At 50.7% G+C, this 57671-nt stretch carries 44 protein-coding genes and 1 pseudogene (2 of these 45 cut by a window edge); 18 read left to right on the top strand and 27 right to left on the bottom strand.

The window, feature by feature from the left end; translation table 11 throughout:
• Nucleotides 1-417, bottom strand: the beginning of a protein-coding gene (locus BMW93_RS21970; RefSeq protein ID WP_090381346.1) for a hypothetical protein. 1311 nt of this gene lie to the left of the window's left edge; only the first 417 of its 1728 coding nucleotides appear in the window; the start codon lies at nt 415-417; its stop codon lies beyond the left edge, outside the window.
• Nucleotides 418-826: 409 nt separating this feature from the next.
• On the opposite strand from BMW93_RS21970, the gene BMW93_RS21965 reads away from it, so the two are divergent.
• The 7 genes from BMW93_RS21965 to BMW93_RS21935 all read left to right on the top strand — a co-directional run bounded on the left by BMW93_RS21965 (nt 827) and on the right by BMW93_RS21935 (nt 15365).
• Entirely contained in the window at nt 827-4018 is a 3192-nt protein-coding gene (locus tag BMW93_RS21965) for a TonB-dependent receptor (RefSeq protein WP_229240677.1), read from the top strand.
• A 14-nt stretch (nt 4019-4032) separates the two neighbouring features.
• The gene (locus BMW93_RS21960; RefSeq protein ID WP_090381344.1) at nt 4033-5850 is read left to right on the top strand and encodes a RagB/SusD family nutrient uptake outer membrane protein; all 1818 of its coding nucleotides are present in this window, start codon (nt 4033-4035) and stop codon (nt 5848-5850) included.
• Between the two features lie 165 nt (nt 5851-6015).
• Complete coding sequence (locus BMW93_RS21955) at nt 6016-10146, top strand: two-component regulator propeller domain-containing protein (RefSeq protein WP_229240675.1); 4131 nt, start codon at nt 6016-6018, stop codon at nt 10144-10146.
• A 64-nt stretch (nt 10147-10210) separates the two neighbouring features.
• Entirely contained in the window at nt 10211-11134 is a 924-nt protein-coding gene (locus BMW93_RS21950; RefSeq protein ID WP_090381341.1) for a ThuA domain-containing protein, read from the top strand.
• A gap of 47 nt (nt 11135-11181) precedes the next feature.
• The gene (locus BMW93_RS21945) at nt 11182-13116 is read left to right on the top strand and encodes an alpha/beta hydrolase-fold protein (RefSeq protein ID WP_090381338.1); all 1935 of its coding nucleotides are present in this window, start codon (nt 11182-11184) and stop codon (nt 13114-13116) included.
• A 10-nt stretch (nt 13117-13126) separates the two neighbouring features.
• Complete coding sequence (locus tag BMW93_RS21940; RefSeq protein ID WP_090381335.1) at nt 13127-14218, top strand: endo-1,4-beta-xylanase; 1092 nt, start codon at nt 13127-13129, stop codon at nt 14216-14218.
• A 235-nt stretch (nt 14219-14453) separates the two neighbouring features.
• A complete protein-coding gene (locus BMW93_RS21935) occupies nt 14454-15365 on the top strand; it encodes an aldo/keto reductase (RefSeq protein WP_090381333.1) in 912 nt (303 codons plus the stop codon).
• A gap of 2 nt (nt 15366-15367) precedes the next feature.
• On the opposite strand, the gene mug is transcribed toward BMW93_RS21935, so the two are convergent.
• Complete coding sequence (gene mug / locus BMW93_RS21930; RefSeq protein WP_090381332.1) at nt 15368-15895, bottom strand: G/U mismatch-specific DNA glycosylase; 528 nt, start codon at nt 15893-15895, stop codon at nt 15368-15370.
• A gap of 284 nt (nt 15896-16179) precedes the next feature.
• On the opposite strand from mug, the gene BMW93_RS21925 reads away from it, so the two are divergent.
• From BMW93_RS21925 to BMW93_RS21910, 5 genes are all read left to right on the top strand, one after another.
• Nucleotides 16180-16824, top strand: coding sequence for a DsbA family protein (locus BMW93_RS21925; RefSeq protein ID WP_090381329.1), 645 nt, complete (start codon nt 16180-16182; stop codon nt 16822-16824).
• Nucleotide 16825: 1 nt separating this feature from the next.
• Complete coding sequence (locus BMW93_RS21920) at nt 16826-17044, top strand: DUF892 family protein (RefSeq protein WP_090381327.1); 219 nt, start codon at nt 16826-16828, stop codon at nt 17042-17044.
• Nucleotides 17045-17153: 109 nt separating this feature from the next.
• Nucleotides 17154-17672 carry an AraC family transcriptional regulator gene (locus tag BMW93_RS21915; protein WP_229240686.1) on the top strand — a complete coding sequence of 173 codons (519 nt, stop codon included), beginning with the start codon at nt 17154-17156 and terminating at the stop codon, nt 17670-17672.
• A 164-nt stretch (nt 17673-17836) separates the two neighbouring features.
• Nucleotides 17837-17974 carry a hypothetical protein gene (locus tag BMW93_RS35530; RefSeq protein ID WP_177194167.1) on the top strand — a complete coding sequence of 46 codons (138 nt, stop codon included), beginning with the start codon at nt 17837-17839 and terminating at the stop codon, nt 17972-17974.
• A 227-nt stretch (nt 17975-18201) separates the two neighbouring features.
• Entirely contained in the window at nt 18202-18669 is a 468-nt protein-coding gene (locus tag BMW93_RS21910) for a hypothetical protein (protein ID WP_090381322.1), read from the top strand.
• 197 nt (nt 18670-18866) lie between these two features.
• On the opposite strand, the gene BMW93_RS21905 is transcribed toward BMW93_RS21910, so the two are convergent.
• The 7 genes from BMW93_RS21905 to BMW93_RS21875 all read right to left on the bottom strand — a co-directional run bounded on the left by BMW93_RS21905 (nt 18867) and on the right by BMW93_RS21875 (nt 29529).
• The gene (locus BMW93_RS21905) at nt 18867-21731 is read right to left on the bottom strand and encodes a T9SS type A sorting domain-containing protein (protein WP_177194166.1); all 2865 of its coding nucleotides are present in this window, start codon (nt 21729-21731) and stop codon (nt 18867-18869) included.
• Between the two features lie 251 nt (nt 21732-21982).
• Nucleotides 21983-23869: a YjbH domain-containing protein gene (locus BMW93_RS21900; protein WP_090381318.1), complete on the bottom strand. Its 1887-nt coding sequence runs from the start codon at nt 23867-23869 to the stop codon at nt 21983-21985.
• Nucleotides 23870-23906: 37 nt separating this feature from the next.
• A complete protein-coding gene (locus BMW93_RS21895; protein WP_090381316.1) occupies nt 23907-24944 on the bottom strand; it encodes a hypothetical protein in 1038 nt (345 codons plus the stop codon).
• A 43-nt stretch (nt 24945-24987) separates the two neighbouring features.
• Nucleotides 24988-26355, bottom strand: a complete 1368-nt coding sequence (locus BMW93_RS21890) for a sugar transferase (protein WP_090381315.1) — start codon at nt 26353-26355, stop codon at nt 24988-24990.
• A 307-nt stretch (nt 26356-26662) separates the two neighbouring features.
• Nucleotides 26663-27913, bottom strand: a complete 1251-nt coding sequence (locus tag BMW93_RS21885) for a WcaI family glycosyltransferase (protein WP_090381312.1) — start codon at nt 27911-27913, stop codon at nt 26663-26665.
• A gap of 35 nt (nt 27914-27948) precedes the next feature.
• Nucleotides 27949-28347 carry a VanZ family protein gene (locus BMW93_RS21880; RefSeq protein ID WP_090381310.1) on the bottom strand — a complete coding sequence of 133 codons (399 nt, stop codon included), beginning with the start codon at nt 28345-28347 and terminating at the stop codon, nt 27949-27951.
• Nucleotides 28348-28356: 9 nt separating this feature from the next.
• Nucleotides 28357-29529, bottom strand: coding sequence for a glycosyltransferase (locus BMW93_RS21875; RefSeq protein ID WP_090381307.1), 1173 nt, complete (start codon nt 29527-29529; stop codon nt 28357-28359).
• A 528-nt stretch (nt 29530-30057) separates the two neighbouring features.
• Between BMW93_RS21875 and BMW93_RS21870 the strand changes: the two genes are divergently transcribed.
• Nucleotides 30058-31023, top strand: a complete 966-nt coding sequence (locus tag BMW93_RS21870) for a phytanoyl-CoA dioxygenase family protein (RefSeq protein WP_090381305.1) — start codon at nt 30058-30060, stop codon at nt 31021-31023.
• A gap of 10 nt (nt 31024-31033) precedes the next feature.
• Nucleotides 31034-32077: an acyltransferase gene (locus BMW93_RS21865; protein WP_090381302.1), complete on the top strand. Its 1044-nt coding sequence runs from the start codon at nt 31034-31036 to the stop codon at nt 32075-32077.
• Here the strand turns inward: BMW93_RS21865 and BMW93_RS21860 are convergent.
• The 17 genes and pseudogenes from BMW93_RS21860 to BMW93_RS21780 all read right to left on the bottom strand — a co-directional run bounded on the left by BMW93_RS21860 (nt 32058) and on the right by BMW93_RS21780 (nt 51043).
• A complete protein-coding gene (locus BMW93_RS21860) occupies nt 32058-32921 on the bottom strand; it encodes a glycosyltransferase family 2 protein (RefSeq protein WP_090381521.1) in 864 nt (287 codons plus the stop codon). The genes BMW93_RS21865 and BMW93_RS21860 overlap by 20 nt on opposite strands.
• A 12-nt stretch (nt 32922-32933) precedes the next feature.
• Nucleotides 32934-33809 (bottom strand): aldo/keto reductase, encoded by an 876-nt coding sequence (locus BMW93_RS21855; protein WP_090381300.1) that lies wholly within the window; start codon nt 33807-33809, stop codon nt 32934-32936.
• Nucleotides 33806-35458 carry a GMC oxidoreductase gene (locus BMW93_RS21850; protein WP_090381297.1) on the bottom strand — a complete coding sequence of 551 codons (1653 nt, stop codon included), beginning with the start codon at nt 35456-35458 and terminating at the stop codon, nt 33806-33808. Before BMW93_RS21850 ends, BMW93_RS21855 begins: the two co-directional genes overlap by 4 nt.
• Complete coding sequence (locus BMW93_RS21845; protein WP_090381295.1) at nt 35436-36023, bottom strand: putative colanic acid biosynthesis acetyltransferase; 588 nt, start codon at nt 36021-36023, stop codon at nt 35436-35438. The genes BMW93_RS21850 and BMW93_RS21845 overlap by 23 nt, the downstream gene beginning before the upstream one ends.
• Nucleotides 36001-37221, bottom strand: a complete 1221-nt coding sequence (locus tag BMW93_RS21840; RefSeq protein ID WP_090381292.1) for a glycosyltransferase family 1 protein — start codon at nt 37219-37221, stop codon at nt 36001-36003. The genes BMW93_RS21845 and BMW93_RS21840 overlap by 23 nt, the downstream gene beginning before the upstream one ends.
• A 13-nt stretch (nt 37222-37234) precedes the next feature.
• Nucleotides 37235-38587, bottom strand: a complete 1353-nt coding sequence (locus tag BMW93_RS21835) for a hypothetical protein (protein ID WP_229240673.1) — start codon at nt 38585-38587, stop codon at nt 37235-37237.
• Between the two features lie 5 nt (nt 38588-38592).
• Nucleotides 38593-39843, bottom strand: coding sequence for a glycosyltransferase family 4 protein (locus BMW93_RS21830; protein ID WP_090381291.1), 1251 nt, complete (start codon nt 39841-39843; stop codon nt 38593-38595).
• Nucleotides 39840-40835, bottom strand: a complete 996-nt coding sequence (locus BMW93_RS21825) for a glycosyltransferase family 2 protein (RefSeq protein ID WP_090381287.1) — start codon at nt 40833-40835, stop codon at nt 39840-39842. The genes BMW93_RS21830 and BMW93_RS21825 overlap by 4 nt, the downstream gene beginning before the upstream one ends.
• An 8-nt stretch (nt 40836-40843) precedes the next feature.
• Nucleotides 40844-41875 (bottom strand): hypothetical protein, encoded by a 1032-nt coding sequence (locus tag BMW93_RS21820; protein WP_090381285.1) that lies wholly within the window; start codon nt 41873-41875, stop codon nt 40844-40846.
• 42 nt (nt 41876-41917) lie between these two features.
• Nucleotides 41918-43042, bottom strand: a complete 1125-nt coding sequence (locus tag BMW93_RS21815; protein ID WP_090381282.1) for a hypothetical protein — start codon at nt 43040-43042, stop codon at nt 41918-41920.
• A 10-nt stretch (nt 43043-43052) separates the two neighbouring features.
• Nucleotides 43053-43976, bottom strand: coding sequence for a glycosyltransferase family 2 protein (locus tag BMW93_RS21810; protein ID WP_090381280.1), 924 nt, complete (start codon nt 43974-43976; stop codon nt 43053-43055).
• 76 nt (nt 43977-44052) lie between these two features.
• A pseudogene (locus BMW93_RS36310) lies at nt 44053-44211 on the bottom strand (DapH/DapD/GlmU-related protein); the annotation flags it as partial.
• Nucleotides 44212-44547: 336 nt separating this feature from the next.
• Nucleotides 44548-45495, bottom strand: a complete 948-nt coding sequence (locus tag BMW93_RS21800) for a hypothetical protein (RefSeq protein WP_090381275.1) — start codon at nt 45493-45495, stop codon at nt 44548-44550.
• Between the two features lie 11 nt (nt 45496-45506).
• The gene (locus BMW93_RS21795) at nt 45507-46328 is read right to left on the bottom strand and encodes a hypothetical protein (RefSeq protein WP_090381273.1); all 822 of its coding nucleotides are present in this window, start codon (nt 46326-46328) and stop codon (nt 45507-45509) included.
• Between the two features lie 18 nt (nt 46329-46346).
• Nucleotides 46347-47651: a lipopolysaccharide biosynthesis protein gene (locus BMW93_RS21790; RefSeq protein ID WP_090381272.1), complete on the bottom strand. Its 1305-nt coding sequence runs from the start codon at nt 47649-47651 to the stop codon at nt 46347-46349.
• Between the two features lie 167 nt (nt 47652-47818).
• Entirely contained in the window at nt 47819-50188 is a 2370-nt protein-coding gene (locus tag BMW93_RS21785) for a tyrosine-protein kinase (protein WP_090381268.1), read from the bottom strand.
• A gap of 42 nt (nt 50189-50230) precedes the next feature.
• Entirely contained in the window at nt 50231-51043 is an 813-nt protein-coding gene (locus BMW93_RS21780; protein ID WP_090381266.1) for a polysaccharide biosynthesis/export family protein, read from the bottom strand.
• A 756-nt stretch (nt 51044-51799) separates the two neighbouring features.
• Between BMW93_RS21780 and BMW93_RS21775 the strand changes: the two genes are divergently transcribed.
• The 3 genes from BMW93_RS21775 (at nt 51800) to BMW93_RS21765 (ending at nt 55794) form a co-directional block, all read left to right on the top strand.
• Complete coding sequence (locus tag BMW93_RS21775) at nt 51800-53803, top strand: hypothetical protein (protein ID WP_090381263.1); 2004 nt, start codon at nt 51800-51802, stop codon at nt 53801-53803.
• Nucleotides 53804-53805: 2 nt separating this feature from the next.
• On the top strand, nt 53806-55386 hold the full coding sequence (locus tag BMW93_RS21770) for a hypothetical protein (protein WP_090381258.1): 1581 nt from the start codon (nt 53806-53808) through the stop codon (nt 55384-55386).
• Nucleotides 55387-55560: 174 nt separating this feature from the next.
• Nucleotides 55561-55794, top strand: coding sequence for a hypothetical protein (locus BMW93_RS21765; RefSeq protein WP_090381255.1), 234 nt, complete (start codon nt 55561-55563; stop codon nt 55792-55794).
• Nucleotides 55795-55831: 37 nt separating this feature from the next.
• Here BMW93_RS21765 and BMW93_RS21760 read toward each other — a convergent pair whose 3' ends face one another.
• Nucleotides 55832-56473 (bottom strand): DNA alkylation repair protein, encoded by a 642-nt coding sequence (locus BMW93_RS21760; RefSeq protein ID WP_090381253.1) that lies wholly within the window; start codon nt 56471-56473, stop codon nt 55832-55834.
• Between the two features lie 177 nt (nt 56474-56650).
• On the opposite strand from BMW93_RS21760, the gene BMW93_RS21755 reads away from it, so the two are divergent.
• Nucleotides 56651-57671, top strand: partial view of a serine hydrolase gene (locus tag BMW93_RS21755; protein ID WP_143061701.1) — the 5' portion only. It continues 719 nt past the right edge of the window; the window shows 1021 of its 1740 coding nt (coding positions 1-1021); the start codon lies at nt 56651-56653; its stop codon lies off the right edge, out of view.

Raw genomic sequence — 57671 nt, 5'->3', positions numbered from 1 at the left:
GATGACGCCATAATCCGATGTCCGGTAAAAACTGACGGTTCCACAGTCGATAAACGCATTGAAACTGGCATTAAAAAATGTCGCTTTCTGATACACCTCGCTTTCATAGGACGATTTCAAAGATCCGCTGAAAAAACCATAACTGCCTTCGATGCCGACCGAAGCCGCGAATTCGGAATTCGATTCCTGCGACGATTCGTACTCTTTGGTAGTAGCGGAAAAATTCTGGGAAAATGTTTGGGAGATAATCTGACTGTCGGTTAACGGCGTTTTCAGGAAAACGGAAGTTTTGTTGAAAACTTCTTTCGGGTCTTTGGCAATCTTCGGATCAAAAGCATTGAATGAATGCAGGATAAAATCCTGTGGGCGGTCGGATACTTCCGCATCGTGGAGGTTTTCTGGTACTGAAAGTGACATGATAGATTTTGGTTTGGGATTGATTGAATGCTCCCGGTCGAGTGCAAGCATAGTAATATTAGTACACTATCTAGAAATAATTGTATATAAAAAGTTTATCTTATTTAATGGTATACCCCGAGGGAAAACAGGTAAGATTTTCGGCACGCCAGGCTACAATGCACTTCTATCAGGGTGGTAGACTCAAAAATGTAACATGGCAGATAGTTTTTGTAACATTTTTGGATTAGAAATTGCATTATATAAATATATATTTGTGTTCGGTTGTGCCGAATGAGTGAATTGACCCGGAAATTCCATTTTTGTTACCGCCGGGTCAGATCTCTCTGACATATGTTTTCTGCTTGGTGACAATGGTTCGGAAACCATTGCGATGAATGCTTTCTACCACCTTTTATTCATTTTCATTATGAAAAGAAAATTACGGCTTTTTTTACAATTGTCATTTCTACAATTAACGAGTTTGGTCGGGACTTCCGACTCGTTTGCCGCAGGCGTTACCGCCCGTGTGGAAATTGGCAGAAATGCGCGGGCGCTGTCCGCCGACCGGAAATTGAACGGTAAAGTAACGGACGAGGCTGGCCAGGCACTTCCCGGGGTTAATGTAACTATCAAGGGTACAACGCGCGGGACATCCACGGACGTGAACGGACTTTATTCCCTGGAATCCGTCAATGACCCGGATGTGTTGGTCTTCTCTTTTGTGGGGTATCTGGCCAAGGAAATCCCGGTGGGCGCGGCGAGCAAGCTGGACATTGTGCTTGCGCAGGACACCAAGGCATTGGAGGAGATCGTGGTGGTCGGTTACGGCACCCAAAAGAAGGCAACGGTGACGGGTTCCATCGCCAGCATTAAAGGCGATGCCATCGCGGAAGTTCCGGTGCCGAACATCTCTCAGTCGCTGGCCGGACGCGTGGCGGGAGTCAGTATGCGGCCTAACGGCGGGCAGCCAGGCAAGGATGATCCGGATATCCACATTCGCGGCATTGTGACGACAGGCAACAACCGGCCGCTTGTGGTGGTCGACGGCGTAAGAAGGGACAATATCCGTCAGGTGGACCCTGCCAGCATCGAAACGATCACCATATTGAAGGACGCCGCCGCCGTGGCGCCTTACGGGATTGGCGGTGCCAACGGGGTAATTATGATCACGACCAAAAAGGGCAAAAGCGGTAAGCCGCAGGTAAGGGTCAGCTCTTCATACGGATTTCAAAACCCGACATATTTGCCGAAAATGCTCTCTGCGAAGGACTATATGGCCTTGCAGAACGAGGCTTACCTGAACCAGACGCCGGGTGGGACAAGCCTTCCCAACGATCCGGAAATGGTGAAAAACTATGATCAGCTGCACGCGGAAGATCCCTGGAAATATCCGAATTCCAGCTTTGTCGATGTGTTCAACAAGAACGTGCCCGTACAAAACCACGGACTGGAACTAAGCGGCGGCACGGAGAATGTTACGTATCATGCAGGTGTGAGCTATTTCGATCAGAAAGGGATTTTCGATCCGGTGGGTTATAAACGTTATAACTACAATCTGAGCCTTGAAATGGCGGCGACCAAAACGACCAAAGTAGGCATGTCGCTCTTTGGCAGCGTGGAGAACACGCGGGATGTCGATGCGGACGAGACTACTTCCGGTCACCTTTTCCGGAGTTTCTACAAGTTTTTACCTACCCAAAGTCTGATCTATCCCGAGGGCGATAAATGGGGCGAATCTTCGGCCAGTACGCCGATCGGGGTCTTGCGATCTGAGGGGTACAGAAGGACCAATGGCAATACGCTGCTCGGGTCTATATTCGTCGAACAGCAGATCGCCAAGGGGTTGAGCGCCAAGCTTGTATTTAGTTATGACCCGTGGCAGCAAAATGTGAAGTTATGGCACGTGCCGTTCATCTATCATAAAATTGACCTTTCGCAAAAACCTTACACGTATACAGAAGCCATTTCTCTTCAGGAAGGAAACGGCAGGCCTTTCAGGTGGCTGGGGTTGCAAAACCAAAAACGTACCAATTATACCTACCAGGCTTATTTGAATTACAACCGTACATTCGGGCCACATGCGATCACCGGGTTGGTGGTAATGGAAGCACGGAAAACCAAATCCGACTCCATGGCAACCCGCCGGAATAACTTCGCGATCGGGATTGACGAACTAAGTTTTGGTAGTTCCGATAAACTGGACTACGATAATGCAGGCATCTCAGCGACAGGATCGGAGCTGGGTTACGTATACAGAGTAGGGTATACCTACAAAGACCGCTATATTCTCGAAGCGGCGGGACGTTACGACGGGCACTATTATTTCGCCCCGGGCAGCCGGTGGGGTTATTTCCCGGCTTTTTCGGCCGCGTGGAGGGTATCTGAAGAGAATTTTATGAAAAACTTCCGCTTTATCGACGAATTGAAGCTGAGAGGATCGTGGGGTAAGGCCGGTATGCTGGCGGGAGGGCCGTTCCAATACCAGTCGGGATACGATTTGAGAGGAGCCGCGTATGGCTTTGGCAACGGGTCGCTCGTACAAGGATCGCGTGTGCCGCGCGAGGCTAACTCGAAGATTACCTGGGAGATTTCAACCAAAACGGACATTGGATTCGACCTGAGCATGTGGAATTCGTTGCTGACCGTGGAATTCGATTACTTCCACGAGAAACGGACGGGTATGCTCCTGGCGCCACAGGTAACATTACCGGTAGAATACGGGCTTTCCCTTTCACAGGAAAACAAAGGCAGGATGAGCGCGAATGGGGTAGAGCTTAATCTCGGAACGCGGAAGAGAGTCTCCAAAGACCTGGATTTTGCCTTGAATGCCAACATGAGCTATTCGATCAACAAAATGGAGGAGGTATTTCAAACAGACGCGGAAGCCAAAAACCCGAACCGGACGCTGGTAGGACGGCAGTTTGGAACGCCATTCGGCTTTAAGTCGCTCGGATTGTTTACCTCCGCGGAAGATACAAACGGCGATGGCGTCGTGGGTGCGGCCGACGGGTATAATGTAACGCAATTTGGCGACCTGCATCCCGGTGATATCAAATATGCGGATTTGAGCGGTCCTGACGGCAAACCTGATGGCCTGATCGATAACTTCGACCTGACGGTCATCGGAAACCCTGTGTATCCTGCATTGACTTTCGGTCTCACACCCAGTGTGAACTGGAAGGGATTCGATGTGAGCCTGTTCTTTCAGGGGTCGGGAAAATCCAGCATCAGCGTCAGACAATTTATGACCGTTCCATTTGAAAATAACGGCAGTAACACCGCCTACGAATACTTCGATAACCGCTGGACGCCTGATCACCAGAATGCCAAATATCCGCGATCGACGCCCGCGCCTTATGCGAACAATACGAAAGATTCGGATTTCTGGTGGGTTAATTCAAGCTACCTGCGCCTGAAAACGGCGAGCATCGGTTACACGCTTCCCAAAAGCCTGACGAGCAAACTCAGAATGAGCTCTGCCAGGGTTTACTTCCTGACACAAAACCTGTTCACGATCAGCAAAATCAAACACATCGATCCTGAAATGGGCTACACCGATCGCGAGACCGCATACCCGGTCATGAAGGCAAGCACATTTGGAATTGATCTGACATTTTAACGATAACCGATATTATGAAAGCTGCATTGAATTATTTGAAAATACTGGCTGTGGGCATGCTCATGCTGGTGCTGCCGGTGTCCTGCGATACGGATGAATTTTTGGAAAATGCCAACAAGGCGAACCTCACGGACAAAACGCAATGGGAGTCGGAAACCAATGCCGATGTGTTTCTTAATGATGTTTACAGCGAGTTACCCAATAAACTCAACCAGACCGAAACGCTGGACTATTTCAGCGACGATTATAACATCAGCCACTACTACACGGCTTCCAACTGGCGGCAGGGTGTGACGCAAATTCCTTCGAGCAGCACGGATAACCCGTGGGGAGGTACGCAGGGCCCCACTTATGGTTATACCTGGCAAAATTTTTTCGTCAAGATCAGAAAGTGTAACACTTTTATCCAGAAACTGACGGAGAACAAAGCGAATTTCTCGGAAGCCTACTACAACAAACGGATCGATGAAGCGAAATTCCTGAGAGCCTTCTTTTACGGCGAGTTCTTTGTCCACATTGGCGGCTTGCCCATTCTGACGGTGCCTTTGGACCGGAACACGATGAGTCAGGAGGAACTGTTGCAACCCAGAAAAACATTCCAGGAAACGTTCGACTTCATCGTTACAGAGCTTGATCAGATCGTGAAAGGGGAGCATTTGCCGGTTAAATACAATTTGTCGGACAAAGACGCCGGCCGCGCGACGTTGGGGGCAGCACTGGCAGTGAAAGGATGGATCGAGCTTTTTGGTGCCAGCCCGTTGTTCAATACCGCGACACCGTATTTGCCCGATCCCGGAAAGTTCGTGCATTTCGGGAACTTCGACGCCTCGCGCTGGGCAAAAGCGGCAGCCACCAACAAGCAGTTTATCGACAAATACGGTAATGGGCAACGGTATAACCTGTTTGGCGACCTCAAAAACATTTTCCGGGCCAGTAACGAGTACAATTCAGAGGTGATCTGGGACCGTCAGGTGGTGGCTAATGTCGGCGGAATGGGTTCCAGCTACGAGCAGCGCGGCGGTCCGACCTACGTATTGGGCGAATATCGCTCCTGGGGAAATTATAATCCTACTCAGGAACTGGTGGACCAGTTTGCGATGGCTAACGGAAAGCCGATCACCGACCCGACCTCGGGCTACAATCCTCAAAAGCCCTATGCGAATCGCGAGAAACGGTTTTACGACGCTATCGTCCACGACGGGGCTGTTTACAAGCAGGACTGGATGCCCCGCGCCGACACCATTTACACCCGCATTGATGCGACCTATCCGAACCCTGACCGGACCAACCAGATCGACCTGGCCGGGAAAACCGACGTGGGCGACTCGGGATATTACCAGAAAAAACGCCTCAACCCCGACGCAGCTCCCGGTGCGGACGCGAGTGGTCAGAACTACATCTTTTTCCGCTATGCAGAAATCCTGCTGAATTTTGCCGAAGCACAAAATGAAGCGGCAGGCCCGGACGCTTCCGTGTACGATGCGATCAACAAACTTCGCGCACGGTCTGAGCTGCCCGCGCTCGCGACCGGCCTTTCCAAAGAAGCCATGCGCGCCGCCATTGCACGCGAACGCCGGGTTGAGCTTTGTTTCGAAGACAAGCGCTTTCTGGACAACAAACGGCTGGCGACGGCGGCCACGGTCATGAACAAGCCCCGGCATAATATGGTCATCCGTAACTCGGTGCCCGCCAACAATTCGGGTGTGTGGGTTTACACGATCGAAGAGGAGAAAAAGTACAAAGTCAAATTTGAGCCTAAACAGTACATGAGCCCAATTCCGCAGAATGTGCTCGATCAGAACCCCGGTATCAAACAAAACCCCGGTTACTGAAATGTGCACCGGACGCCTGCCTGAGCGAGGGTAGGCGTCCGATTGGTAACATGGGCCATGAGTTGTGTAACATTGTGCCGCCGCTTATAGTATTATCCCCACATATATTTGTTTTCTGTTGTAAAACCATGCACGAAGCAGTTAACAGTAACCACAGAATGTAACATGGGCGCAGTTGAAAAGCGTATCGGGGAACAACATAACAAAGCGGTAACGAAGCATTTTGGCGTAACACACTATGCAAATTCAATGGTGCGGATACTGGTGATCTGGCTATGTGTGCTGTCCGACGTGTTCGGTCAATCCGCAAAGCTGTTAACGGTCGAAAACGGGTTGTCGAGCAGCATGGTTACGGCCGTTCATCAGGACCGGAGCGGGTTTATCTGGGTGGCTACCGAGGATGGATTGAACCGTTTCGATGGGATCAAATTTACGGTGTACCGACAGGATAAGGCCAATGGCGAGGGCGTGGCGAGCAACTTCATCCAGGTCCTTTTTGAAGACCGCGCGGGAAGAATGTACACCGGCTCGCTCCACGGATTGCAGTACTACGACCCGGCGACGGACTCTTTCCGCACCATCCCGCTCTTGAACGGTGGAAGTAAAATGGCCAATGTACGGATACTGGCGATTTGCGAACGCAGGAATGGCGATATCCTGGTAGGTACCTCCGGGCACGGCATATTCAAGGTGGAGCACGACGGCCGGCAGCTTTGCGCCAAGCCGACGTCTTTGCAAGTCCCGAGTAATCTGATCATCCAGCTGTTCGAAGACAGCGACCGTAACCTGTGGGTGTCGACCGAAGACCGGGGATTGCTCCGATTTGCGGAAACTTCATTGCAACCCGGTAAATCATACTTTGTCTCCAAAAAAATTCAAAATAACATCGTCACCAGTCTCTGTCAGGACAAATATGGCCGTGTATTTGTCGGTAACATGACAAGCGGTCTTTACCTGTACAGCGCCGTAAACGACACGTTTCAATCGATTCCCAATAACGGGGCGGGCAGTCTGCCGATCGCCGATCTGACGGTCAACCGCAACGGCCAGATACTGATCGGGACGAGGGGAAACGGATTGAAATACTATGATTCCGGCACGGGCAAGATCCTCGATATGAACCACAATGTAGACACTTTTGATTTTGCAAAATCGAAAGTATTCTCGGCTTGTGAGGACAATTCGGGCAATACCTGGCTGGGCATTTACCAGAAAGGTTTGCTGCTAATGGGCGTGAATTCGAACCGCTTCGGTTATATGGGCTACAAATCGGCCAGCAAAAACCTGATCGGTCCCAGTGCCGTGAAGGCGTTGTTCGAAGATAAAAACCAAACAATCTGGGTCGGGACGGACAATGATGGCTTGTATGCGATACCTGCGGGTCGCAATGCGTCCACGCACTATTACAAGCGCACCGGCGATGCCTCCACACCCGAGAATGTGATGACGGTTTTTGAAGATTCCGAAGGGAGTCTCTGGACAGGTTCCTACCTGAGCGGATTGTCGAAGCTGGACCGCGAAACCGGGAAATTTACCCATTCCGATAAATTGTCGGATCAAAACGGCGACAATGTTCAGCGGGTGTTTGACATTAAGGAAGATTTCCGGAAGCGACTCTGGATCGCAACGATGGGCTCGGGAATTTTTAGTATGGATCTGCGCACGGGAGCCGTTGAAAACCTGGATGCGCTGCCGGGCAGAATCAGCTTGCCGAAGGAAAACTTTCTGCCCAACAGCTGGGTGAACTGCCTGCTGATCGCCAAAGACAACAAATTGTTCATCGGCACATTCAACGGGCTGGCCTGCCTGGACCTGGAAACCAAAAGCTTTACATCCACCTTCGGCGCGAACAGTCTCTTGAAAGGTGTGGTGATTTACGCATTATTTGATGATGACAAAGGTAATTTGTGGGCAGGAACTTCGCAGGGCCTCAAAAAGATCGACCGGGCGACCAAAGCGATTACAACATTCGACACTGCGGATGGCCTGCCGAGCAACCAGGTCGGAACGGTGAGGGGAGATAAGGCGGGAAACCTATGGCTGAGCACGAACCGCGGCCTGTCTAAAATGGATCTGGAAACCCATACGTTTGTCAACTTCTACTCGGCCGACGGATTGCAGGGGAACGAATTCAGTCAGGGCGCTTCGGTGGTTACCCAGGACGGGGAATTCTACTTCGGAGGGATCAATGGGCTGACGCATTTCAAACCGGAAGAAATCAAGCTATCCGCCAAACGTCCCGCAGTCCGCATTGTCGACCTCTACATTCATGACAAAGCTGTGAAGAAGGGCATGAAATCCGGGTCGTATATGATTGTGGACACGACGGTAAGCAGCGCAAAGGAATTCAACCTGGCACATTATGATAATTCGTTCAGTTTAGAGTTTTCTACCATGGATTTCATCGACGCAGAACGCGTAGCCTATATGTACGCCATCAACGACAATGCCTGGACCGTGCTGAGGGCCGGAACGAACAGGCTGACATTCGACAACCTGGCTCCGGGTGAATATCATTTCCGGCTTAAAGCGAAATCGAGCAAAACGGATTCCGAGGAAACGCGTGTGACGATCATTATACATCCCGCATGGTATTTTTCCGTGTGGGCCTGGCTCGCGTACGGATTACTGTCACTTTTTACAGCCGTTTTGATTTTCAGGGCATTTAAAAACAGGCAATTGGTTAAACAAAAGATGTTGGCGCACTTGCGACGGGAGGAGGTCAACGAAGCGAAATTGCAATTTTTTATCAATATCGCACACGAGATACGCACGCCTTTGACGCTGGTAGTCAGCCCGCTTGAAAAGTTACAGAGCCAGGATTACAATGCGGAACGAATGCACTTATACCGGATCATGGGGCGCAATACCAAACGTATATTGGACCTGGTTAATCAGCTGATGGACATCCGCAAGATCGAAAAGGGGCTGATGTCGCTGCAATTTTCGAATGTGGAAATGGTGGAGTATACCAAAGAGATTTGCCTGCTGTTCGAGGAGCAGATTGAAAGTAAAAAGATAGATTTCGCGGTAGAATCGCCGTCGCAACGGATTCTCGCCCAAATCGATCCGCTCAATTTTGACAAGGTACTGATCAACGTCCTTTCCAATGCATTCAAATTCACACCCAGGGGCGGCAAGATCCGTGTAGCACTTTCGGTCAATGGCGCGCACGAGGTAATGGACCGTCCGGAATTGAGGCTGGCCATCGAGGACTCCGGTCCATTCATTGAGCAGCAAGAAGCGGAACGCATTTTCGATTGCTTTTACCAGTCGGACAGCCACCGCGACCATAACCGGCACGGAACGGGCATTGGGCTGCATCTGGTGAAGCAATTGGTGGAATTGCACGGCGGGCGGATCAAGGCCGAGAATATGACCGAAATCGGGTGCCGGTTTGTGATTGAAATGCCGGTTGCGGAAATAGGCGGCTTGGAAACTGTTCCTGTTGACGAAGTGTCGCCAGCCGATCATTTGCCTGAGGAAATGTCTGTGTATGGTGTGCATAACAAGTCGCGTAAGAAAGCCAAACGCGTAGTTGTCGTGGATGATGACAGTGAGATCTGCAACTACCTGGCCGACGAAATGTCGGGTGAATTCACCGTTTTCTCCTATGCGAACGGCGAGGAAGCGTACAAGGCTATTCTCAAAGAAATCCCCGATCTGATCGTCAGCGATGTGATGATGCCCGTAATGGACGGCATGACGCTTTGTAAAAAAGTGAAGGCCAATCCGTTGATAAACCATATTCCGGTCATTTTGCTTACCGCCAAAACGGCGGAATCAACCAATGCGGAAGGTTTGGAAATGGGCGCGGACGCCTACATTACCAAGCCTTTCAATATGCAGATATTGACGAAAACAATTAAAGCATTGATCAGGAACAGGCAGATCCTTCGGAATAACGACAACGAGCAGCATTACCAGGAGGAATTCATTTCCAGGGTTCATATCAAGGCATCGGAAGAGAAGCTGCTGGAAAAGGTACACCTGTTAATTGACAAGAACCTGGCCAACCCGGACCTGAGCGTCGAGATGATTTCGAACGAAATCGGGATTAGTCGCGTGCATTTGCACCGGAAGCTGAAAGAGCTTACGAATATGACCACCAGGGACCTGATCCGTAATATCAGATTGAAACAAGCGGGCGAACTGATGACAAAAAAGGGATTGACGGTGTCCGAAGTGGCATTTGCCGTAGGTTTCGCTAATGTGAACAGTTTTTCGGTGGCATTCAAAGAATTGCATGGCATGTCGCCCACGGCTTTCGCGGAAAATTACATGGAAAAAGTATAGCAGGCGGGAAAGTATATTCTTTTCACCCGATAACCTTCTTAGAAGCTGATTAACCCATATAAACATGAACAAGCAACTCGCCCAGGCTGTTTTTACCGCGTTTTTCCTCCTTATCCAGTGTGCTGTTTCCGCCCAGTCAGCCCGGCGCATCGAAGTGCTGATCGTGGACGGGTTCAGTAATCACGATTGGAAACAGACTTCTGCCGTTACGAAGTGGATACTGGAAGAAAGCGGCCGTTTTAAAGTGGACATCAGTACCATTCCCGCCGACTCTGTGGCGCGTGCCGCGTGGAATCCCACATTCGCTAACTACGCCGTTGTCATTCAGAACACCAACAATATCCAGAACACGCGGCTTCGCTGGCCATCCCGGGCGGAGCGAAATCTGGAAGCATACGTAAAGGGAGGGGGTGGGCTCTATATCCTGCATTCGGCCAACAATGCATTCGCCCATTGGAAAGAATACGATAAAATGATTGGCTTGGGATGGCGCAAGAGCTCCGAGGGGTATGCACTTGAAATAGGTCCCTCCAACCAGGTGACCAGGATTCCGCCGGGCGAAGGGCAGGGGACCGGTCATGGGAACAGGTTCAACGCCCTGATTCAAATCCTGAACCCTCACCCGATCAACAAGGATTATCCGCGCCAGTGGCAGACTGCCAATACGGAGGTATACTATTTCCCCCGCGGACCAGCCGAAAACCTGACGGTACTTTCCTATGCCTATGACAGCACGAGTACCAAAAGGTCCTGGCCGGTGGAATGGGTGGTGTCCTACGGTGCAGGGCGGGTTTATAATTCAAGCATGGGACACTTATGGACCGGAGAGTTCTACCCCCCGGCTTATCGTTGTGTGGGTTATCAGACGACGGTCATCAGGGCCACCGAGTGGCTGGCCACGGGTAAAGTAAGGTACCCCGTGCCCACGCAATTCCCGACTGCAAAAACGCAGAGCCTCAGGGCAGAGGACACGTTCAAATCCCCCTGAGCGACCACTGTTATCATGTTCAAACAAAACTTTTAAAATTAAAGCTGATGAGAAAATTTACCTCGCTGGCGCTGAGCTTATTGACTCTGGCGTTCGTCGCCTCTGCCCAAAATGTCCCGCTGGAAATGCCGAAAGGCTTTGATGTAATAAGGGAAGGTGCCGCTGCCGGGAAAATCGACACGATAAGTTATCAGTCCAAAACGGTGGGTAATGCCCGCAAAGCGCTGGTTTACACGCCGCCAGGCTATTCCAAAAAGAATAAATACCCGGTGCTGTACCTGCTGCACGGCATTGGCGGGGATGAAAAGGAGTGGCTGAAAGGTGGTAACCCGCAGCAGATCCTCGACAACCTGTACGCGGAAAAGAAGATAGAACCGATGATTGTGGTCATGCCTAATGGCCGGGCGATGAAGGACGACCGCGCGACGGGCAATATCATGGCGCCCGACAAAGTGGCCGCATTTGCAACCTTCGAACAGGATCTGCTCACCGACCTGATCCCGTTCATCGAAAAGAAGTACCCCGTGCTTACCGACAGGGAACATCGCGCGATCGCCGGGCTTTCAATGGGTGGAGGGCAGTCCCTGAACTTCGGACTGGGCAATCTCGACCGCTTTGCTTGGGTTGGAGGATTCTCGTCCGCGCCCAACACCAAAATCCCGCAAGAGCTGATGCCGAACCCGGACGAGGCGAAGAAGAAGCTGAAATTGCTTTTCCTGTCATGCGGGGACGAGGACCGGCTCATTACATTCAGCAAGCGTACACACGACTATCTTTTTGAGCACGATGTGCCGCACGTGTACTATATCGAGCCGGGCGTCCACGATTTCAAGGTTTGGAAAAATGGCTTGTATATGTTTTCACAGTTTTTGTTCAAACCTGTCGATGTTCAGTCGCTGTCTAAATATACCATTCTCGGCACACCGGCATCGACTAATACCCGGTCGGCCAAATACCCGCAGATCCTGCCCGACAACCGGGTAGTGTTCCGCACCAAGGCGCCTAATGCACAGAAAGTACAGGTCGATTTGGGCAGAAAATACGATATGGTCAAAGATACGGCCGGTTTCTGGTCGGTAACGACGGATTCGATCGGGGAGGGGTTTCACTACTATTCGCTGCTGATCGATGGCGTAGCATTAGCCGACCCGGCCAGTGAAACATTTTACGGAATGGGCAGAATGGCCAGCGGCATTGAAATACCATTTCGGAAGGGGGGCTATTATGCCCTGCGCGAAGTGCCGCACGGCGATTTGCGCATCCGGCGCTACTTTTCGAAAGCCAGTAACAGCTGGCGGGAAATGTACATCTACACCCCGCCGGGCTACGATAATTCGACCGAAAAATACCCTGTGCTCTATTTGCTGCATGGCGGCGGCGAGGATCAGAGAGGCTGGGCGACGCAGGGTAAAACCAACCTGATCCTGGACAACCTCATCTCGGAGGGAAAAGCAAAGCCGATGCTGATCGCGATGATGGACGGGAACCCGGGCACCCCGCTCGGGCCTGGAAGCCTTGCCACAGCGGGTGACGGATTCTTGAAGGCATTCGAAAGCGAATTGAAGCTGGGTGCGATCCCTTTTGTGGAAAGTGCTTACCGCGTGGAAGCAAATGCGGCCAACCGGGCGCTCGCGGGCCTGTCCATGGGTGGGATACAGACGCTCTACGCGGGCGTGAAAAACACCGATTTGTTCTCTTCGCTGGGCGTGTTCAGCTCGGGCTGGTTTGCGAACAACAATGCATTGTCGGGGCCGCATTACGAGTTTGCCAAAACCAATGTGAGCACGATCAACGGTAACCTGAAAAATTTCTGGATTTCGATGGGCGGGCCGGACGACATTGCCTTTAAAAACTGCAAGATCATGCTCGAAAAGTACGACGAGCTGGGTGTCAAATACCAATATAGTGAATATCCCGGCGGGCATACATGGCCGGTTTGGCGGCATGACCTGTTCGGATTCTCCCAGTTGTTATTCAAATAATATATTAACCATGATGATGATCAAACGCTCCATCCGGTACAGGGCACTGGTTTCCTGTATCTGCCTGGCCGCAACGCTGGCACCTGAAAAACTGCTGGCGCAAAAAGCCTTGAAGGATGCCTATAAGGAATATTTCCCGATAGGCGTGGCCGTGGCGTCAAGAAACCTGACAGGGCCCGAGGCCGAACTGATTATTCAACAGTTCAGCAGCATTACCCCGGAAAATGCCATGAAAATGGGCCCGATACACCCGGAGCCCGACCGGTATCACTGGCAGGACGCCGATGCGATCGTCGCATTCGCCCAAAAGAACGGCATCAAGATGCGTGGGCACACATTATGCTGGCATAACCAGACACCGAAATGGTTTTTTACGGATGATGAGGGAAAGCAGGTCGACCGCCAAACACTGCTGGCCCGTTTGAAACAGCATATTGATGACGTTGTCGGCCGCTACAAAGGAAAAATTTACGCCTGGGACGTCGTTAATGAGGCGGTACCCGACACTGGCGCCAGCATTTACCGAAAGTCGAAATTTTATGAGATCATCGGGGAGGATTACATTGAAAAAGCATTCGAATACGCCCACGCCGCCGATCCGGACGCTAAATTGTTTTATAACGACTACAACACGGAGAGCGCCGCAAAACGGGAGAAGATTTTTCAACTGTTGAAAAGACTGAAGGCGAAAAATGTACCGGTGCACGGTGTCGGCCTGCAAGGGCATTGGTCGGTTTACGAACCTTCGACCGAGGAGCTCGAAAAATCGATTACCCAATTTTCCAGCCTCGGATTGGCGGTACAAATCACCGAACTGGACGTTTCCATTCACCCCAAAGAACATGAACGCCGCCAGAAGAAGCCTACCGACAATGCCGCGCCAACGCCGGAAACAATTGCGAGACAGAATGCCCAGTACAAAATGCTGTTCGATGTTTTCAGGAAATACAAAGGAACGCTGACGGGCGTCACGTTCTGGAACGTCTCCGATAAATCCACCTGGCTCGACAATTTTCCCGTGCCCGGTCGCAAGGATTACCCGCTATTGTTCGACGAGCATTTCAAGCCGAAAGCGGCCTACTATCAGGTGATCAATTTTTAATTTTCCACGGGAAAACCCCGGCGCATTTGAAGTCTTGAAAGGTACAAAAGATAAACCTGGACCTTGTTTCAAGGTTCTGTTAGATGTAGTAGTGAACTTTGACCGGAGGGGACGATCCGGTCAATTTTGTTTTCATTGACATCAATACGTCAATTCGACGAACATTGCAGCATTCAGGCCGAATATAGACCGCGATTTCATCGGAAATTTGTGTCCTAACAGGCAGACAAACACAATGAAAACGACAAATCATCCCCTTAATATACCCCCGCTTGGTTTTGGGACTTTGATTGCGGACCCGGCATTGACGGTCGCTGCAACCACGAATGCATTGCAAGCCGGTTTCCGTCATTTCGATAGTGCCGAACGTTATCGGAATGAGAGGGAAGTGGGCATCGCATTGAAAGAAGGGATCGCCGCAGGAATAGCCCGCGAAGACCTATTCGTTACCACTAAATTATGGAATACGAACCACCGGCCAGAGCGTGTAGCACCGGCATTTGAAGCGAGTCTGGAAAGATTGCAGCTGGACTATCTTGATCTCTATCTCGTTCACACGCCATTTGCATTTCAGCCGGGGGATGACCAGGACCCGCGGGACGAAAACGGCAATGTCATCTACGACGGCAGCGTGACTTTACTGGACACCTGGCGGGCCATGGAAAAGTTGGTGGACTCCGGTAAATCCCGGGCTATCGGATTGTCGGACGTCGGTTTGAAAGAATTGCTGCCCATTTACGAAGCAGCGAGAATCAAGCCGGCAGTGGTGCAGGTAGAGGCGCATCCGTATTTGCCCGAAACGGAGTTACTGGAATTTTGTAAGGAAAACAATATCGTGTTCCTCGCTTTTGCTCCGTTGGGCCACGGCATAAAACCGGGACCACTGGAAGATCCCGTGGTGTTGGAAATATCCCGGCGCATCGGCAAAACGCCGGCGCAGGTGCTTCTTGCCTGGGCGGTTCAGCGCGGCACGGCTTTACTTACAACGCCCAAAACAATGGAACGGGCAAGGGAGAACTTCGACATTTCCCCGCTTCCGGAGGACGCATTCGAAGCCATCAATCGTATTAAGTCCCGGCAGCGATTCAATAACGTGGTCAATACGGGTGTCCCGGGCTTCATCGCCCGGAAGACCGGCCAGAAATAGCATTAGCGGTCCGTCTCAAGTGTTTTAAAAAACTCCGCATAAGCAGCCACCAGAGCCGGTAGTTGAAAAGCGCGGTTCAGTCCGCTCGGATTGGGCAGTATCCACACCTTCGCTCCTGCAATAGTATCCTGCTGAGCGCCCCAGCTTACATCTTTTTTTCGGGAAAAACCCTGGTATCCCGCTTTCCCAAGGAAAGCGATGTACCGGGGCTTATAGTGCTCTATCTTTATTTCAAAACGTCTGGATCCTTCGTGAAACTCGTCTGACGATAGCTCGTCCGCACGGGTTGTGGGCCGCTCAACAGCCGTGGTAAGGCCGTAACCGAAATCCAGAATACTTCTGTCGTCCTTCGCGGCAATCTCGTAGGGCGTAAAGCCGGCCAGGTGAAGTGCCCGCCAGAACCGGTTGCTCCTGCCTGAAAAGTGGTGACCGTCGATGGCGGATTTGAGGCCCGGATTGATCCCGCAAAAGACGACGGTCAGGTTTTCTGCCAGGATGTCCGTAAGTAAATTATTTGTGGCTGAACTCATCAACCAATGTACAACGGATAAACGAAAATTGGAATAGTAAAGAGCCTGAGAGTTGCTTATACAGATGGAATGATCGCCTTAGAAGCAATTGTTTTTTGTCAATGCTCACAATTTACAACTCCTGGTTATCCAGTGCTTTAAGTTAAAGATTCCGGATGCAGGGAGTCTTCAACCAGGCTCGATTTTTGTAAGTGTGGATCATCCATCGGAGTAAACTTAAAGTCGAAAACGCCGAAAAACGGTTTGTAAAGTAACTTTTTAAAATCCCCAATGAGAAAGAAGTTATGCGAAAAGTCAATAATGAGTCCCCCTTCATAAAAATCGTCTATTATACTCATCCATTGTGCCCGCTTAGTTGGGAAATGCAGAGGGCCTGGGAGCGGATTATTCAAGAATTCGGGCATTTATCGCGCTTTTATTTGTGTATGGGTAACGTAGCCGATGAAACAATAACAGCGCTCGGCTACGAGCCCAAAAAGAACGCACGGGATATGACGTGCCTGGCGGTCAAAGCAGCTTCACTTCAATCGCAACCGGCAGCAAACCTGTATTTGGCTTACCTGCGTCAAGCATTCATGGTTGGCGGTAGTGACCCGTCCAGCCTGGATACGCTCATCGAAATTGCACGCCATGTGAGTAGACGTCATCCGGATATGTTGAACTTTCAGCGGTTCTTTGAACAGTTTGACTGTGCTCAGTCCCGTCAGGCTCTTTTCGAGGACAGGAAAAAAAATCAGATAAACCGGATTGTCTCCATGCCCACACTCACGTTCACTTTTTTAGGGAAAGGAATCAAGTTGAGCGGAAATTGCTCTTACGATAGCATGGTTGAGGCTTTTCAGCAATTATCCAAGGTAGCTACGCTACCAATGCACCTGAGTTTATCCGAGAAAATGCTAACATACGCTTATCCCAACGTCCGGGAATGATATGTCGGTGAAACCGCATCCTTACCGGGCTGAAAAGTGCCTTGCGAAGGGGCTGGTTAGCATGTCCGAAAATGCGGGTTATGAACAGCTGAAATCAGCTTTTGAACTTCATACTTCCCAAACCGAGCAACATGTTGCCACAGTTGAGCAAGTCTTTGATATTGTTGGGGAGAAAGCACAAGCCCAAAAATGTGCAGCAATGGAAGGACTAACCCGGTAGAATCAGCTATATTGTAACAGACCAGCTTTGGGCGCATTGCCGGTACAGTTAATGAGCTTATTCTATTATGGTATTGTATATTAAATACATGGTTAGCCTACGGTGCAAAATGGTGGTGCAGCAAGAACTAAAAAAACTCGGCTTGCACTATGTGGTTGTGGATCTGGGAAGTGTCGAAGTCCTGGAAGATATCACACCGGAGCAGCACGAAGCACTCAAAAGGAACCTGCTTCAATCGGGTCTGGAGCTACTGGACGATAAGAGGAGCATTTTGATTGAGAAAATCAAAAATGTTATTGTGGAGATGATCCATTATCAGGATGAACTTCCTAAGACCAATTATTCCGATTACATCGCAGAAAAGCTGGGGTACGACTACACTTACCTTTCCAACATGTTTTCCGAGGTCAAGGGGATCAATATCCAGCAATTTATTATCCATCACAAGATAGAGAAGGTTAAAGAGCTATTGCTTTATGAGGACCTGAACCTCACGGAGATCTCCTACAAGATGCATTACAGCAGCGTAGCGCACCTGTCCAACCAGTTTAAAAAGGTCACAGGTCTTTCTCCCACCTATTATAAAAAACTTCGGAAAAAGCGCGACAGCAACCTGGAAAATATATGAGCCCGGTTGCTCTTACCTTCACAAGAGCAATGCTTCCCGGTTCGTGGCAATCAGTGATCAATGTAACTTTCCGGGGCCGTTGTGTAACAGTACGGACTTCCTAATGCCGACCTTTGCATAAGTTAGTTTGAACACACAACCCCGGTTGGGGCTCAACAATGAAAATGCCTTCCATAACATTTGTAGTCTGCAAAAACGCCACTACCTCATTTGCACGGACGTTCAGTTTCAGGCCGAAATCCGGCGTGAGCCAGGGCAGCCTGTTTCGGGTGGTGCCGACAGCGTCCGTAGGCCCTGTTTAGGGATTATAGCTTACATCTGGTAAATGCATCGTATATCGCAGAGCGTTAGAGTCGGAAGAGGAGTCGGCGTAATGGAAGAGCGCAACAGGGTGACCAAATTCAAACGTCAAGTCGATAGAATCGTAGCAGATCTTCCCGTAAAAGCACATGGTAATAGAAGTACTGGAAAACGTTTATAGCAGTCTGTTGTCAGCGGGAAAAATATCCATTTCAAACGAAATAAAATCATGAAAACCAACAAAATAATAGCTTCTCTGAGCTTAATCCTGCTCGCTTTTCCCTTAACCGCCCAGGTTATCTCAAAAGATTCTCTTGCAAACTTAAAGGAGCAGAAGCAAATGCTGGAAATAGGCAAAAGATTGAATGACAATAAGATGGAGCTGGCTAAGCTTGAAAACGAACGAGACGGAAAAGTAGCGGCGGTAACGCAAACTTCCGAGAACGCGCAGAAATCGGCAGATGCTAATAAGGAGGCCGCAGACAAACTTGGGGAGGAATCGCAAGATCGCAAGTTGGCCCGCAGGGCTAACAATAGCGCTGGTTCAGCCAAGTCGGATGCCAAGAAAGCCCGGAAGGCCGGGTATAGTCTGGAAAAACTCGACAACGATATTAACGCTCTGAAAGCGAGCATTCAGGAGGATGAAAAGAAACTGGCCGATATGCAGCCTGCTGTACACCCGGAACCGATGTTTTGATATCAGAAGATAGTTTCTTGCTCATCCATCGCGGAAAAAACAGGGCTTCATCTCTCAACGATCAGCACGTTCAGCGCCGCCATTTTTTCGAAACCGGGCATCGACAATGTTCTGTCGCTTAGAGATTCTCGGAATGGAACTTTATCGACAAATTGCCGATAAAGTTTATCCGACCATGGAAGGAAACAGGTATCGTATTACCGATTGATCACAATTTTTCTTGTAGTCGTTCTTCCATCAAGCCACTTGATCTCCACAAAGTGTATTCCTGGGGTAAATTTGTTGACACTGATTTCATTATTTTTCATCGCCGCGGATTGGTGCACCACATGTCCGTTCAGGTCATTGATGCGCAGGCTTGAAACACGGGAGAAATCCTGTACGAACAGCTTATCATTTGCAGGGTTGGGGAAAACGACAGGGGCGTCGACGTCGTCAAATTTCAGGCTCCTGATACGGCTGTATGCAAACGCGCCCTCCTGGTGGTCCCGCACCGGCGTACCTGCCACGCGGTCAATCATCTTCAAACGGTAGAGATTTTCGAGGTAAGGTACCGGCTGGTGATCTGTAAAGCGATAGTCTTCCCAGACTTTGCTTTCGCCTTGTGCCTTGACCGTGCCGATTTTCTGCCAGACTTTGCCATTGATGCTGCGCTCCACCTCGAAACGGTCGCTGTTGGTCTCTTCGGTGGTCGACCAGCTCAGAAGGGCCGTTGAGCCCTCCTTCACCGCGTCGAAGCGTGCTAGTGTAACAGGTAACGGTGAATCGGGATTGGTTACGGCGAAAGGAGAGAAGCTGGTAATGCCGGAGCGCTTCGCGAAAAATGGATTGCTGCCGAATGCAGGGCCACTGGTGATCGAATTCCAGCTGCCGTCTTTATAATGTGCCACATAGCAGTTGCTTCGGTCGAATGAGGTAAGCTCGTCGGCAGGGTTCCAGTATAACGAGATTGTGGCATTTGATCCTCCGGGCACGTCTTCGCTGATGTACCAGGTGCGGTTGACGGCTTTTTTGTCGATCGGGCTTCCCTGGGGTATATTGTTTACATAGGATGTATAAACCCCTTCGTTCACGCGTGCCGTAAAATAGTCGTAGGCACCTAAATTGGAGAGTACCACCGGCATGTAACTGGTTTCGGACCCGATCGGGAACGTGAATGCTCCGGCTCCGACAGTCTTTCTCAGGCCTCCGGTCCCATTAGTGACAAAATACCTGGCTGCATCGACGTTTTGAGCACCCGTATTGGCGGCGAATGTCAGTGTGTTGTCGCCCAGCGCCAATTTTGCGTCCGCAAAAAAACCAAACTGAAGATGCACGGTTGCGTCGGCAGCAAGGGTCTTTATCCCACCACCCGCAATGCCAAGAAACGAGTAGTCTCCTCCCGGCACGGTTTGGTTACCAGGACCGGAAAATACCGTAAGTGCGACCGGGGCGGTGGCAATATAGCTACCATTATTGGTAAACTCGCCTTTCACGTCCAATCCAGCATCGTTACCCAAAGTAAGTTTTGCGCCGGCAGCGATGGTGATATTATTGACGTTAGCCCCACCAAAAACCGACTCGATGAAGGGCGACCGGGGCGTACCTGCCGGGATGTTGACATTGGTGCTGGCGTTGGGAACAGCGCCGCCGCACCAGTTTGCGGGCAAGAACCAGTCGCTGCTGGTCGTGCCCAGCCAGCTGCCCGGCGTGTTGACGGTCAGCAGCGCCGTATTGGAGGCATTATCCGAGATCGAATAAATTTCCGCCACGCCTGGTGTCCCGTTAGAATTAAAGTTCGCAACGGCCTTGCCGTTCGCCTGGATGCTCGTTTGTGCTCCGGAAAAATTACCCATTGTACCCGGCGCTATAAACAAAACAGACCGTCCGACAAGCGCGCCCAGGTTGGCGGGATCGATCGGCTCGTTGGCGGAGTTGGAGGTGAAACCCGTCGAGACTTGAACCGAATTGGTGCCGGGGTAGCAGATGCTAGGTGCGCTGACGGTAGTCTTTAATTGTAGATGCGGGGTGAATATCGCGGCGAAGCCACCTTCCCAAAGGCCATTTACAGTATAGCCATAGTCGCTACACCCTTCAGCGCCCTCATTGCAGCCCCACCAATTGTTTTTCACATTGAGCAGATCAGTTAGAGGATAGACTGCTTCGTTGCCAACAAACTGATAGTAATAGACCTCTACGGCGGCCCTTTTTGCTGTATTGCCAGTGAAGCGGTTATAATTGATATTTAACGAGGCCTTATCGAGCATACTCGTGTAATAGATCGCGGCGCCGAACCCATCTGGTAGGAAATTGGAAGAAAATGTGCATCCGGTCACCGAAGTTGAAAAATTGCCGCCGAAGCCAGTGGTTGATATGAAGAGTGCTCCTCCACCAGATACCGGAGCACTGGTGTTGAACGAAAATTTGGAATTGGCGATAGTAAGATTCCCGGAGAGATTCCCGCGAGACCCCATCTGGAACCTAAAACTTATAGCCCCTCCGTTACCAGCCATGGCCTTGTTGCTTATAAACGAACAGTTAGTGACGGACAAAGATGCGTCCCTGCAATAGATTGCGCCTCCCTCAGGTTGCGCGTTTGGTCCATAGTAGATCCCATTGTTATAGAACAAACAACTATCGAAGCTGTAAGCATTTCCAAGTCCGCCTGCCGCTGCAATTGCACCGCCGCCTGAGGATGAATAGGAAGTGCAATTTTGAATGGTCAAGCCGTTAAAAGAAATCTTCAAACCACTCCGGTTATTTCCTTGATTCAAGATGAAAGCACGGCCGTTCAGACGAGCGTCGATGATCGTGTTTCCAATGCCGGCGCCGTTGATGGTAATGTTGCAATTGTTTACTGTACCTATCCCTATGTCTCCATTGTCGATATAATAGGTTCCTGCGCTGATGTTAACCGTATGCGTTCCGGGGGTATTACCAGCGTCCACAAGCGCCCCTCTCAGTTGATCAAGACCATTGCCGTCGGCGGTATTGGTTACATTGTAAACAGTCGCGTGAGCGACCCCGGCCGAAAGGCAAAGGGCGAAGCCAACCAACAAAATTAGTTTTTTGAGATCGAACATAGATTGACAGGGTTTTTTCAGATAGCACTTGCGCCTGCAAAGGACTATGCAATGCACAAAGTATTTCCTACCCATCCGGGTAGTTTTACGTGCGTACTGTTGATTTTGCGGTATTATTCAGCCAATCCGACGCGAACTATCCCAACGGGTTCCTGAAACGCAGCAGCAGCTCGGGAACCGAGATCGACTCTGTTGTTTCATTTGCGGCCATCAGGCATTTGTACTATATGCCCTGTCTGATGGGAATAGGATTATTTATCCGGATAGCCTGCCTGCCTGTATTGCCTGCTCAAATATTGACTGTGATATTGGCGCAATAGTTGGTCGAGCTGGTAGCCGGTCCGGTATCGCTCGCCGATCCTGTACCCTCTGGTGTAGGAGTATTCCCATGCGAATGAATCCGCGGTCCGGAGCCTGGTATGCCGGCCCTGCAATAGTTTTCCGGGGAAGATCGGGATGGCAAGATGGAAGCCGATGGTGGACCCGTTGCTCGTGGTGGTGGCGTAGAAGCCGATTTCAATATTGGAAAACTGCCTGATCAGGTCAATTCTCGCGCCCATGTCGGCTGCAAGGTAGCGTCCTGCTGAAAGCTTGATCGTAACATCGGGATTGGGAAGCAGATAGGCCGCGTCGACGAGCATGATCAGTTTGTCTGCTTTGCCATAATAAATGCCTTTCCCCGGGTAATAATAGTCGCCGGTCAGACCTGCTTCCGCGCCGAAAGACCAGGGGCTTTTCAGGTCGGCATACCTGTATTGTACATTCAGCCCATATTGATCGTTGTGAAAAAAGCCTGCCGAGCCGCTGAAATAATGATGCCCTGCTGCATGGAACTGGTTCAAAAACAGCGCGCCGGGCCTGATGATTTTCGGACGGTTGTCGAGGTCATTGGTCAAAGGAAAAAGGATGCCCCATTGGAACGAAAGGCCCGGCAGCAGCAGCATCTGGCTTTGCAGGGCAATGCTTGTATTGCTTTGAACCGGCTTGTCGAAATTGCCGAAGATGGCATTAAAATAAGGCTGAATCCAGACATCGATGAGGTACCCGTTCCGGTGGAAGGGAAATCTGTTTTTTGCGTATTGTTTACGATACAATTTGTTGACCGGCTCAAATTCAATTTTTTCTTTAAAAGCATAGTGGCCGATCGGAATCCCTTGAAATAGGGGAGTATAGTGCCGGACGACGGATTGGGGGAGCATTTGTTTTAACTGATAGAGCGGCGGGAAAGGGTTCCGGTTCAATCGTTGCTCGTAACGTATGTTTCCCAGGCTGTCGACGGAAACGTTTTCAAATTTGTCGATCTGCTTAGCGTGGATAATTTCATCCGTCAACGCCTTTTTGCCGGGAGCCTGATAGTCTTTTGAAGCGTAGCGACGGGGAAATTTCAAGAGGGAGAAATTGTAGGAACTGCCGAACGTGACCTGCCGGGCGTTCATGACCCCCGCCTGAAGAACCCAGTTTTTTAATGCATAGACATAAACCCCCGCATTGACATTCCGGGAGTCGTATTCCAGCATGACGCCGAATTTTTTGTTGAAAGTCAGTGATATACCGCCGAACGGGCCTTCCAGGTAATGCTTATGGTATGCATACGCATCTTTTTTTTCAGCCACCATATTGGCAAACAGCCCGTAATTATCCAGTGTGCTGCCTTTCCGGTAAATATGGTAAGGGCTTCCGTATCCCGCGCTGATTTCGAAGTCGGCATGCTCGTTCCAGCGGAAATGCTTGGTAGCAACCAGCGCGTGGGTCAGCAGGGTAGGGCTGATACTTGTGGGCGTGGAAAAAATAGCGGCCAGCGCCGGACGAAAGCGGGTTTCTTTGAGCACAAGGTATTTGAAATCCAGCTGCCGGTCGCCCAGGCCAAGTTTTACGGGATGGGTCGTTGTCGAGAAAAGTTGCAGTAAGTTGATATTGATGTCGAAGCGCGGCAGCACGGTAAGGTTCATCGACAGCACCCGGCCGGGATTTTGATTATCCGCATTGAAGCCATAGCTGCCCGGAAAAAAGTGCAAACCTATTTCCATATTGCCGTCCGGGCTGTACCGGGCGGCGGGTGTATAGATTAATCCCGCCTTACCGGAAATATTGGATTGGGATAGCGCGGTAAAACTGCATAGCAGCAAAAGAAGTGCCATCAGGACACTCCTTAATGCATTTCCGCCGCGATTTGCGTTACCTTCCACCCCCCTGGTTATGACAGCTTCTGATGAGATCCGCTTTCGCCTTGTCTGCTTTTTCCAGAGCCCTGGAATAGGCGTTTTCTATGCCGTCCCTGTTCTTGTTGTAAGCATTTTCGGCATTGGTGAGTCCGGCGGTTGTTTTGGTAACACAGCATTGAAGGTCTGCTTTTTTCAACTCGTTCAGCAAGGTCACATAGGATATCAGCTGGAATGAAACCAATGCCCTCAACGCCAGATAATCATTCGCCAGCAAGGCAGCGTTCGCCGTTAGCACGGCATTGATTCTGGCAGCCGTGGCTTCGGCATCTTTAACCAACGCTGCATATTTCGCGGTCGAGGCGGAACTGCACGAGGTTTGGGAATTTTGTAGCCCCGTTTTGGCATTCTTGTATTTTTCTTCGGCAGCCGCGAGCTGTTGGTTTCGTGACGCACCCAGTTTCCCTTTCACTTTGTCGCATTCGGCCTCGGCGATGGCAAGGCACGCATCCTTGTTCTGAGTGCCTTCGAAGTTTTCCGATGATGGCATTTCTCCCGCATTCGTGCGTGTGCCCCTGATTTCCGAGCCTGCAACGGTAGGGAAGGTTATTTTAGGTAAATAGGCGATCAGTGCCGGATTGGCCGCTGCTTTGGCCATGATCGATGCGAGGTCGGCCGGCAGCTTTCCGCCCTCTGCGGCTGTTTCCACCACATTGCCACCCACATTAGCCAGCACGGTAAGTTCGTCTTTCGTAAAGAACGACCGGACCTCCACGGCTTGCGCCTTGACATCGGCAGGCTCCACGCCCGAGGTGGTGATACTCGTGATTTCGGCAGTCAGGGTTGTAAATCGCGGCGCGGATTCGATTTTGGAATCGGTTGTTGCCACGGGGGCACCTTCTTCCAGAGGCACATTGTCGATCGCGATCCGGTTGATCTCGTCGACCAGTCCCTGGTCCGGCGTGAGCGGATCGGCCTCCTTGTTTTTACATCGGTACATGACCAGCATGAATACCAGTGCGCATACCATCAGGGTAATAGATTTTTTGATCATTTTGTCAGATTGAATGGTTGAAAATTTCCTGAAAATTCGTTCGTCACCTGCCCCGGCCCTGCACCATCACCTGGATGGTCTGGGCGATGAGCATCACGTCGGTCAGCATGCTGTATTTACCCAGGTATTTCAGGTCGTGACGAAGGCGTTGCACGTTCTCGTCGATACTGGATGCGTAACCCACTTTTATCTGCCCTATCGACGTAATACCGGGCTTTACCGTCAGCAGCGTCATAAACTCCTGAGGTACTTCCCGCATGAGCATATCTACATCATATTTGAACAAAGGCCGGGGACCAACGATGGACATATCCCCTTTGAAAACATTCAGAAACTGAGGCAATTCATCGAGCCTTGACCGCCTGAGGAGCCTTCCTACGGGCGTGATACGCGGGTCGTCGTCACCCCTTGAATGCTGTAACCCGAATTTTTCCGCATCCTCATACATCGTCCGGAATTTGATTACTTTGAACGTTTTGCCCCATCTGCCGGAACGTTCCTGAAGAAAGAACACCGGACCCGGCGAAGATAGCCAGACCAGCAGGATCATGAGCCCAAATACGGGCGCACACAGGACCATCAGGATCACTGAAAATATCAGGTCGAAAACCCGCTTGATGGTCTCGTCCTGCATGCTGGAAAACGGCTTGGTGTTGAGCTGGATAATCGGATACATGTCATGGTATTCGATCGTGGCCAGGTTGTCTATAAACCCTCTGAAATCGGGGATCAGCCGGACCTGGGCTTTTTGTCGTTCGGCAAAGCGGATGACACCTTTAACCAGCGTGTCGTTCATTTCCGAAAGGCAGCAGTAAATGTAATCCGGCTGCGCTTTTTCGAGGAAATTTTCCAGCAACATGGCCTCGTCCTGCCGGTCGCAAACTTCGAAATTTCCGCACTTTCTGTAACCCAGCTCCTTGCGCTCTGCGTAAAATCCGTCGATAAAACCCGCTAACCCGCCCTTACCGATGATTGCGTAAGTGCGCAGATTGTTGCCCGCCATTCTGTGAAACTGAATGATGTAGAGCGTCAGTACCCGCGCAAACATGGCAATGAATACAAAAAAGGCATAGGTCATCAAAAATTGTTTGCGGGATACATCATCGCCTTTCTGGCTGAAATATAAAAAAGCAAGAATGCAGCAAATATGAATAATGCACGCTTTGAGCAGGGTCAATATCTGACGGTATACACTATACGATATTCGATTGAACTGATAAGTCTTAAAAGTCGAGGTAACGGCGACCCAAAATAGATTGCCGATCAGCAGGAGATTGGAATACAGATGATCGGGAACTTCGATCCAGGTGTCGAAGCGAACATAATACGCGACCGCGAAAGATACGTTGAAGCTGAGAATGTCGGCCCACAGGTGTGCCTTCGGCAATAGTCCGGTATAACGATTTTTCATAAATCCTAGTCGATGAGATTATTGCGCTGCCCGGGTCGACCGGGCGCTTACTTAGTATAGTACCAGAAAGAATAGCATAGCGTCAGGTTTGTCGCTCCGTATTATGGCTTTGTCCGGGATAATTTATCCATAAATTTAAAGGGTAAAAGAGCGGAATGCATCAAAGTAAAATGGCATGGGGGAGAAAGCCATTCTTCAAGCCAGTGGATTAAATATAAGAATTAAATTATTATAAATCAATTACTTATATTTTATTATTAAAATTAAACTGATTAGGATTCGCATTCTGCCAGGACGCAGAGTGTTGTCAGGCCGAAGTAAGGAGCGTCCGTTCAAAATTGCCTATGATTGTATTCTTGGCGAGGTATTTCAGGGCGTATTTTCTGGCATTCTTTCGGAGAATATTTATATCCTCTGTTAATGCGGTTTCAATACCACGCACCAGCGCTGCCGCATTTTCCGGCTCGACGAGTATGCCCATCCGGTGAAGCGAAATGACATTGTACAGCGTTGTGCCAGGCAGGGCGGATACGATTGCGCAGCCGGCTGCGGCCAGGATACCGGTTAGTTTGGAGGGCATCACAAGGTCTGAGGCGCCTTTTTTTTGCAAGACCAGATGGACGTCTGCCATCGATAGCAGCGCCGATAGGTTTTCACTGGGTTGTAAAGGATAAAATTTGACGTTTGCCAATCCCGCTTCGTCGACCATTTTCATGAGCTTGTTCCTGCCGCCACCCGAACCTGAAATAACAAAATGAATGTCTGGCCGGTCGGCGAACAGGTGGGCTACTTCGATAATGATTTCAAGTCCTTGCTTTTCACCCAGGTTGCCAGAATACAAAATTACCTTGTCCTGGTAGCCTATCCCGAACGCTTTTCGAAGGGAAAGCTCCGGTCGCAATGGCCGGATAATTCTCGAATCGACCCAATTTGGAAAGAGGATCACCTTGGCATTGTCGATCCCTTTTTCCCTGATTTTCCGCTGCATACCCTCACTGATCGTCGAAACCTGCGTTCCACGGTCAAAAATGACCTTTTCCATGGCAAACATTATCCTCAGGAAATGCCGGTTGGTGATCATACCCAGGTCTTTGGCCGCGTCCACCTGCAAGTCCTGAATGTGGTTCACAAACCTGACACCGCGTATTTTGGCGTAAATCAATGGAAGAAAAGCAATGTGAAACGGCGGACTGATACAAAGCACGACGTCGAACCGCCGCTGAAAAAGGAACATAAGCCAGACCGGAAAAATACCGAGCAGGAATGAAAATTCGTGTATGATCCTTTTGACCGAAGTAACTTCTTTCGGTACATATAACGGGCAACGGTGGACTGTAACCTCGTCCAGTATTTCCTTTGTCCACCATTTTCCCTTGTGGACGGGGTGGATTTCCCAATCGGGATAATAGGGGTGGGCGGTTACGACATTGACATCGTGGCCCTGGCTTGCCAGCCAGGCGCACATTTCGCCGGTATACTTTCCAATACCGGTCAACTCCGGCGCATAGTTGATACCGTAGATCAGTATCCGTTTTCGGGCGGTGGTTTTTTCTCTCATGGGACAGTTGTGTGGAAGGTTTTGAAATGATCGCGTTAGCGCGACGCGCTGCGCAGGACACGTGTAAGCGCCATCGCTGCAAATATGCCTGTGGCGGCTCCCGATATCCCCCATAGAATATCGCCCGTATCGAAATGACGTTTTGGAAGGAATACCTGGCCTATTTCCGCGGTGAGCACAACCAGGCTGAGGGCTATCAGCAGCCGGGCGCGTTTCCGGCGCAGATCTGTGATACTTCTCTGAAAAAACAGGTCCCCGGTAAATCCCAGTAACGCAAAAGGAACGGCCGTCCTCAGATTGACATTTGCATTTGTCCATTTCCCAAGCCATTCGGGGAAATAGGGTTGAAAGCCGATATCCGGATCCGGAAGCCAGCTCAGGTACAGGACAATGCCTGCACCGAGAGCCAGGATAGGGTAAAAAATGTGCCTCATAGCTGGTTTTTAGGTTAAAACTGGTATTTCCGGCTGCACCAATGCCCGGTAAAGCTTTTCGGCTGCTTGCGGAACTGCATAATGTTCCCGGTAAATGGTCCTGGCCTGAAATGATAGCAGGGCTTTGTTTGCTCCTGCCAGGCTCAGCCATTCCAGCAGCATTTCGCGAATGCCTTCTGCCGTATCCTTCGCAATCAGACCGCCTCCATGGTCTTCAATCTGCTGCCAGATATTTACCTGATCTGAAATCAAAACGGGCTTTCCACATGCCAGGGCCTCGACGACGGCAATTCCGAAATTTTCCTGGTGACTGGGCAGTACAAATGCCTCACAACCGTAAAATGCGCCCCATTTGGCATTGCCTGACAGCATTCCCGGGAAGGTGACATCCGGATCTGCGCGTGCAAGTTTCCTGAGGTGGACGCCGAAGGGCGTGTCCATGCCCGGGCCGGCTATCACCAATGCGGGAAGGTCGTCTCTCCGTGTTTTCAGGTCCAGATAAGCAGTCAGGAGCAGATCAACGCCTTTTTTGACATCGATCCGGCCCAGAAAAAGTAAATACCGGCGATTTGCCGCGGTACTTCGTTTGGCAAAAGCGCGATTCATTTCGCGGTCATACGTCGGCGGCGCATCTACACCCAGACCAACCACCCGTTCCGATTTTGGCCGATAGGGACGGAAAGTGGTTCGGGCCAGCTGTTTTTCGGTTTCGCATGTAAAAAGAAGGCCGTCTGCCATGTGTATGACCCTTTGTTCGAACACGTGCCAGATCAGCCAGTTGCGAATTGCCTTGATCTTTCGCCCTTTCGCCTTTTGAAACCAGGGGTCGAGCATACCATGAGGCATCACGAAAAGCCTGGGCCGTACACCTGGAATGCGAGCGAGCGCATGGTAAACAGCATACGTATGATGTTGCCACAAGCCATGTACCAGCACTGCGTCGTACCGCGTAATGTTCTGTCTGAGCCAGTTGGACAGCGCCAAACTGAACTGCCAGCTGGTTTTGCCCGGACCGGTAAAGTGTGTATTGAATGAGTCGTTTGCCGTGGAGGACGGCAAACCGGTAGAAACCACTTCGCTGACTACCCCGAGCCCGTCAAGGCCGCGGATCATCGTGCGGACAGCCTGGCTGATGCCGCCTGCCCTTGGGTCCATTCCCGATACCACATGGATAATCTTCATAACCGGAGGGATATAGTTCATGCAGGGGCACACAGAAAACCTGCATACCGATGAGGTACGTATATCAATTAGCGTTAGTGTATTGACGGAAGAACGTTGAGTGTTGTGGGAATTAGGGAAATGAATTTCAGGCCATCCGGGAACCGGTCGGCAAGGCTTTTTGAAGGGGGGCAAAAGCCTTTTTGCAATACCTGAATTTTGAAAATTGTAAGAACTGCCGGGGGGAAGCAGGAGATGCGGATGCTTGTCGCTTTACGGCTGAAAGCATAAATCTAATCTAGCGATTTTGCCGCTGAAAGACTAATAAAATGGGGTGAAATACCGTTTTGCGGGGGTGAAAACCAGGAAATTTTATGTCAGGTTTTTGTGAGAAGGCCGTTCCGAAATTTTAGCTGAAACGGGGGCTGGTTTTGGTGATTTTTTGCTATATTTAATTGATTATCAAATAGATAATTCCATTCCGCATAGTCAGCCATTTCCGGCTCATTTCCCTTCCAAACTTTCTTTCTTACTTTAAAGCTCCACATTATGGTCCAACCATTATTCAATGATGTTTTCAACGATTCGCAGGTTGATTCGATCGCCCGGGAGTTGAAATCGGGAAAAGGGTATTGCATTTTCGAAAATGCGCTTTCCGCGGAAACTGTATCGGCGATGGAAAGCATCGTATCGTCCGACGATTTGCTGATCAACAACAATAACCTGGGCTATGTTCGGGCATATTGGAGTAAATACCTGTCGCATACGCTGGCGTTGTCCGAAGAATGTTATGGCATCGTCACCTCCGCGAAAGTGTTGGGTATCTGCCGGCAATTTTTTAAAAACCCTTATAAAATCAGCAACCAACGTATTTATGAAACGCATACCAAGGCGCATTTGCCCTGGCATACCGATAATAACCTTCAATCCGGAAATGCTTACAGCGGAAAACACAGCCTTCCCGGAATCATGTTCCTGTTTTACCTGTCCGACGTGACAGATACCAATCCTTTTCAGCTGATACCTTGTTCGCAGGATTGGTCGGGGCAGAACATGGAGCGTTTTTTTACCGAAAGTTATGTTGCCGAGCATCATCAGGAAGAAATCGTGACGGTCGCAGGGCCAAAAGGGACCCTTATTATCTGCAATTCGCATATTATCCATCGGGCTAAACCATTTAACCGCCCGGGTTTTCGAAGGCTTAGCTTCCTTTTTCAGGTCGACGAAATATCGGAGATGCATCAGGGGCACGGTGAGAAAATTCTGCTCAATCCGGCATATGTACACGAGACCAACGGCGAAATCCTTACTTATCTCGGATTTGGGCTCCGGGCGGACTATCCGGCCTTCCCCGAAACCTCCGTTGCGACGATGTTGCCGGGTGAAATGCTCGCGCTTCAAACGCGGATTTTGCCAAAAGCGATTAAAGGACTCGCTATTGCATTGGCAAAGAGCGTGATACCAGGCTCGCTGATCAATAGTATCAGAAAGAGAATACACAAAGGATCTATTTAACAGCATACGGATGAAACCCTCCAACAGAATCGCCAATCTTGACTTTTACCGATTTCTAGCAATAACCCTGGTCATTTATTATCATGTAGGAGAGCGGTTTACACTCCATTGGGCCGTAGCGATCGGTAAATACGGCGTCGAATTGTTCTTTGTGCTGAGTGGCTTTCTCATCGCGGATATTTACTATCGCAAATCGGACGGAAACCTGGCCCGCTTTTGGCTTCAACGGTTTCTGAGAACTTATCCGCCTTATCTTGTTGCGCTGGCATTATCGTATTCGGCGGTTTTTGTGAGCAGAAGCGAGCCGTTTGACCCCGGCTTCCTTTTTTTCTTCCAAAACTTTTACTCAGTGATCCCGTTTTTTAAAATTTCGTGGTCGTTGTGTATCGAGGAGCATTTCTATCTCGTTTTTCCGCTCATCGTACTTTTGCTGGCAAAGGTGCCCCGCCGGAATCTTTACCTGGCGCTTTGGATCGCGGTTACACTCACGCCGACTCTGATACGGTACTATGAAGGGAATTTCGCAATAGGGGAGTTTGGCTATTTTCATACCGCCACTATTTTCAGGTTCGACGGGATTGCATTGGGTTGTACGATCGCGTACGTTTTCAATCATTACAAGTTTTCCGTCAGGCCCGGTACTTATGCAAGCATTATTTCAACGGCGCTTTTTATCGGCATGGCATATTGGCTGACGGATTTGGATTCAAGGCTGAAATATTCCCTCGGTTATTTTCTTCTCGTTTGTTCAGCGGGAATGCTGCTCATCTGTTTTTTCCATGCGCCTGTTTTCGTGTTTAGTAAATTAAATTTTGTCAGGCGCGTCGCGTGGATGGCTTACTCACTTTACCTCACACACGCCCTGGTGCTCAATTTGTTCGATAGACTATTTCATCAATTTCCCGCGTATGCGCTGTTCGTTACATTACCGGCCTGCATGCTTGCGATCTACCTTGCGGGCCTGGCTTTTTACAAAACCGTGGAGCAGCCCAGTATCAGCCTGCGCGATAACATCCTCAATTACCGGGCCCGGTTCAGAAGATCGTCGGGTTAACGACCGTCGACTGATGCGGCTGGCCGTTTTTCTGATGCTTTTTGCCTCTGAGCTCCCTCATTTTGATTTGCACCAGAAATTCGTAGTAAGCCATGTTGACACAGTAGATCAATCCCGGCATTCCTTCCAAAAATCCGAGGTTAAACAAGTAAGCCTGTACAAACCTGAGCAGCGGCCAGCCCGGCACATCGCTCAGCCAGGATTTGAGCGCGGGAATGCTTTCGCTGGAATGCTTTGAAAAAATATGCCCGAATGGCGGACGGTTATAAATACGGCTGGACGCCTCCTGGTCGGAATACCGGTTATGGCGATTGATCCAGTGGGACCAGCCTTTGGAAAATCCATAATGCAGGTATGGTTCTCTCAGGTATTCGATACGGCCGATGATCTTGTCTTCTTTCTGACCATGCCCGAAATCCTTGAACCTTGCCCGGTCCCTTCTTAAGAGCCGGAATTGCCATCTGGGGAAATTGTCGCAGTGTTTCAGCCATTTGTTTTCATAAATCATTTTCCAGCAGCAATAAAACCCGGCAACATCAGGACCGGCAGACAAGATCGCCTGCCGCATCGCTACAAAAAAATCCTGTGTCATGACCTCGTCCGCATCCAGGAAAAGTATCCAGTCGTACCGGAAAGGAATGTGGTCTAGCGCATAGTTTCGTTGCTTGCCGAAACTTTCAAACTGATTGTACCAGATCTTCGCAGAACGGGCCTTGCCTATTTCGATGGTGCGGTCGGTGCTGCCCGAGTCCAGGATGTGAATGTCATTAGACCATTTGACTGATGCCAGGCAAAGCGGAAGGTCCTGTTCTTCATTTTTGGTGAGGATTGCGACTGAGATCATTGCTTCCATGTTTTAAGGTAAATAATTATCGGGATCGGGAACGGAAGTGTGAGTGGCGATTTCCGCATTTTCGATCAGATGTTTTTCGCTGAACATCGAACATAGCACGACACTCTTCGGAAAATCCCTGATCAGTTTTTCAATTTTTTTACCGGGGCTGATGGCAACGCCCGCGCCCCGCAATGGTGAAAAAAATATGTTGGGCTGTCCGGAACGCTCCTCAACCAGATCGCGGTAACCCTGCTCGGAACGAGGGCTGTCGATTTGCAGGATGTCGAAACGGTCGTAGTAGGACTCGTGCAGATATTTTTGCGATTGCTTGAAAGCCAGGCCAAATGCCCTGATTTTACCATCGGCCTTTAAACGTGCGGCAGTATCGAAGATCTCGTCGATATTGGTAATACCGTAAAGCGGTTCGTGCACCATAAAATAGTCGAGGTAATCGGTTTTAAGCGCTTTAAGGCTTTTTTCCAGACTCTTACGCATTTCCGTTCCGTTGATTTCGATCCTTTGCAGGAAAAGGTCGGCGGTGGTATTTCCCTCTTCCCGTGTGGGGCCCGTGTCTTCGTTCAGGCGTTTTTCTGAATCGCGCAGCAGCCGCACGATAGGCTTGATAGGACGCAGCAGCCCGGCTTTCCAGTTTGCTTTGATCCCGAATTTGCTCGCCAGCACGATCCGGTCGCGCTTGTTTTTGAAAACGCGTCCCACCAATGCTTCCGCGTCGCCGTATCCGTACGATCGCGCCAGGTCGAAGTGGGTTATGCCGTGTTCATAGGCCAGGCTCAGCGCCCGGCGGCATGTTTTCGAGTCGACCGAGCCCATTACCGGCGCACACCCCAGACCAAGCACGGATGAATGGATTCCTTCCACAAGTTCGATCTTTCTCATGGGGCGGTCGTTAAATGTTTCGCAAGCCGGCAGGCAAATACTCCCAACAGAAAGGTTGGATTGGCCTGCCCTGAGGTGGGGTACACCGAACTGCTGCATATGTATACATTTTTTGTTCCCCACAATTTCAGGTCCATATCCACCACGCCCCGGGCCGGGCTCTCGGCCATTCGCGTGGTGCCGGACTGATGCATTCCGTCCCTGGACATGCCTTTGATAGCTTCGAAAATCGCGTCCTCGCCAAACCAGTATTGCAACTCGCCACAGCCGCATTCCCGCAGCCAGTGATCCAGTGCCTCGTGCGTACGGATCACCGAGCGTATATCTTCATCGGCCAGAGAATAATCGATGTGCAATGTCTCACGGTCTTCGCCCAGGTACATGCGGTTGCGGTACTGGGGCAGTTGTTCTGCATGAAAATGCAGCGCGTACTTGTTTTCCGGTGAAAATAAAAAGACGCCCGGGAGCTTTCGTTTCAGTAGATACCGCTTGTAAAATATCGCGGCGGGAATGGTCAGCGAATGGGGCAACTCGCGAAGGATATTCAGTATATGGCGTTTCACCCCCGTTCTCATTCCTTTTGTAATGGATTCGGCTATCGCGGGAGGCGCCAGTTTTTTGCCCAATACGGGCGTGATCATGGCGAGGTACATCAGCGACATCGCTCCGTTGCGGTGTGCCGGGTTGTAATAGAGTGGGTTGTCAAGCCAAATAGCGGTATTGAGCAGGTTTTGTTCCTTCAAAAAATTGGAGGTGAACTGAAACCGGCGTCTGAGATAGGTTTTGTCTTTGCCTTTGAGAAAACCATAATCCGTCTTTTGCGGGTTTCCGTGAAAAACGACCGACGCCACTTTCCCTGAAATATGTCCCTGGTAGTAATGTCCCAGGGCTTCCGGTATTGAATCCAGGTTTTTGAAAAGCTGCTTGTTCCGAAGCAGTGCCCTGGTCGTTTCCTGCGTTCCGGCCGCCAGAACAAATCTTTTGGCCGTCACTTCCGATTCCGTCGCTGTGGACACATTGCGGATTTTTACCGAAGTAACAGTTCCCGCGGCATTAGGGGATTGCATATCTCTGATTTCGAAGCCTTGCAGAACATGGATATCACGTGTTTTTTTCAGCCGGTTCGAATAGCGGCTACCAAAGCGGGTGGGCATACTCCACCGCTCAACCACGGAGTCGGTGACGATGCCTTCCACAAAGCCTTCCGCAATATGGGTGCCCCTGAATTCTTCGATATCTTTAAGGTTGAAAATCGGTTCGCCGCATTCGAAATATTCGGCTGCTTTCGGCAGGTAGGGCCGCAGGCCGGCGAGCACGTCGGCTCCCCAGGTGCAGTCGTCACCTGTAACGCTGCGCTCCATAAAATCGATTTCGTCGTACATCACACACCTGCCACCCCAGGTCGCGGAGGTGCCGCCAAGACCTTTGTTGGTGCATTCGTAGGGATGATAATGATTGGCCGGATTGTCGATTTTGATGGAATCGTCGAGCGCATTGTGATGCTGGTTGCGGCCACGTCCGTACTCGACGAGCAGGATTTTTTTGCCGGGATTGTAGCGGCAGTATTCCAGCGCGGTAATAATCCCGGCCGGTCCTGCGCCCACAATACAGAGATCGTAGAGGATGTTAAGCGGATGGATCAGGTTCATGTTGGATCAGGAAGTTATGGCGTTTTCTAATGGAGTGAGCAGGATTCCCCGTGTAGACCATCCAGGGATCGAGGTTTTTCGAAGTAATGGCCCCTGCACCCAGCACGCTTCCCTCACCGCAGTTGACCCCGGCGAGAACAATGGCTTTGGAGCAGATCCAGGCATATGGGGAAATGTAGATTTGCTTTTTGATATAGGTAAATTCCAGACGGTTGTAATCGTGCGTGGCGCCGCACAGGAATGCGTGCTGGGAGATAATGGCGTGGTGCCCGAGATACACACCCCCGGGATTATAGATTTCCACATTCGGGCCGATCGTCACCACGTCTTCCGTTTCCAGCAACCAGGGCGCCCATATTTTACAATCGGGATAAATGAAGTTTGTCTTCCCGATTTTGGCGCCGAAGGCCCTGAGCACAAACACACGCCATGTGTGCAGGGGAGCGGGCGTCCACGAGCAGCATAAAAGCCAGCATGTTTTCCATAGCAGCCTTATGATTTTATTCCGGACTGAAAATACCGGTCTTTTATAGGGATCGGTATCATCGATATTGTGCTGAAACATCGGATTTGTCGTTAGGAGGAAGATTATCAACTGCCTGTCGCGCAATGGCTTCGTAAACCCTTTCAATCTTCGCTATCGTTTCCTGGCTGTCGAAGCGCTCCGCATTGCGCAGCCCCCGGTCGATGAGTTGCCGGCGTTCTTCCTTGGTATAATGCAGCAGCTGATCGATGACGTTGGCCGAATCCTTTGCCCATTGTTCCACCAGTTTTTCATCAGAAGGCCTTTTTTGGATAAAGAGGGCAGCATCTCCTGCTACTTCCATCATCGGCATATCGCTTGTTGTAATCACCGGCGTCCCGCTGGCCATAGCCTCGGCAATAGGCCAGCCGAAACCTTCGGCCATGGAAGGGAAAATGAATGCGGTGGCCGCCTGGTAGGCACGGGCCACAAAGTCGTCGGTTTGATCGATCAGGAAATGGATCCGGTGCCTGAAAGGCGATGCAGCCCACACTTTACGGATCACATGGTCAGGCGCCGGGCCGATCATCATAAGCGGCATAAGGTGATCGGGGTTTTCACACCATTGTGTGTATATCTCGATCATGCCTCTGCGGTTTTTGTTCCACTGGTTACCGCCTACATGGAGGAGATAGCCCCCTGAAAGGTCAATTCCTGTTTCTTTTGCCACGTAGGCAAGGGTTGCGGCGGTATTCCTGGCAGGTGTATAGGGTTGGACGAGGCCGTTATAAATCACTTTCGAAATCACCGGTACTGAATCCAGCAGCTCGTGGAGATCTTCACGGGTCTTTTCAGAAATGGATATAAAATGAGTTGCCCTGCGGAAACCCCGCCGGATAAATGCCTGGTATTTGCGGCCACTCCATGTGATAGGGTTTTCGGCCACCCGGCCCATCGCCGAAAATTGGGCCAGAAAATCGTGGCAATGCACCACGTGGGCATGGCTGTTGATCAGATACGACCAGATACCCAGAGAATGGTCGGTAAGCACAAATAATGTGCCTTCCGGCTGCTTTTTAACCTGTTTTTTTACCCAATAGGGGAAGAAGATATATTGATCTGCATAGCCCAGCCATTTTTTGAGTTTTGTCGGAACAGGCAGGTTAAAGCAACGCGGCTCCGGTATCCATAGCTGAACCCGGTGCCCCCGTTGCTCCATTCCTTCGGCCAGCCACCGTGCATAGCGCTGTGTGCTGATCGAGCCCAGGAAAACGGGATGGGAGAAAAAAACAATGTTCATGTTCGGGTGTAAATTAAGGAGTGACGGGGCCTTTGAGCGATGCGAGTATCAGGCCGCCCGACAGCACCGCAAAGCCCAGGGAGGCAGGTTGGGCCCATTGGCCCTGTAAAATGTTGATCAGCGAAAAACTCACGAGCATCCACGGAAGAAAATTCTCCCTTTGCATTGCCCTGACGGCGTCAAGGCTTAGTTTAAAAATCAGCCGGGCCCGGAGCAGGATCGTGATCAGCCCGAGTATCATACCCATTTCTCCGATGATCCGCCCCCATTCGCCCTCTGCGATCAGAAACCGGTTGGTACCCGTCAGCAACTTGGCACCCGCGTTCGTACCCATTCCAAGTCCTTTCCCTACGAACAGCGACTCGTCGCCCGTTTCGGTAATGGCCGAAACCATACCTCCCAGAAAGCGGTCGCCCAGAGTGCCTTTAAGCCCGCCTTCTACCATCGCAGCCGACTCGAAACGGGAGGTAAATGCTTCGACGGCTGTACGGAAGAAACCAAAACCCAATAAGCCAAAAAACAGCAGCACGCCGGCACCAAAGGCGAATAGCATGCGCGACAGATACCTGGGCCTGGCCATGGCGGCAATGAATGCAAATGCGACCGAAAGCACGACTTCGAAAAGAAGCGTCCGGCTGATCGATAGCGGAATAGCGGCCAGCAGGCAACAGGTTGAAACAACGAGCAAGCCTTTGGGCACGTAGCGGGTATCGTCCAGCCAGAAAAAAAACACATAAGCTGCTACCAGCCCGTAAAAAGAAGCCAGCCCTGTGATAAAGGAAAATGTTCCGGGAGGCCTGAAAAAGCCCATCGCACCGCTGAAACCGCCCCCGCGCAGGTCGCCCCCCAGTCCCCTGTTGACCCATGCGGATTGCGGGCTGTAAAACTGCACGGCCATCAGGATGGTCATCAAAGGGGTGATGATCAGTAACACTTTACCCACTTTGATTACGTGGTCATGATCGAATACAATCCCGATAAGGAACAGCAAAGGGAATTGAATAAGCATAATGCGCGCCCCGTAAACGGCAACGGTAAGGTCGCCGTGGCCCATGAACAGCGTAAGGAGGAACGATGCAAAAGTGATGAGCACGGCTGCCACGGTGTAGCCGTTACTCCTGAAAATACCTTCGCGGAATGCCAGCGCGAGCAACCATATTGCCACAGGATCGCGGACAATGAGCAATGGTGCCGCCAGGCCCGGGAGAAGCCATTTGCGCAATGCGCCTTCGAGTATCAATAGCCAGAAATACAGCCAGATACCCTTTGCGATGGTGTGCGAAACGGAGCGTTGCCGAAGCGCTGCCGAATGGGTTTCTCCATAAGTCATCTCCGCAAAACTTTCCCAGGTAGTTTTTCCGACCATTTCAGTTAGGATTTATTTGCAAGTGTTTCTTCTATTCCGGTGATAATGTTGTGTGCGTAAACCGTCCACGAGTAGGATGCGGCGTGTCGCTGGGCATGTTCCCCCATTTCTTCGAGGCGGTTGCGGTGGTCGAGGAACCAATGCAGTCTGTCGGCGATGGCCTCCGGGCACCGGATCGGGACTTCGAAGCCGGTTTTCCCTTCTATGATCAGGTCTTTTCCGCCGGTGTTGGCTGTGATGATCACGGGCAGTCCCTGGGTCATCGCTTCCTGTATCACCAGCGCCCGGCCTTCTACGATGGACGGAAGGCAAAGCACATCGCAGGTGCGCATCAGGCGCAGCACATCGGCGTGGGGCCGGGTGGGTTCGTAGGTAAAACCGGGATGCTGTTTTCTGTAAAAAGAAAGATCAAGCACCAGGCTTCCCATGATTACCAGCTCTATTTTGTTGGTATTCAGTATTTTAATTGCTTGTAAAAGATCGGCAAGCCCTTTTCGCTGGCTTAATGTCCCTGCGAACAACACCCGTAACGCACGGCCGGGGCGTGTCGATTTTTGGTTCAGGAAATGGCAGGGCGGGGAGCCGAACGGCGAGACGATCAGCTTTTTTCCCGTTATCATCCCGTTGAGGGAGTCGGCGACGAAGCTTCCGGGGGTGACTACCACATCGGCAAGTTCGAGTTCCATGCTTTTTCTTTCCAGTTTTTGCCCTGAATCGCTGATGCCGCCAGCGAGGGTTCCCGACCATTCGGGGAGGCGGATGGCTTCTTCCTCCAACAACCGCCGGCCCGTTTTCCAGAATGCGATCGGTAATTCGTACACACAGGTAATGCCCAGTTTGCGGGCCTGGCTGAATGTTTCCAAAGCGCCGTCCTCATAGGCGTAAACTACGTCCAGATCTGTTTTGATCAGACCAGGCAGTTGCCGGGCCACGTAGCGGTCCATTTCCTGGTATACTTTATCAATGGAGAAAAAGCCGGATTCATGCGCTGTCAGGCTGCGCATTCTGGTTTTTCCGGCAAATATCCTCGCGAGTTCGAACCAGGGATGGGTATGGGTGTGGGCCCGCAGCGCAGGATCAAAACTTCTGCGTTTCAGGTCGCCTAATCCGGGCAGACGGCTGGCTGTATCCGTTTTGGTCCCCTGGAAGGATGCGATGGTGGTGTAAAAGCCTTGCAGCTTGCGCGTGCGTGCGAGCTCGTTGGCGATCGCGCGCACATTGGCATTACCGGTAGGGTGGGATAGAAGGGCTTTCATAAGGCATGGCGCGTTACAGGTATCCAATTTTTGAGTTGCAGCTTCATGGCCGTCCGGATGTCCCGGTAGGATCGGATGACAGGACCGAAACCGTTTTTGTGCAGCCATATAAAACATTTTGTAATGGGTGTCGGGGAAAGTTCGAGAATGGAATGCTCCAATATGGCTTTCTCTTCTTCGCTGTAAATGGCCCACGAAAGGCATTCGGAATGGCGGACTGCGAATCGCTCCCGCGCGCGGGCTATCGCACCCGTATCCCAGCCGCGTTGCTCGAATGCACACGTGAGCGCCTGCGAGAACACCGCATACAATCCGTTGATCTCCGCCAGTTTTCGGCGGTTGCGCACCCTGCCGGGATCTGTCCAGACGCGGTAGGCCGACAATACCTTGTCGCAATAAACATTTCCATAGCCCGCAGCAGCAATCCTGACGGCGAGGTGGTAGTCTTCCCCGAAATTTTCGCGGCTATTCATATAACCCACTTTTTCCAGTACTTCTTTTTTGAAAATCAGGATGTTGGCCGCGACGCGGTAGCCTTTCAGCGCCGCTTTCAATGCGTCGTCACCTGTTTGAAACCCACTGGCGCGGAACAGGCTTCTCCGGGTTCCAGCATTGCCGGCCTGATCTATTTCCTGCACGGCTGCATGCGCGTAGCCGGCCTGCGGGTTTGCGGTCAGCAGCGCCGACAGCTGCGCTATATAGTCGGGCAAAAGCATGTCGTCGGAATCCAGGCGGACAATATGGTCGCCTTTGGCGGCTCGCAGGCAATGGTCTGTGTTGCGCACAATGCCTGTATTGACGGTTTGGCGGATCACCCTGAGGATGCAGATCTCGGTCGCGAGTCTTGCCAGTATTTCCGGTGTGCCGTCCGTGCTGCAATCGTCGCAGACGATGATCTCGTCGGGCAGTAACGACTGGCTCATGACGCTTCCGACAGCCTGCGCAATGTATGCGGACTGGTTGTAGGTCGGTATGCAAACGGAGACGGTCATAGCGAATTTCAGGAAATGCCTGCTGTCTGCAAAGCTGATTGCAGGATGCCGGCTGTGTAGGTGTTTTTTTGCCAGTTAATGCATTCCTTATAACCCGCCGCGCACAACGGGTGCAGGTCGCGTGCCATGTGCAGGCAGGGATGGCAGATCGCGTCGGCAGTTACCACTTTACCCTTGAATGCGGGGGATATGATCCTTGACCGGGGCGCTTCGGTGAGTACGATGGTACTCCTGGTGCTGGCCGTTTGCAGCAGATGCGACGGAAAACTGTCCGTACTGATCGTCCATTTTGCGGCGTGGGCAAGGCTGATAATATCCCCCGGCTCGTAAAACCGCACGGTCCTTAATCCGGCTTTTTCGAAGCTCGCGGCATCTTTGTCGCGTTCAAAGAAGCCGTAGTAGGCGTCGGGCATATTTTTGAGCGCCCACCACAGCGGGACAAACTGGCGGCTGGTGCCGTTCGGGAAAAACAGGATATGTTTATGCAGATCTTCCGGGATAAACAGCTGCGACGAAACCGGCACCGGACTACTGAATTTTTTCAAAAGCAGCGGAGAATGTTTCAGCAGCGACTCCGTGTATTGGCCGTAAGTAATATGTTTGAGCTGCCTGATACCGACAATGTCCGAGAAGCCCTGGTAAACCGACATCCATCCGGCATCCGGGATCTGGACGATACCGAGCTTGTCGGCCAGGTGGAAGATACCCGTGTTGATATAGTCTTTGAGCTCCTTTTTCTTTTTATCATGAATAACCAGCCGCTGATAGGGAGATACAAACCTGTTGCCGCGCAGAATAGGCATGGCCAGGTCCCGTATGCCCAGGTGTGTGTAGGTAATGTCGGCTTTGCAGGATTGGTCCGTGACAATCGTGATCAGGTCGGCGAATGCAAATTCCGCCAGCTCGCCCATGTGTGCGGGCACGATGATCCGCAAATTGTAATCGGCGACCATTTCCGCTGTAACGTAAAAGCTCAGCAACCGCATCCAGACATCGCCGTTGCCGCCACTTGTTGAATCGATTGTCAGGAATGTCTTCATAAGGTATCGGTTAGAAATTGAAGATGCTTTAAATACACAGTTTCAGGCCCTGGGTGCCTTGCTATGCAACAGGCTGGCAAAGAGGTGCGCCACGAAGTCCGCATTCCAGGCCTGGAAATCTCTTTTATCCAGAAAGTGATTGTAGGTCGCTATTTCGCTTTCATATTCAGGAATGCAGTTTGAGACCGAATCCAGTACTTCCAGCTTATGGAGTTTCAGGGCGGCATACACACCGCTCTTTCCATAATGCTCCACCGGTGTGCCGGACACGGCCTTGTCGAGCATTTGCATGACCGTCGATATTTCGTTTTCGGGTAATTCACCCAGGTTTGCGAAAGTTACCTGCCAGGCAAAATGTCTTTTCAGTCGCTCGTATTCTTTCAGGTCGCCGATGCGGCCGAATGCGATAAATGCCAGTTTTTTACCCTCCGCCAGGGAGATCAGGTATTGCTTGCCTATGGTCTGTTCGAGCCCGCAGCCGGGGTAAAGGCTGCCGAACAACCCGATGACGGTATAATGGCTGCGGTTATAGCTGTCGATACCGAGTGTGCGGTAAATCAGGTCCTCATAAGCCGGGTCCGGTGCTGTCAGGGAGATATTGCTGAAAAGCGGCAGGATATCGGTTTGGATATGCCGGGTATCCAGTACCAGCTGGTATAACCGGTTGCTGGTGGTCATGATCGCCGGGTTCAGCCCGCTGATCAACGCCCGCACGATCCTTGCCTGGAAAAATCCATAGAACTTGTGTGCCAGCGGCGACATACGGGTAATGCCGACCCATATTTCATGAAACATAATGTGCGTGGGAAGGCCACAAGCTATCTTTTTGAGTGATTTTCCCAATCCAAACGGCAGCCCTTTCCGGTGGAATCCGTAAGGCACATATTGGATGCTCACCCAGTCGGGTGCGGCTGAATGGACATACGCGGCCGCTGCCAGGATTTTTTTGCGCCACGAAAGCCGGTCGGAGAGCCGCATGACCGATATGCCGAACCCCTGATCGTGCTGGGTCCTCTTTTCCGAGTCGGACAGCAGATGCCGGTCATGAAGCGCGATGATGGTCGCTTCGTGGCCTGCCCGCATGAGCTCGGCCGATAGCCGCCGCGTGTAGTCGCCGACGCCGTCGCAACCAGCTTCCAGGGATGAGCAAATGAATAGTATTTTCATAACAGGTTGCCTAAAGAATTTTTTTGATAGCCCAGTGCGGCAAGGCCAGTATGAATGTCTGTATCAGCTTGATATGCAGTTTGCGCCTCGGATAATAGCGGCTGGTGATCAGCCGGAATGCCTGTTTTCTGTCGCCTTTTCGCAGGCAGATATTGATTCCGGGGACGATTTTGGTTGACACGAAATCATATTTCAACTGCTGGTATTGTGCAGGAACGTCAATGCGGATCACATTCCTGAGCAATTTGTCGATGGTAAGGCCGCTGGATGTGGCTGCGAGCGGGTGAACCCTGTACGATGCCAGCTTGCCCGAATGATAGGCAAATACGCCTCCACCGACCGCGATTTTAAGAAATACTTCAAACTCGGGTGTATTCAGGGATGTATCGAACGGGTGGTCGACCAGCAAATCCCGCCTGATGAGCGCGGCCGACATGGGGACGCTGTTGCGGAGTACCACCGCGATAGCGTCCGGCAGCGGCCCGTCGCCGAGGTTATTTCGGTGATAAAGAGCGTTGGTTTCTTCCGTGTAGTCGTCCAGTACTTCGCCTTTTCCATCGATAAAATGTTGGTTACAGAATGCGACGTCGGCCAGGAAACGTTCCGCCTTTTCGGCCATGATGCGCACAAAGTCGGGCGCCAGCAGATCGTCGTCGCCTATGATAATGATGTATTTGCCGCTGGCCATTTCTACGCATTCGTTCCAGTTGCCTGCCAGCCCCAGGTTTTGGGTGTTGAGGTTAAATTTGAAAAAAGGAAGCTCTAATGCCCGGTCGGAGCACCATTCTAATATTTTGCGATCGGGCCCATCCTTTTTCGGGTCCTGCGATACACATATTTCAATGTCCCGGAATGACTGATCCAGGCAGCTTTGCACCGCTTGTTTCAGGTAATCGAGCCGTGAATAGGTAGGTATGCAAATGGAGACTAGCATGGGCGTGCGTTTTAGTCATGAACTAATGAAACAGTCTCTTGTAATTATTGGAATAGGTATAGGCCGCATGGCAAATGCGCTGCCCGATCTTCCTGGCCGGAACACCCCCGACCACGTCGAAGGGCTCAACGGCCCGGGTCACCACCGCACCCGCCGCCACCACCGCGCCGTCGCCGACTGTAACGCCCGGCAATATCATGGCCCTGGTGCCGATCCAGACCAGGTTGCCGATCACCACCGGTCTGTTCCTGCCGCTGAAATCATAAGAATCCATATCGTGGTCGGCGGTGAGAATGCATACCTCGTTGGAGATCGAGACATTTTCACCGATGAACACACTGCCGCGGTTGTCGATGCGGCAATGCGCGTTGATCACCGAATTGCGTGCGATCGTCAGGTTTCCCGGAGCGTCGAAAGTGCAGCCCATAAAGATCTGACTGCCTTCGGCTATCCCGAAATTCATCACATTCCGGTAATACCAGAGCCTGATCCGGTTGCCGGGAACATGCTTGATCCAGTTGTTGCACAGGTATATTCTGAGTTCGGATAAAAGTCGTTTCATAGCTTCGGATCAGTATTTTTTATAAAACCTTCCCAGGAAACTGGCTATTTTGAGCGCTATCTGTTTCCTCGTCAAGTACAGGCCGGTATAGAGCCGAATGGTCTGATTGGCATAATTCCAGTATGCACGATCGGAAAGCGAGGGCGGGCTGCCTTTCAGAAAGCTGAACAGGTAATTCTTTTTCCAGGGTTTGGGATTGCCGGTGGCGTGCGACATGACTTTGCCGCCGTGGATAAAATCCATTGCCTCCGGTCCGTATTCGCTGAGCGGAACGCGGCTGCACATGGCGGCGATATTCAATGCATCCTGGTCTTTGGCGAAGAAGAGGTTGGTCCGGTCGAGATCGAAAGTGAAATCGTTGAGGTCCATGTGAAACTCGTTAACCGATATCTCCACAAACTTCTTGTACAGATAGGCAAATTCCATGTTTTCCCCGCTGATCCCCCAAAAGCCGGCATTGATGTACGACTGGATGTGATTGGTTACTTCGAGGTTATTGCGGCTGATCAGTTCGCGCCACATCGTTCTGACCGGGTGCGTCGCCGGCATGTCATTATTGGTGATTTCGTGTACCAGCGGCACGCCAAGGGTAAGCCATTCTTCGTAAAAGGACCATCGGCATTTGACGACGATATCGGGATCGAAATAGTAAATTCCCCGGATTTTTCCTTCCAGCCGGGTCATCAGTTCAATCACGAAATCGGGTTTGTAGTTGGTCAGATGGAATTTTGTAATCACGGGCAGGAAATGGACCTGAAGATCGTTTGCCGCCTGGTAAGTAGTGCAGTTTTCCCATCCGAACAGCGGCTCGCGGCGCACACCCGCCCAGGAAGGAAGTTCTCCCTTGTACCCGGCATATATGTGCCCCCGGAACCCGTTCCGGTACAGCGAGTTGACCAGCGCCGCCACTCCGTAATGGTAATGGCCTTCGAAGAGGGTGCAAACAGCGGAAGTCATTCTTTTTCAAGTTACGTGAGCAATGTCCTTACTTCTTGCATCAGGTAGCCGGTGTATCTGGCCGCGCTTTCCTCGGTCAGGTGTATCCCGTCTATCGTTTGGTACTCGTTTTGCTGCCCGCCGGTAATCCAGTGGTAGGGCTCGCGTGCAAAAATTTCATTCAGCCTTTGTCTCTGCCATTCAAAAAGCCTCGAATGCCGGAGGGATTCATGTACCGGCATTTCAAAGAATGCGATCCGGCAGCCTCGCGAACGCATGGTATTCAGGTTGGTTTTAAATTTTTCAAGATGGTCTTCCAGACGGGCCAGGTCCGGCGGTTGGTTGTAAATCCGGATAAACCTTTCCAGTTCGTCGCCGTCCGCCAGCCGCGCCGGGGTTGTTTTCTTTGTTTTTTTCAGGTATCCCAAAGCGTTTCGGAGTAAGGCGACGGGGCGGTTCTTTTTTCGAAAAGCGGGTACAAAACGTTTGATTTTCCGCCAGGGACCGGTAAAGAGTTTTACGATCAGATTCTTGTCGGTTTCTTTAAAAATGTAGTTGGCTTCGATAAAAATCCAGTCCGGTTTTTTTTGGGATAAAACAATGATTTCTACTCCTGTGGTACTTCCAAAATAGGGGAAACACAGGTTGAAAAACCCTTGTGACAAGCCGCTTTCGAGCTGGCCCAGCAGACCGGAGCCTACCAAAACCGCTTCATGCTTCCGACTACCGTAAACAAATTCCTCACACCGCTCAACAGGGTCGTGACGCCTGTATGCGACGGGCGGGAATGCACAAAGACAGAGGTTGTAAAGTGCAAACAAACTCAGGGATGCTGCCAAAGAAATGATTACCATAGCTGTTAATTACAATGCCTAACCGGTTTTTGCTGCGGGTATCCCGGCGATCCTGACCGCACAGAATGCCGCATTGACGGCTAGCTGCGTACAAGCGACCACCATGTTGAAAATCAATACGCCTCTGAGCGACGACACATCAATGAAAGCAATCCCTGCCACTACGCTCAGCAGGTTTACACCAATCGAATAGAACGGTTGAATGGTCCATCCGCGGCTGGAATACATCCCATAGAGCGCACCGCTGATCAAAGCAACCGAACTGCCTGCCATGTTTAGCACCAGTGCCGTTTCCAGGTTAGCATATTCCCGCCCGAGCATCGACAGGATTATCGGCGAGAACAGCCAGGCTATGACGACGATCAGGGCCGAAAGCAACGAGAGTCCTGTGATGATCCGTAAATACGTCAACATCAATGCATTACGATTGGCGGGCAGCCTCGCAAACCGCGGGATGACCATCATCGAAAACAGGATGCTGAAAAAATTCAGAACCGTCGAAATCCGGCCCAGCGCTCCGATCTGGGCCACTGCGAACGCGGTTCCTGAAACAGATACCAGCCAAATGACGATCTGGCCGGAATAGGCGTAGTACAACGTAAGCGGAATGATCCGCCTGACCATTTTGACCATCTTTTCGTGCACGACCGGGTCTGAAACCTGGTTGAAATCGGCGAGTCGTTCTGCATGTTGCCTGAGTTTGACATTTCCGTAAATTCTTGGAATCCCGTTGGCGAGCAGTGAAATGAATGTCCATGGGAATGCAAGCAGCGATAATGCACTTAATAAGAACCTTCCGACACCGACCATAAGCTGGTTTATCTGAAGGAACCGCAAATCCTGATGCAGCCTTCCCGGAATTTCGAGAATGGAGTCTGACAAGCTCGCCATGAAAGCCGGCAGGAGCGTCGCTGTGATCAGTAACGCCGCCGGCCAGCCGGCTCCCTGGTGTATCAGGAGGAACAGCAATACCGGTAACGAGAAACCCATACTGATGATGGCAAATTTACGCCTCAGCGCGAGCCCCGTTACAAGTACCTTACCCAGTTTCCTGCTATCCTGCCACACAGGCCCCCCCTGTGACATGATCGCATTGTTGATCCCACTGTCGGCCAACAGGGTTACCGTTCCCAAAACTGTATTTGCGATGGTGTAATAGGCATACTCTTTCATGGGTAGCAGCCGGATGATCAGGATTCCGGTGATCAACCCCATTGCCTGAACAGCCGCCTGGGTTCCCCCGGTGATTGCGATCATTTTTCCCAATCTCGCCGCTCTGCTGTAAACCGTGTCGGCCCGTATTGGCTCCGAGCTTTTTTTCATTGCCTGATTCGCGGTTTATGCCAGCCGTACAAATCTCCCTTCATCGTCAACCAGCCCTGGTCAATGCATTTCCAACGATTTACACCGTCACACATTTTCAGGGGCGGGATCACCGCCTTGCGGACTTTACTCTTGACGCTACCCCCCGGTCGCGCAGCACATCGGAATCATAACATTCCTGCCAATCTCTTTAATGTGTTGTTAAATGCCGATAGCCTTCCCTGACTGTCTTCGGTGTGGTATCCGTAGGCGTTTCCGCCATAACCGTATACGTAGCCATAGCCAAATGCATAATTTACGCCGTTGTAGACCAAATTCAGATTCGCGAAACGCTTGTTGGCCTGCAATTCCCTGATGTGTTTCAAATGGTCGCGAAGGGTATAGTTAAACCGCACTACATACAATGTGGCATCGACATATTCCGAGATCAGCGCGGCGTCCGTCACAAGCCCGTAAGGTGGCGAGTCTATCAGGACATAGTCATATTTTTTTCGAAGGTCGGCGAGCAGTTCCGGCAGCCGGCCATTGCTCAGTAGTTCGGAAGGGTTAGGTGGTAAAGGCCCGCAGGACATCACGTCGAACATGGGGTGCACGCCGCTGGGCTGAATGAGCTCGTCCAGGTTTTTCTGCCCGATCATATAGTTGGAAATTCCCTTCTTGTTGGAAATATCCAGGCGGTTGTGCAGCGAAGGTTTCCGCAGATCCATACCGAGGAGAATCACCCGCTTGTCGGCAGAGGCAAGACTCACAGCCAGGTTAATACTGATAAAACTTTTGCCTTCATTACTGATGGAAGAGGTAAGCATAATGGTGTGGCAATTGCCGTTACCGATGTATTGCAGGTTGGTACGAAGTGCCCGGAACTGTTCCGCGACCGCGCTCCGGCTGGTGACTTTGATAATGGCCTCCGAATCGGCCCGCCCCTTTGTTCCCTTCATCATCCCGATCTCGGCCAGTATCGCAGCGTGGGTAATGCCTTCCACTTCTTCGCGGTTTTGAACGGTGCTGTTGAGCATGAAAATAAGGTTGATCAGCAGTATAGGAAGCACCATCCCGGCAAGCCCGCAGCCCAGCCAGATGACGGAACGCCGTGGCTTTATCGGGAAGTACGACGAAACGGGCGCGTCGATCAGCCTGCTGTCGGTTACCGTTGAAGCATAGGCGAGGGCGGTTTCTTCCCTTTTTTGCAGCAGGTAGAGATACAGGTTCTCCTTAATCGTCTGTTGTCTTTTAATGCCCACATATTCTCTTTCCTTTTTCGGAATGCTGCTCAGCCCGGACGAAAACCGGGTATTAATGCCTTCCAGGTTTTCTTTGGTAGCGTCCATTCCCCGACGGAGGTTATGGACATTCTCCCTGATCGCCTGACGGGTCTGCTCCATCTGGGTCGTGATGGTCGCGAGCAGCGGATTCTCTGCCTGGGTCGTCCTGGCGTATCTTTCCCGTTGCAGGTCGAGCTCGTTGAACTTGTTGAGCAATGAAACCAGGATGGGGTCATCGACCATGTACGTGGCAGGAGCGGGGATACCTCCGGTCGAATTCCGGATGTATTGGTCGACGCTTTCCAGTACCTTGATTTGCGTATTGATCTCGTTCAGTTTGCTATCGTTTTCCTTTATATTTTCAAGAAAAAGCTGTGATTCGGCGCTGATATCGGTCAGCCCTTTTGATTTTTTATAGGACTCCACATCCTTTTCGACCTCGCCCAGTTCTCCGGTAATCAGGCCGAGGCGGCTTTCGATAAATTTGAGTGTATTGGAGGCCTCACTGTTCTTGTCATTCAGTGACGATTGTACATATACGTCGAGCAGTTTGTTCAGCACATCCTTCGCCCGGAGGACGGAAGTGTCTTCAAAGGTCAGTTCCAGCAAGGTGCTTTGCGGATAGAGCAAACCTACGTTTAGCCTGCCCAGCAAACTCGATGTCAATGCCTGCTGATCATGAAAATGAATTTCGATATCCTTGTAAGCGGCCCCCTCGCTCTTCTCGACAGCGAACAGTCCCCATTCGGTCCTTACCTGGGTTCCATAACGGTATCTTGTATTGTTATTCCCGACCCGGAAATGCCCGGGGCCGGCGACGTGAACGGTCAGCGGGTGGGCGAGGGCGTATTCGGTAATGATCGCTGGTTTGACCGTCAGCGGGTTTTTATGATAAAGATCAATGATCCGCAGGCCATCCTTAACCTGATAGGAGATGTCCAGGTTCAGCTGTTTGACAACCATTCCCATGAGCAACTGTGATTTCAGAATTCCTATCTCGTTTTCCAGTACTTTGTTCCCACCGAATTGCGCCATTTCTTTCATAATGGGTTCGCTGGCGCCCATTTCGGCCTTGTTATCCTTGATCAGGAGCGTTGTTTTGGAAAGGAAAACGGCCTGTGTAGTCATCAGGTAGAAATATGCCCCTGCGAGGGAAAGCGGGATCAGCAACAGGAAGAGATACCAGTATTGCAGATACCGGCGCAGGTAGCCTTTCAGGTCGAATTTGCCCTGTGTTACATAACCGGAGGAATGGGTAGAGTTTTTATAATCCATATTTGTGTGATTTATAATGTGCGGTTAAGTCACGGAAAAGGGCTAAATGAATCTGAACAATATGATGGAAAGTGCTGTTACAACTCCCAGTACGATCGGTACCACCTGAAAACCACGGTTGTTTGCATTCATTTTGGCTTTCGTAGGTTCGATGTAAACCAGGTCATTTTTATGCATGTAATAGTAGGGTGAATTAAAAATGTCGCGGGACGTAAGGTTGATGCGCACGTATTCGCGCTGCCCGTTTTCTTCGCGGACAATCAGCACATTCTCGCGTCGGCCGTAAATGGTAAGGTCGCCAGCAAGGCTGAGCACCTCGGGCAATGTGATCTTTTCATGCGGAATGTTGTAAACCGCCGGCCGGTTCACCTCGCCCAGCACCGAAACCTTAAAATTCAGATTATGTATCGTTACGGACGGTTCCTTCAGGTAGCGGTTCAGGCGTGTGCGCAATGTATCTGCCGCCGCTTCGGTTTCCAGCCCTTCGACGGATACCTTGCCGATAAGAGGCAGCTCGATGCAGCCGTCGTTATGTACCAGATAGCCGAAAGGTTGTAATGATGGTGCTCCGGAGCTGCCGTAACTCATGCTGGTAGAAGTGCGTGTATTGGCAGCATTGAATATCTCGTTAGCCTCGGCACTCAAGCTACCGACGATCACGGACAGCATGTCATTTTTCTGTATGGTAGGGATATAGGTCTGCGTAACCCGACCAGCCGAATAACTAAGGGTGTCTCCTTGGAAATATACAATTTTATTGGATGATACGCAGGAATAGTGAGTACTTAGTATCGCTAACCCTGTAACACGAATAAAAGGCAATAACTTATTCAAGCTTGTAAAAGTTGAGTTCATGAAGGCAGGAATGAGGAGTTTCGATACTGAAATATTGTGGAAGGTAAAGGATAGTTTAACAAAATAAAAATATTTGTTAACTAAAAAAGACGAAATATATTTTTGATATTTTTCGATAATGCAATAAATTATATTGTTGCATTAAATTCTGTTGGGTAGTGATTTAATTAATTCTACATAGAGAGTAGCGATTTATGATCTGTGAATTGATTTTCTCCACAAATAACTTCATAGCAAAACTAAACTTTTAGGTTGTCGGATGGGGTAATACTTTATTCTATGATTTGTACAATATATGTGCTTTGTCTAGGCAATCGCCCGTACTGGTAACTGAGGCTGGGTTTGGCCACCATCGGGAGTGAGGAGCAGGCAGCCTCTGTTTTTCTAATTTTTTGGATATTAGCGAGATAGCTTTGGGAAGGCGACAGATGTCCGCAAAAAGAGGGACCAATTTGCAGGTTGGACGAATGCGAAGTAGTATGGCAAAAAATAGTTATCGAACGGCGGCAGGATAAGGACAATTTACACATCAGCATTGAACTGCAATTCTTCCGACACCGACCAGGCAACACTCACAGATTCGGCGCTGAGTGGTTTTGCCCGCCAGTAGGCATCGATCTGCGAATGCTTATAGTTGTCTTCCTATTTAGTTATCGGTCAGGTGTTTACCTCCGGTTTTTTGTAGCTTTCTTTTCCGCAAAATGAGGGGTCTTGCTTCGGAAGGCATTACTATCATCTAAAACGCCAGCGACCTCAATGAAACTTCTCAGCCCGCCACCTGCATTTAGAAGGCTCAGGATCTTTACTTTCGACCCCAGTCTTTCCAGCTATCTGGAAACGGCCGGCATTAACGAGATCACCATACCGGTCGTTTGGGAGAAAAACCTTCGCCCGGGACCTATCGGTGAGTATCTTGAGGTGATCGACTATGATCCCGCCAGTAATACAGGGTACTTTCCCGTCGACCTGAACGATCCCAACCTCCTCGCACTGGACGGGGTGGCGCCCTCTGAATCGAACCCTCAGTTTCACCAGCAAATGGTGTATGCGGTGGCGATGACTACGATCAACCAATTCGAACGCGCACTGGGCAGGGTCGCCTTCTGGACGGACAAGGTCACCGTTGAATCGGGTGAGATGAAAGATTATTTTGTAAGAAGGCTGCGGCTTTACCCGCATGCGATCCGTGACAGGAATGCCTATTACAGCCCTTCGAAAAAGGCCATTCTGTTCGGCTATTTTCCCGTTACGTTTCAGGATAAACATAATACGCCGGGCACGGTTGTATTTACTTGCCTGTCGCACGATATTATTGCCCACGAGGTCACACACGCGCTGCTGGACGGTGTGCATCCTCGTTTCAACGAGCCCACCAATCCGGACGTACTGGCGTTTCATGAGGCATTTTCGGATATTGTCGCCCTTTTTCAGCATTTTTCCTACCCATCCGTGCTGGAACATCAGATCAGCCGGACGCGGGGCGATCTCGAATCCGAGAGCCTGCTGGGCCAGCTTGCCCAGCAATTCGGCAAAGCGACAGGACGTGGCGCTGCATTACGTGATGCGCTGGGCGGCATAAACGAGAGTACCGGCGAGTGGGAAATGCGCAAGCCCGACCCGCACGTATTGTCCGGCATTTTCGAGCCGCACGACCGCGGAGCTATCCTGGTAGCAGCTATATTCCGCGCTTTTCTCGTTATTTACCGGGCTCGCACTTCCGATCTTTTCAGAATAGCGGCCGGTAATAATGCATCGGCATTCCAGGGTGAACTGCATCCTGACCTGACGAAGCGGCTCGCTGCGGAGGCATCCAAATGTGCCGATCGCGTACTCCAGATGTGCATCAGGGGCATCGATTATTGCCCGCCTGTCGACATTACTTTCGGGAACTATCTGCGGGCGGTGATAACCGCCGATCTCGACTTTGCACCGGCTGACGAGGGAAGTTACAGGGTTGCCTTCATTCAAAGTTTCAGAGAATGGGGCATTTATCCGGGGGGAATCAGAAGCCTGGGCGTAGAGTCGCTCGCATGGCCCAGTGGCGAGGAGAAAATGCACGACCTTCTTGCAAAATATAACCGGCTACATGAGGAAGGAAAATATAAAGGATATTTGAAAGACAATCTGTTATCCCACACCAATAACTGGGGACTTGAAAGTGACCGGCTGGCTGTATGGGAGTCATTAAGCCTATTGCGGGCGAAATTGTGGACGTGGCTAATGCGCGGCGACCATTTCGGGCAAGGCTACGCGGAATTGTTTGGTCTGATCACAGACAATCAGGCCTTTCTCGCTCCGCCGACCGTGTACAGGACAAAATCGCCGGATGGCAGTATCGAACCGGCCGTTGAAATACATTCAGCCCGGCCCACTCTCCGGCGTACTTTGCGGGGAGCGTTGCAAACCGACCTGGTGATTGAAATAACGCAACGGAGAAGAGGGTATTTCGATCCTGAGGAGCAGAAAAGAATGGATGAGCCCGGCGTTGTTTTTCAATCAGACCAGCATGGTGACTTCATTTACCGCTCGGGCTGCACCATTATGATAGATACCACGTCGCAAGAGGTCCGGAGAATTATCCGCACGGCGGGTACTATATCGGATGATGATGAGTTGGAACGTGTCCGTAAATTCCTCTGCGGGGATTCGGGAAGTTCGGGAAATGCTTTCGATGCAGGAATAGCATTAAGCATGAGGTCGGGCTTTTCCTCTGATTTCGAAGAACCATTCGCATTACTACACATGCATCAATCCAATTGACGATGGAAAATCTCTTAATTCCTCCCAGCGGCAGTGTTACGGTGCGCATGTACCGGCAAGGCCACGGCGATTGTTTTCTGCTGGCATTTGACCAGGAAAATTCGGATCGGCCGTTCTATGTGGTAATCGACTGCGGGTATAAGCCCGGTTCGCAGAATTTCATTCACAAGGATGAATCGGGGGCATTTGCGAATGGTCCTTCCATCCGGGAGATCGTCGACCATATCGCCCTGTCCACCGATAGTCATCTTGATCTTTTCATCGTAACGCACGAGCACCAGGACCATTTGAACGGAATCTGGAAGGAAACGAATCCTTTTTTCGAGAATTTTACCATTGATAAGGCGTGGTTTGCCTGGACCGAAGACCCGTCGGACGAACTTGCCAACAAACTCAGAAAAAAGCATCGTGACCAGCTGTTGGGGCTTGTCGGCGCACGGAATAAATTGTCATTAACCTTTGGCGCCGATCATTCCGCAGTGGAACGGCTGGACGAGCTGTTAAGCCTGGAAATAGGGGGACATGAAGAAAAGTTCGCAGCCGGAATACTGGGTGCCGCCGCCGACCCTGCCCAATCGGACAACAAGCAGAGCATGAAACTCGTGAAGGACAAGGCCCTGGCAAACAACGGCGTAGAATTCCTCCGCCCCGGCGACCTGGAAAAAATAGGGTCCGCTGCCGATCCTGTGAAAGTATACGTACTCGGGCCGCCCCAGAGCGAAACGCTGCTCGCCGACGAAGACCCGGTAGGCAATGAATCATTTCCCAATAACCTCGCCCGCCAGCAGAGCGGATCGTTCATGGCGGCGGTCAATGCCGATCCTATTGATGTCGGCTCGCCATTCGACAGTCGATTTCAATGCAGTTTCAGCGATGAGGTCCAGTACATAGAAAACGGAAATATTAAAATAGAATCGTTTCTGCAAACCTACTATGGCGACATTGACGCTTCCCCAAAACCAGCGGATAGTAAGAATAAAGAAGTAGAGCAGAATGCGGAATGGAGAAGGATCGACAATGATTGGCTGCTTTCTTCGGAAAACCTGGCCATCAAGCTGAACACCGGGATCAATAATACCAGTCTGGTGCTCGCTTTCGAGTTACCGAAATCAAAAAAAGTGCTGTTTTTTGCCGGGGATGCCCAGCGCGGGAACTGGATTTCCTGGGCCGATATGAAATGGGGGACGGGCCAGGAGGAAACAACCACAAAGGACATTCTATCGCGAGCCGTTCTGTACAAAGCTGGCCATCACGGCAGTCATAATGCGACACTCTCCGGGCAGGTGAAGGACAAGTATGCGAACCTGTCCTGGATGGGACAGGGGAAATATGCGCGGGAATTCACCGCGATGATTACCGCCGTAAATACCTGGGCGATAACCAAAAACCGGCCGCCGTGGCGCCATCCGCTTCCAGCTATCAAAAAGGCACTGGAAGAAAAATGTTCGGGGAGGGTATTTCAGACCGACGTGCCGGTCCCCGCGAAGCCCAACAATGTTTCCGATACCGAATGGCAGGCATTCGTGCAAAGAATGAAGGTTGACCGGCTGTATTTCGACTATACGATCGCGGACGCCGAATAGCCCATTGATTCATTTTCATGATCGTCTCATTATATCTCATCGCAACTATGCCCACACATTTGCGCGCGAACAGCATGGGACGGAAACTCCCCGCTGGCAGGAAACATTCGCACCAGATGATTACTTTCGCGTCCTTATATCAGGCCGCTTAATATTTCGGGTTAGTTTTGCTGTATGAATGAAACGATTTTGCTCCCTGTGGATTATCTGGGGGAGGTTCTGGAAGTACCATTGACAATTGTGCCGCTGGGCTACACCTATCAATTACATATGCAGGTTGAGGGGAAAACCCTGATCTTTGAAAAGGACGATCAGGGAGAATACCGTGTTATAAATACCGCTCGGGATACAGACGGTGTCAGTAAGGACTTTGTCGCTGCAATCGTTGCTACCTTGCAGGCGCTTTAATTTCGAGCGGCGATGTGAGCCGCGTCTGGCAATTCACTTATATATTTCGTTTGCCACTTTCAATGGCAATGAACTCTGGCAAATAATTGGGTGTACAGCCTTTTGAAACCTTTTCGCCTTTAAAAAGGCCTGTTTTCTCGCCCAGCGCGACACAGCGGTCACGATACTGTTTTTCAAAAATACCAATCCATCCGGCAGTGAAGTTCATCGCCCATTGCACTTCCGGTTCTTCCCGGGCTATGTTGGCCTCAATTCTGGCCAGCAATTCCGCAGTGTTAGCAGCAGGTTTCTGTCCCATCCATCTTAAACGTCCCTGATAGTACCAGAATACCCTTCTTAAAAGAGCAGACGGGTTATTTTCCCACCCTTCTACCAGGGCAATGGTTTTTTTGTCTTTGAGAAGTTGATTGGCCATTAACCAGTCGATAAGTTGATTGCGCTCATTAAGCTGATGGGTCTTCATATCTTCACCGAGCCGATCGATCAGCTCCTGTGATAGTTGCTTATTGTCCATGATCAGAATGGCCAGTTGTCTGGGTAAGAACCTGCCGGTTGCCCATAGCTGCATAGCCAGCTCGTGATCCTTTTTAATACCTTTGGCAATGTTACGCAGGTCGCCCAGTTTAGTCTGCGGCGTAATCTGGGCCAGGATACTTTCAGCTTTCGAAGTGACTTTCATGACGATGTTTTGTTTCTATCGGGAAAAATAAAAAATCCCGGGTTAATATTCACCTGATTTCAGATTCCAAACCATTTACATTTCATTAACCTTCTTTTACAGGTCATTAACAGACGAATAGGATAGAAACTTTTAGATTTGGTCGAAATCCTTGAAAACATCCTTATCAAATCATCCATGAAAAACCAGCGCCTCTTTCTGATTCTTTCCTACCTATTAGTTGCATTTCACGTCCAGGCGGATGATCTGGACGATTTCATCCGGAGCCAAATGCAGAAGCGGCGTATTCCCGGGTTGTCCCTGGCTATCATTCAGGACGGAAAAATCCTGAAAGCGCAGTCATATGGATTTATTGATAAGGATGGAAAGGTGCCTGTCACGACGAACACCTTGTTTCAGGCAGGCTCGGTGAGCAAATCGGTTGCGGCTATGGGCGCTCTGTATCTTGTTGAAACTAATAAACTTTCTCTGGATGAGAATGTTAACGTGAAACTCAAAAGCTGGAAAGTTCCTGATAATGAATTTACCAATGATAAAAAGGTTACACTGCGCGGGATACTCAGCCACACGACCGGTCTTACCGTGCACGGATTCCCGGGATACGCTGTGGGCGCGAAGATTCCTTCTGTCGTTCAGGTTCTGGATGGGACAGCCCCGGCCAATACGCCACCGGTTCGCGTGGACTTTGTTCCGGGCTCCCGTTGGAGGTACTCGGGCGGCGGTTATACCGTCATGCAACAACTGATGGTGGACGTGACTGGCGCTGCTTTTCCGGAATTCATGAAAAGTCATGTGCTTTCGCCGCTGGGTATGAAAAATAGTACTTACCAACAACCTTTACCTCCGGAACTGGCAAAACTGACGGCAACCGGTCACTACAACAACCGAAGTTTAGTGGAAGGCCGCTGGCACATTTATCCTGAGATGGCAGCAGCGGGATTGTGGACTACGCCGTCCGATCTGGCACGGTTCGCGATCAGTATTCAGAATGCTTACGCTGGAAAATCAGGCAATGTATTATCCCAGTCCATGACCCGCCAAATGTTGACAGATCAGAAAAACAGGGATGGATTGGGTGTTTTTTTGCAGGGCGACAGTACTACGCTCCGCTTCGGTCACAATGGGCGCGACGAGGGTTTTGATGCGTTACTGACCGCTAGTGTGGACAAAGGGCAAGGCATTGTGATCATGATCAATG

The sequence above is a fragment of the Dyadobacter sp. SG02 genome, assembly GCF_900109045.1.
Taxonomy (GTDB): domain Bacteria; phylum Bacteroidota; class Bacteroidia; order Cytophagales; family Spirosomataceae; genus Dyadobacter.
Note: the sequence above shows the minus strand (reverse complement) of the source record. Positions and strands in the feature narration are given on the sequence as shown.

Bases quoted from the DNA above. Each gene is read 5' to 3' on its own strand.
- BMW93_RS21965 (WP_229240677.1), top strand. From the start codon at position 827: ATGAAAAGAAAATTACGGCTTTTTTTACAATTGTCATTTCTACAATTA.
- BMW93_RS21960 (WP_090381344.1), top strand. From the start codon at position 4,033: ATGAAAGCTGCATTGAATTATTTGAAAATACTGGCTGTGGGCATGCTC.
- BMW93_RS21955 (WP_229240675.1), top strand. From the start codon at position 6,016: ATGGGCGCAGTTGAAAAGCGTATCGGGGAACAACATAACAAAGCGGTA.
- BMW93_RS21950 (WP_090381341.1), top strand. From the start codon at position 10,211: ATGAACAAGCAACTCGCCCAGGCTGTTTTTACCGCGTTTTTCCTCCTT.
- BMW93_RS21945 (WP_090381338.1), top strand. From the start codon at position 11,182: ATGAGAAAATTTACCTCGCTGGCGCTGAGCTTATTGACTCTGGCGTTC.
- BMW93_RS21940 (WP_090381335.1), top strand. From the start codon at position 13,127: ATGATGATGATCAAACGCTCCATCCGGTACAGGGCACTGGTTTCCTGT.
- BMW93_RS21935 (WP_090381333.1), top strand. From the start codon at position 14,454: ATGAAAACGACAAATCATCCCCTTAATATACCCCCGCTTGGTTTTGGG.
- mug (WP_090381332.1), bottom strand. From the start codon at position 15,895: ATGAGTTCAGCCACAAATAATTTACTTACGGACATCCTGGCAGAAAAC.
- BMW93_RS21925 (WP_090381329.1), top strand. From the start codon at position 16,180: ATGCGAAAAGTCAATAATGAGTCCCCCTTCATAAAAATCGTCTATTAT.
- BMW93_RS21920 (WP_090381327.1), top strand. From the start codon at position 16,826: ATGTCGGTGAAACCGCATCCTTACCGGGCTGAAAAGTGCCTTGCGAAG.
- BMW93_RS21915 (WP_229240686.1), top strand. From the start codon at position 17,154: ATGGTGGTGCAGCAAGAACTAAAAAAACTCGGCTTGCACTATGTGGTT.
- BMW93_RS35530 (WP_177194167.1), top strand. From the start codon at position 17,837: ATGCCTTCCATAACATTTGTAGTCTGCAAAAACGCCACTACCTCATTT.
- BMW93_RS21910 (WP_090381322.1), top strand. From the start codon at position 18,202: ATGAAAACCAACAAAATAATAGCTTCTCTGAGCTTAATCCTGCTCGCT.
- BMW93_RS21905 (WP_177194166.1), bottom strand. From the start codon at position 21,731: ATGTTCGATCTCAAAAAACTAATTTTGTTGGTTGGCTTCGCCCTTTGC.
- BMW93_RS21900 (WP_090381318.1), bottom strand. From the start codon at position 23,869: ATGGCACTTCTTTTGCTGCTATGCAGTTTTACCGCGCTATCCCAATCC.
- BMW93_RS21895 (WP_090381316.1), bottom strand. From the start codon at position 24,944: ATGATCAAAAAATCTATTACCCTGATGGTATGCGCACTGGTATTCATG.
- BMW93_RS21890 (WP_090381315.1), bottom strand. From the start codon at position 26,355: ATGAAAAATCGTTATACCGGACTATTGCCGAAGGCACACCTGTGGGCC.
- BMW93_RS21885 (WP_090381312.1), bottom strand. From the start codon at position 27,913: ATGAGAGAAAAAACCACCGCCCGAAAACGGATACTGATCTACGGTATC.
- BMW93_RS21880 (WP_090381310.1), bottom strand. From the start codon at position 28,347: ATGAGGCACATTTTTTACCCTATCCTGGCTCTCGGTGCAGGCATTGTC.
- BMW93_RS21875 (WP_090381307.1), bottom strand. From the start codon at position 29,529: ATGAAGATTATCCATGTGGTATCGGGAATGGACCCAAGGGCAGGCGGC.
- BMW93_RS21870 (WP_090381305.1), top strand. From the start codon at position 30,058: ATGGTCCAACCATTATTCAATGATGTTTTCAACGATTCGCAGGTTGAT.
- BMW93_RS21865 (WP_090381302.1), top strand. From the start codon at position 31,034: ATGAAACCCTCCAACAGAATCGCCAATCTTGACTTTTACCGATTTCTA.
- BMW93_RS21860 (WP_090381521.1), bottom strand. From the start codon at position 32,921: ATGATCTCAGTCGCAATCCTCACCAAAAATGAAGAACAGGACCTTCCG.
- BMW93_RS21855 (WP_090381300.1), bottom strand. From the start codon at position 33,809: ATGAGAAAGATCGAACTTGTGGAAGGAATCCATTCATCCGTGCTTGGT.
- BMW93_RS21850 (WP_090381297.1), bottom strand. From the start codon at position 35,458: ATGAACCTGATCCATCCGCTTAACATCCTCTACGATCTCTGTATTGTG.
- BMW93_RS21845 (WP_090381295.1), bottom strand. From the start codon at position 36,023: ATGTTTCAGCACAATATCGATGATACCGATCCCTATAAAAGACCGGTA.
- BMW93_RS21840 (WP_090381292.1), bottom strand. From the start codon at position 37,221: ATGAACATTGTTTTTTTCTCCCATCCCGTTTTCCTGGGCTCGATCAGC.
- BMW93_RS21835 (WP_229240673.1), bottom strand. From the start codon at position 38,587: ATGGTCGGAAAAACTACCTGGGAAAGTTTTGCGGAGATGACTTATGGA.
- BMW93_RS21830 (WP_090381291.1), bottom strand. From the start codon at position 39,843: ATGAAAGCCCTTCTATCCCACCCTACCGGTAATGCCAATGTGCGCGCG.
- BMW93_RS21825 (WP_090381287.1), bottom strand. From the start codon at position 40,835: ATGACCGTCTCCGTTTGCATACCGACCTACAACCAGTCCGCATACATT.
- BMW93_RS21820 (WP_090381285.1), bottom strand. From the start codon at position 41,875: ATGAAGACATTCCTGACAATCGATTCAACAAGTGGCGGCAACGGCGAT.
- BMW93_RS21815 (WP_090381282.1), bottom strand. From the start codon at position 43,042: ATGAAAATACTATTCATTTGCTCATCCCTGGAAGCTGGTTGCGACGGC.
- BMW93_RS21810 (WP_090381280.1), bottom strand. From the start codon at position 43,976: ATGCTAGTCTCCATTTGCATACCTACCTATTCACGGCTCGATTACCTG.
- BMW93_RS21800 (WP_090381275.1), bottom strand. From the start codon at position 45,495: ATGACTTCCGCTGTTTGCACCCTCTTCGAAGGCCATTACCATTACGGA.
- BMW93_RS21795 (WP_090381273.1), bottom strand. From the start codon at position 46,328: ATGGTAATCATTTCTTTGGCAGCATCCCTGAGTTTGTTTGCACTTTAC.
- BMW93_RS21790 (WP_090381272.1), bottom strand. From the start codon at position 47,651: ATGAAAAAAAGCTCGGAGCCAATACGGGCCGACACGGTTTACAGCAGA.
- BMW93_RS21785 (WP_090381268.1), bottom strand. From the start codon at position 50,188: ATGGATTATAAAAACTCTACCCATTCCTCCGGTTATGTAACACAGGGC.
- BMW93_RS21780 (WP_090381266.1), bottom strand. From the start codon at position 51,043: ATGAACTCAACTTTTACAAGCTTGAATAAGTTATTGCCTTTTATTCGT.
- BMW93_RS21775 (WP_090381263.1), top strand. From the start codon at position 51,800: ATGAAACTTCTCAGCCCGCCACCTGCATTTAGAAGGCTCAGGATCTTT.
- BMW93_RS21770 (WP_090381258.1), top strand. From the start codon at position 53,806: ATGGAAAATCTCTTAATTCCTCCCAGCGGCAGTGTTACGGTGCGCATG.
- BMW93_RS21765 (WP_090381255.1), top strand. From the start codon at position 55,561: ATGAATGAAACGATTTTGCTCCCTGTGGATTATCTGGGGGAGGTTCTG.
- BMW93_RS21760 (WP_090381253.1), bottom strand. From the start codon at position 56,473: ATGAAAGTCACTTCGAAAGCTGAAAGTATCCTGGCCCAGATTACGCCG.